We start from the raw sequence: 57,671 nt of genomic DNA, 5'->3' as shown, positions 1-57,671 counted from the left end.
CTGAGCCGGCCGTCGGCCGCTGACCGGCGGCAGGCATGAACGTGACCCGCCGCCGGGATACTTCAGATATGAACTGGAGCCGGGAGTCGCGCCGAGAGGCCCGTTCGAGCCGCGCGGTGGCCGCGGCGGTCCCGACGGCGGTTCCGACGGACGAGGCGCCCAGGTGCGTGGGGCCGGCACCCGTCCCGAACGATCTGCCGCTGACGCCGCCGGTCGAGCCGGTCGAGCCGGCCGGGCCGGTCGAGCCGTCCGGATCGCCGTCGCCGACCGACGCGCCGGCCCCGAGCGGCGCGGCGCGCCTGGGGGAGCGGCCCTCCCGGGGGGATCCGGCCGCGCCGGTGGTGCTGGTCGAGTACGGGGACTTCCAGTGCCCCTACTGCGCGCAGGCGGCGCCGGCGCTGCACGAGCTGGTGGAGGTGTCGGGCGGGCTGGTACGGCACGAGTTCCGGCACTTCCCGGTGTTCCAGATCCATCCCTACGCGCTGACGGCGGCCCTGGCGGCCGAGGCGGCGCACGCCCACGAGATGTTCTGGCCGATGCACGACCTGCTGTTCGCCCAGCAGGACCGGCTCAAGGACGTCGACCTGCGGATGCGCGCCGAACGGCTCGGGCTCGATCCCGACCTCGTCGTGGGCGACCCGGCGCAGCCCTATGGCGACGCCGTCGAGGCGGACTACGAGCGCGGCGTCGCGGAGGGCGTGCGCGGCACTCCGACGATCTTCATCAACGGTCAGCCCTTCCGGGGCCGCCCCGAGCTCCCGGCGCTGCGCCGCGCCGTCGTGGTCGCCGCCGCGGCCGCCGACCCGTCCGTGCGTCGCCTCGGGTGACCGGCCGGTGCGCGCCCCCCCGGCGCGCGCGGCCGGCGGCCGCCGGGCGCCGGCTCAGCGGGCGGGGATCCGCGGGGCGAGCCAGGGGCGCGGCGGGAGGGGCGGCGGGAGGCCGTCGGAGTCGGGGGAGCACAGCGGCATGCGTTCCCCGAGATAGCGGAGCAGGACGCTGCCGAGGCTCGCCGCGACCGCGGAGCCGGCCAGGATGCCGATCTTCGCCTGGTCGCGCAGCGCCTCGCTGTCGAAGGCCAGCTCGGTGATGAACAGCGAGATGGTGAACCCGATGCCGGCGAGGACCGCGGCGCCGAGCAGGTGGCCGTAGCGGACCCGGCCGGGCAGTACTCCAAGCCCGGTGCGCACCGCGCAGACCGAGGCGAGCGTGATCCCGATCATGTTGCCCACCAGCAGCGCCGTCGCGACTCCCAGCGTCACGGGCGAGGTCGCCGCCTCCCGCAGCGTCTCGCCGCTGAGGCGCACACCCGCGTTCGCCAGGCCGAAGACCGGGACGACGACGAACGCGCTGACCGGATGCAGCAGGTGCTGCAGCCGTTCGTTGGGAGAGATGGCCGCCCGCGCGGCCGAGACCGCGAGCGCCGAGCGCGCCGCCGACGTGTCCTCCTGCATCGCTCGGACGAAGAAGGGCACGTTGTCGACCTGCTCGCGGCGCGGCGGCATGGCCGGCATCAGCAGCCCGACCAGCACACCGGCGAGCGTCGCGTGCACGCCGGACTCGTGCACCGCGAGCCAGAGCAGCGCCGCGGCGAGCAGATAGGGGGAGAGCTGCCACACTCCCATCCAGCGCAGGCAGACGATCGCCAGCACGGCGACGGCGGTGAGGACGAGCGCGACGACGTTGACGTGGTCGGTGTAGAAGATGGCGACGACCGAGATCGCGCCGATGTCGTCGACGATCGCGAGCGTCAGCATGAACAGCCGCAGCCGGTCCGGGCAGCGCGGACCGAACAGCGCCAGGATCCCGAGCACGAACGCGGTGTCGGTCGACATCGCGATGCCCCAGCCGGCCGCGCCGTCGCCGGACTGGTTGAACAGCCAGTAGACCAGCGCCGGCGTCGCGAGCCCGCCGATCGCCCCGAGCGCCGGCACCGCCACCGACCGGCGGTCGCGCAGTTCCCCGGTCGTCACCTCCCGGGCGATCTCCAGCCCGACGACCATGAAGAAGATCGCCATGAGCCCGTCGTTCACCCAGTGGTGCAGCGACATGTCCAGCGACGCCGCGCCGATCCCGATCACGGCGTGCGCGTCCCACAGCTCGTCGTAGCTCGCCGACCACGGCGAGTTCGCCCACCCGAGCGCGACGATGGTCGCGACGAGGAGCAGCACCGCGCTGCCCGCCTCGGTCGCGAGGAACTCCCGCACGGCGGGCGCGGGCGCCGGAATGGTCACTCGCAGCGTCGGCCCCGGCCGCGGCGGCGCCGTCACCTCGGGCCCTCCGGCCGCCGCCAGCGCTGTCGTGCGCGGATCGTCAACCTCCCAGTCGGCTCGGCCCGTCGCCGAGGATCACCCATGCCACCTCGCGGAGCCCCGCGCCGAGCGTATCGATGCCCGACTGCCCACTGAGCACCCGGCGCGGCGCCACCACGGCACCACGGACGTCCGCCGCGACCCGGGCGGTGGCCGGGGTGCCGCCCGGGACTTTCCGTGCTCGACCGGATCCGAGCGCCCCGGCCCCGCGGATGCGGCAGGCCGCCAAAACAGCCGTGCCGGCGGGCTCGCCGGAATCCGCCCGGACCTGTCCGTGGAAGCGCGATCCCCATCTCGCGGATCGGCGGACAAGTCGCTGGCGGGCTGTCCTCGGTTCAGGCAGCGTCGGGGATGGCGAAGCCGGTCGCGCGGGCGAGGCCGGGAGATCAAGAGGTAGCCCGGGTGGGATTCGAACCCACACTGTCGGTGGTTTGAGCACCGTCTCTCTGCCGTTGGAGTACCGGGCCTGGCGTCGGGTCGTACGAGAAGGGTCGCCGAGGTGAACTTCCGCGCGGTGGCCGCGTGGGCGATGGGCCTCGGGAGGTGCTCCCCGTGACGACTCTAACCAAGTAGGGTGCGTTTCGACCTCTCGCCCCGCCCGTTGGGGCTCGCGTGGCAGGCCGAGACACGCCTGTGGTGTCGGACGTGACGCGGCGGCCGGCGAATGGCGGTGTCCTCGCGGTCTCGGCGCCGTGGCGGGCGGAGCGTGGAGTCAGCTACGCGCAGGCGGCAGCCGGTGCCTGGCGGGACCGACCGGTCCCCGGGGCGCCGCCGCCAACCATGACGGACTGCTGCCGCCAACCGGTCGCCGCTCGCGTCCCTGACGCGGATGGCAACCGGCAGAATGGCTACCGACGCCGACCGACCACTATCGACGCCGACCTCAGGAGAACGTCTCGATGAGCCAGCCATCCTCGACGCCGCGCCGGGTGCTGATCGCCGAGGACGAGGCGCTGATCCGTCTCGACCTGCGCGAGATGCTGCAGGAGGAGGGCTACGAGGTCGTCGGTGAGGCCGGCGACGGCGAGATGGCCGTCGCGCTGGCCGGGAAGCTGCGCCCGGACCTGTGCATCCTGGACGTGAAGATGCCGAAGATGGACGGCATCGAGGCCGGCGCGAAGATCGCCAAGGAGCGGATCGCGCCCGTCGTCATCCTCACGGCGTTCAGCCAGCGGGAGCTGGTCGAGCGGGCGCGGGAGGCCGGCGCCATGGCCTACGTCGTCAAGCCGTTCCAGAAGAAGGACCTGCTGCCGACGATCGAGATGGCGATGAGCCGGTTCACCGAGATCGTCAGCCTGGAGGCCGAGGTCGAGGACCTGCAGGGCCGGCTGGAGGCTCGTAAGATCATCGAGCGCGCCAAGGGCGTCCTGCAGACCGAGCACAAGATGACCGAGCCGGACGCGTTCCGCTGGATCCAGCGCACCTCGATGAACCAGCGCCGCACGATGCGCGCGGTCGCCGAGGCGGTCCTGTCGGGGGAGGCCCTCCCGGGCCAGTGACCCGCGTCCCTCCGCCGCCGGCCCGCCTGCCCCTGTCGTTCGTGATCGCTGCCCCGATGCCCACGACGACCGCCCCCGGCGCCTCACCCGCGCCGGTCCGCCGCCTTCCCGGATCCGTTGCCGCGGGCCCACCGGACGCGCTGGTCACCGGATGACCTCCGACACGGACTCGGCGGCCGAGCCCGGGTCGACGCGCGGCCCGCTGCCCGAGCCGGCCGTGGAGACCGACGATCGAGTCCCGGCGGCCGGCGGGGAGCCAGCGCGGAGCGCGGCGCCGCGCGGGGCGGACGGGGACCCGGCCGTCGACGCCGCGGCCCCGGCGTCCGAGCGGGCCGGGGCGAGCCCTGGCGCGGCCAGGCGCGAGCCGCGGGCGCGGCGGCTGGCGCGGTGGCTGACGGAGGGGAGCGGGCCGGAGTCCGAGATCGTGGCCTCGGAGCCGGTCGTCGGCGGGCGGGCAAGCCAGGACGGGCCGCTGGTGCCCGGGTGGCAGATCGCCGTGACCTGGCTGACGGACGCGGCGCGGTGGACCCGGCGCGCGGCGCGGGGGACGCTCGCCTGGACCGCGCGGCGACGGCGGACCAGGCGCGGGCGGGCGCTGCTGGCCGGGATTCTCGCGTTGCTGGTGGCGATCCCGACCGGGCTGGGGATCGGCCTCTCGGCCCTGCTGCGGGACGACGGCGGCGGGAGCGGCCCGAACGGCAATCGCGGGCCGTACGTGCTGCGTATCGGGGTGATGGCACCACTGTCCGGCGATCTTGGAAACATCGGCGTGGCGGTGCGCAACGCGGTGACCCTGGCCGTCGACGAGGTGAACGAGAGCAAGGCGATCCCGGGTTGGAAGGTTGAGGTCGTCGCCAAGGACGATCTTTCGCGTCCGGATGGCGGATCCGCCGCCGCGGAGGCGTTCGCCAAGGACCAGGCGATCATCGGCGTCGTGGGGCCGCTCAGCTCGACGGTCGCCCGGGTGACGTTGCCGGTCCTGGACGCGGCCGGCATCCCGGTCGTCTCCCCGTCGAACAGCGAACCGGAGCTGACGGCCCAGGACCAGCCCGAGGCGGACCGCCAACGCCCCTATGACCGCTACTTCCGGCTGACTGGCAGCGACGCGTCGCAGGCGATTGTCGGCGCCAACTACGCGGTCCATGACCTGAACTGGAACAGGATCGTCGTCGTCGACGGCGGCCCGAGCTACGGCAGGACACTCGCGGAACGGTTCGCGGGCGCGGCCGTGGCCGCCGGTGGATCCATCGTGGGCAGCTACCGGGTGGACGGCGACGGCGCGGACGACGCCGAGGTCGAGCTGGTCGGTGACGCCATCCGGTGGCTCGCCCCGGACCTCGTCTACACCACGACCGGCTACGCGTTCGCGAGCGCGCTGCGCCAGCGGATGGCGGCGGACGGGCTGTCGATCCCACTGCTGGGGACCGACGCGATGGTCAGCGCCCGCTATCTCGACTCGGCGGGCGAGGAGGCCGAGGGCGACCTGGCCACCGACCTCGCCGTGCCGCTGTCCCGGCTGCCCGCCGCCGGCGGCTTCGCCGCGGCCTTCCTGGACCGCTGGGGGCCCGTCTCCGGCGGCCCGGAACAGCCGGCCAGCCCGGACAAGAAGCCCGAGCCCTCGACGTCGCCGTCCACCGAACCGGCCGGGAGCGGGGGCGACGACGGCCCGAGCGCCAGCCCCGACGACGGCGCGCCGGCCTCCGGCGAGGGGCCCGACGGCTCGACGGGCGCCGCCGGGGCAGGCACCAGCGCTGGCACGGGCGATGGCACCGGCGAAGGTGGCACCGGCGAAGGCGGCGACGAGGAGCCGTCGCCTCAGGACGAGCAGGCAGACATGATCCCGGCCGTCGCGGCCTACGCGTACGACGCCGCCCGCGCCCTGCTGCGCGCCGCCGCGGCCGTGCTGCCCGGCCGGGTGGCGATCGACGACGCGACCCGTGGCGCCGTCGCCGCCGAGATCGGTGGCGGTTCCTTCGCCGGCGTCACCGGCCAGATCTCCTTCGACGCCTTCGGGGACCGGCGCGACCCCGCCGCCGTGGTCTACGCCGTCCTGAATGGCCGCTTCGTTCCCTTCACGGTCCAGGGCGACTAGGCGCTGTCTGGCGCGTCGCCCCGATCGGGCGGTCATCCGGTTCTGGCCCGCCGGACGCGGGTCCCACGGACCCTGTCCGGCGGGCCGGTCCGGTGGCGCGTGTCCAGGGACGGTTGCAGCGAGACTACAAAAAGTGACGACACCCTTACTTTAGGCTTCGGTTTGGCGTGATGAGCCGCTAGTTTGCCGGCCGTCCGGCGATCGTCGGGCCCGTGTGGGCGCGTCTCGGGGATTCCGGGATTTCCGCCCTCCGCGTCAGCGGATCGCGGGGGAACCCCTGCGGTCGGCGGGGTAGGCGAAGGGACCAGGCCATGGGTGCTCCGAGTCGGCGGCTCCGGCTGCTGGCCACCACCGCGGCGGTCGCCGCGGTGGTGGCCGCGGCCGGCTGCGGCGGAGACGGCGACGACGCGTCCGGGGCGAAGAAGGCGTACGCGATCGGGTTCCAGGGGCCGCTGTCCGGGGAGAACCAGCAGCTTGGGATCAACGCGTACAACGGGATGCTGACCGCCGTCGAGGCGTTCAACCGGAGCGGCGCGCAGCCGTTCACGCTGCGGATCGTCGCCTCCGACGACCAGGGCGTGCCTGAGCAGGGCCCGACCGCCGCGCAGAAGCTGATCGACGTTCCCGACGTGATCGCCGTCGTCGGGCCGGTCTTCTCCGGGCCGGCGAAGTCGAGCGAGCCGCTCTACAGCCAGGCCGGCCTGCTGTCGGTGAGCCCGTCGGCGACCAGCCCGCAACTGACCGATCTCGGGTTCACCAGCTTCTACCGGGTGATCTCGCCGGACACCGTCCAGGGCGCCGCCGCGGCCGACTACCTCGCCAAGGCGCTCAAGGCGAATCGGGTGTTCTCGCTCGACGACCGCAGCGACTACGGGGTCGGCCTGTCGGCGTCGTTGGAGAAGGCGTTGCGGGACCAGGGGGTGACCGTCGTCCACGACGGCCTCAACCCGACGAAGGACTACACCTCCGAAGCGACGAAGATCATCGCTGCCGGGCCGGACGCCGTGTACTACTCGGGCTACTACGCCGAGTTCGCGCTGTTGGTGAAGGCGCTGCGCGGCAAGGGCTACGACGGCGAGATCCTGGCCGGCGACGGCTCGAACGACGACCAGCTGATCCGCCAGGCCGGCGCCAGGACCGCCGAGGGCGTGCTGCTCACCTGCGCCTGCGGCGACGCCAACTCGGACCCGAGGGCCGCGTCGTTCGTCGCCGAGTTCAAGCGGGTGAACAGCGGCGTCAGGCCCGGCACCTACTCCGGCGAGGCCTACGACGCCACGCAGGCGATCATCTCGGTGCTCACGAGGAACGGCGCCACCGCTACTCGGACGTCCGTCCGTGAGGGCCTGCGCGCGGTCGACATCCCGGGCGTCACCAAGAGGATCAAGTTCGACGAGCGCGGCGAGGTCAGCGACTCGACGGTGTACGTGTACGAGATCCGCGACGGCCAGCGCGTCGTGCTCGGCCCGACCAGCACACTCACCAAGCCGTGACCCCTGCCAGCCTCGCGGCCCCCGGCGAGCCCGCCGTCGCGGGCGCGCCAGGGACGCCCGCCGCGACGCTCGCGGCTCCCGGGCCCGCGACGCGCCCGGCCACCGAGCCCGCGGCGACCACGGTGACCACGGTGACCGGTCAGGCCACGGACGGCACGGAGAGCACAGGGAGCACGGAAGGCGGGGGCGGGACGGCCGGGATGGACGGCGCGGCGCGGCTGGCGGATCTGGCTCACAGCTGGGACCGCCGGGTGCGGGCGGCGAGGTGGGGAGCGGGACGCTCCCGTGGGTGACCCGGTCGCGCAGCTCGCCATCGACGGGCTGACCGTCGGCGCGCTGTACGCGGTGATCGCGCTGGGCTACACCCTGGTCTACGGCGTGCTCCAGCTGATCAACTTCGCGCACGGCGAGGTGTTCATGCTGGGCGCGTTCGGCGGCCTGTACGCCGCGCGCGGCGTGCTGCCGGGCGGCGACGGCGCACCCGGCGGGCTCGCCTCCGTCGGGCTGGTGGCGATCGGGATCGCCGCCGGAGGCCTCGCCGGGGCGGTCGCCGCGCTCGGCCTCGAGCGGGCCGCCTACCGGCCGCTGCGGCGGCGCGGCGCTCCCCGGCTCGCCTACCTGATCAGCGCGATCGGCGCCTCGATGTTCGCCTTCAACCTGGCCGGCAAGGAGTTCGGCCGGCAGAACGTGCCGGTGCCTGACCTGTTCACCAACGGCACCCTGTTGCGGGTCGCCGGCGCGGAGATCTCCACCCAGACCGTCGTGATCGCCGCGACGGCGCTCGCCATGCTGCTGGCCGTCGACCATCTCGTCTCGGCGACCAGGCTCGGCCAGTCGATCCGGGCGGTCGCCGAGGACGCCGAATGCGCGACCCTGCACGGTGTCGACGTCGACCGGGTGATCGTCGCGGCGTTCGTGCTCGGCGGGATGCTCGCCGGCGCCGGTGGCTTCCTCTACGCGATGACCTTCAACGCCTCCTACACGATGGGTTTCGTCCCTGGGATCAAGGCGTTCACCGCCGCCGTGCTCGGTGGGATCGGCAACGTCCGCGGCGCGGTGCTCGGAGGGCTTCTGCTCGGTCTGGTGGAGAGCTTCGGCGGCTACCTGCTCGACGCGGCCTACAAGGACGTCATCGCGTTCGCGGTCCTGATCGCGGTGCTGCTGGTCCGTCCCACCGGCCTGCTCGGCGCCAGGCTGGGACGCGCCGCGTGACCTCCGACCGGCCCGCCGGCCCGCCGCCCGAGCCGCGCCGGCCCGACGGCCACCCGCCGTCCGGCGCCGCGGCCACGCCACCCGACACGCCCATCCCCTCGGATACGCCCGCCCCGCCCGCCGTGCCCGAGACACGCACCCCCTCGGCCGGCGAACTGGCGCCGACCGGCCTTCCGTCGGTCGCCGAGCGGGTGTCCCAGCTGCGCGCGCGCGCGGGGCCCTCCGGCCAGCCGGGCGGGCGGCCGGCGGCCTCGCGGGGCACCTCCGGTGACCCGCCGACGGCGCCCACCGTCGACCTCAGGACGACCGACCGGCCCGCTCCCACCCCGCTGACGGGCCCCCCGGTGGACGGATCGCCGGCCCCGCGGAAACGGCGGGCCGCGCGCGTGGCCGGTGGGACCTCACCGAGGCGCCGGGCGGGCGCCGGGGAGCCGGCCGGCCGGAGTTCCTCGTGGCGGCGGCTGGGCGGGTGCCTGGTGCTTGCCGCGCTGGCCGGCCTCGTGACCGGGCCCTCCGGAGACGCCGAGCGGCCGCTGGACGGGGCCCGCGGCTCGCTGACGGGCGAGCGTGGCCTCATCGTGCTCGCCCTCGCGCTCCTGGCCTGGCTGACGCTGACCTGCTGGCCCTGGCTGCGCGCCTCGACGCTCGGCTGGTCTCGGCGCGTCACCGCGTCCGCCCGTGACTGGAGGGGCGGCGCGCGGGACCGCTCCGGCCCGCGCCACCGCCGAGCGCGGCGCCGGTGGCGCCGGCTGGCCGCGGCGACCCGCCGGCTGCGGGGCGGGGCCCGCCGGGGCGCCCGGCTGGTGCTGCCGCCGGCGAGCCGGCGCCGGCGTGCCCGGCTCGCCCCGCGCCGGCCGTCGCTGGCCGAGGCGGCGGAGCGGCCGGGCCGGGCGGCCGCCGAGTCCGGCCGCGCGGTCGGCGAAGTGGGCGGCGGAGTGGGTGGCCGGGTGACGGCCGCGCGGCTCGACGAGGCCGGGATCGTTCCGCCGCGGGACGAGCCCGACCGGACGGTGCCAGATCCGCCCGGGCAGGAACGGGCCGACGAGCCCGAAGCGGTGCTCCGGGCGGAGCGGGCCCCCGATCCGGTCGGCCCTTGGCACCGGACCTGGGCGGTCCGCTCGAAATGGGAGGAGCGGTCCGCGTCGGCGGTCCCGGCGGCCTCGGCGCCACCGGCCGTCTCGGCCGTGCCATCGGCCGCGCGATCGGCTGCCTCGGCCGCGCCACCGGCCGGAACGAGGGCCGCCAGGGCGCCGGCCCGGCCGGGCTGGTGGTCACGGGGCGTTGGCCACGCGCTGGCGCTCGCGGCGGCGGTGGCGGCGCCGCTGCTCGTGTCGACGGCGGCGCAGCAGTCGATGGTCAACGACATCGGGCTGTACGCGCTGCTGGCGCTCGGCCTCAACGTCGTCGTCGGCTACGCCGGCCTGCTCGACCTCGGCTACATCGCCTTCTTCGCGATCGGCGCCTACACCACCGCGTACCTGAGCGCCCCGGACTCGATGCCGTGGCACGCCCCGTTCCAGCTCAACCCGTTCCTGGCGATGCCCGTCGCGCTGCTGGCCGCGGCGGTCGCCGGGATCCTGCTGGGCGGCCCGACACTGCGCCTGCGCGGCGACTATCTGGCGATCGTCACGCTCGGCTTCGGCGAGATCGTCCACCTGCTCGCGAACAACGCCGACGGGATCACGGGCGGAGCGCGCGGCGTGTTCGGGGTGCCGCCGCTGTCGGTGCACGTCGGCGGGTTTCACTACACCTTCGGACTCGACCCGCTGCCGTACTACTACCTGCTGCTCGGTCTCGTGGTGCTGGTGATGGCGGTGCTCGGCGTCTGGGAACGGTCGCGCACCGGGCGGGCCTGGGCGGCGATCCGCCAGGACGAGGTCGCCGCCGAGGCGACCGGGGTGCGCACCGTCCGGATGAAGCTGCTGGCGTTCGCGATCGGGGCCTCGGTCTCCGGGTTCGCCGGCGTGATCCTGGCCAGCAAGCAGTTCTTCAACCCGCAGACGTTCGGCCTGCAGGCCTCGCTGCTGGTGCTCACCATCGTCATCTTCGGGGGGATGGGCTCGCGCCTCGGGGTCGTTCTCGGGGCCGTCGTCCTGCAGGGCCTGGCCTTCTTCCTGCGTGACCGGGTGCCGGCCGCCGACCGTTTCATCTACTTCGGCGCCCTTGTGATGATCATGATGGTCTTCCGTCCGCGTGGGCTGCTGGCGCCCCGTCCGCGCTTCGCCGGCGCGCACCCGGTCCCGGCATGGGCGGCGCCGACCGCCGCCACCGGGGTGGCGCCCTCGCCCCGGTCGGCGCCCGCGCGGGCCGTGCCACCGGCCGGCGACGTCCCCGCCGACCAGCGCGAGGAGAGTCAGGAAGGCAGGGCGCCGTGACCGTCCCCGAGCCGCGCGGGCGCCAGCCCAGGACTCCGCCGATAGCGCCGGCGCGGCCCGGCCCCCGGATCGGCTGGGCGCCGGACGCGCCCACGGTGCCCTCGCCCGGCTCGGTGCCGCCGCCGCGCCCGATCCTCGACGTCGCCGGCCTCACGTTGCGCTTCGGCGGGCTGACGAGCCTGGACGATGTGTCGCTGCGCCATCATCGCGGGAGCGTGCTCGCCGTGATCGGCCCGAACGGCGCCGGCAAGACGTCGCTGTTCAACTGCCTCACCGGCGCCTACCGCCCTCGCCGCGGGAGCGCCCACTTCTGGCCCACCCACGTCCGGGGCGTGACCCCCTGGGCGCCGGCGGCCGCGCCGGCGCGCCGCCCCCGCGCCGGCCCAGCGGGCCGGCGGACGGACGCGGCGACCGACGCGGCGGGCGAGGCGATGGACGGGCAGGCCGCGCGCGGCGAGGCCGAGGACGGTGAGATCGAGGACGGCGGGATCGTGGAGGACGAGGCGGCGGGCCGGGGCGCTGGCCCGGCGGTCGCGCGCCGGCCGGTCGAGCTGTTCGGGCGCTCGCCGCACGCGGTCGCCCGCCTCGGCGTCGCCCGGACCTTCCAGAACATCCGGCTCTTCGGCGACCTGACCGCGTTGGACAACGTCCGCGTCGGGGTGGAGGTCCGGGCCAGGGTGGGCGCCGGCCGGGCGCTGCTGCCACTGCCGCGCGTCCGCCGCGAGGCGGCGGCCGTGACCTCGACGGCCTGGGAGCTGCTCGACTTCGTCGGGCTGGCGGACCGCGCGGGCCAGCCCGCCGCCGGCCTGCCCTACGGCGCGCAGCGCCGCCTGGAGATCGCCCGGGCGCTCGGCACCCGGCCGTCGCTGCTGTTGCTCGACGAGCCGGCGGCCGGGGCGACCGCCGCCGAGCGGCGCGACCTCGTCGACCTGATCGGCCAGATCCGCGCCCGCGGCATCAGCGTCCTGCTCATCGAGCACGACATGCGCCTGGTTTCCGCGGTCGCCGACACGGTCGTCGTCCTCGCCTTCGGCAAGGTGATCGCGACCGGTACCCCCGCCGAGGTCCGCGCCGACCCCGCGGTCATCGGCGCCTACCTGGGGACCGGGTAGCCCGCGGGACGCGTCGAGCCGGCCGGGCTGGTCACCGGGACGAAGCCGTCGGCCCCGTCGGCGCACCTGGCGGCCCACCGACGGTCATCAGGGCCGTCAGCCGTGGTGGGCCGCCGCTGGTGTACCCCGGGGGAGGGCTTTGGTGCCGTCCGAGCCTTCCCCTGCCTGGACGTTTTCTACTCGCCCGGCCCCCGGGTTCCACCGCGTGAGTGACGCTAGAAGCGCTCGGTAGCGACGTCAACGCGGCCCGCCCACGCGGGCCGACTGTTGTGGCCTGTGGCCGTGGGGCATTCCACGACCGACGACCGCGTATCCCGAATTAGCGCTCGGGCCCGCGCCCGGGGTTGACGCCCCCGGCAGGGGGCTGGTCGCGAAGCATGCAGGTCAGCCGGCAGGTGCAGACCGGCCGGCCGGCCTCGTCGGTGATCCGGATGTCGAACGTCGCCACCGAGCGTCCGGCGTGGACGCGGGTCGCGACGGCGGTGACCGTGCCGGACGTGACCGCGCGATGGTGGGTCGCGTTGATCTCCAGGCCGACCGCGGCCCGGTCCGTCCCGGCGGTGAGCATCGCCGCCATCGAGCCGACGGTCTCCGCGAGCACGACCGACGCGCCGCCGTGCAGCAGCCCATAGGGCTGCCGGTTGCCCTCCACCGGCATCCGTCCGACGACCCGGTCGCCGGAGGCCTCCAGCAGCTCGACGCCCATCTTCTCGTTGAGCTCGCCGCGGTGCAGGTTCAGCCGCGCCACCAGTTCGGCCTGGTCGGCCGGCGGCGCCTGGCCGGCGGCGTCCGCCGGCTCGGTCTCGACAGTCACCATCTGAGCCTAAGGTTCCTGCCGGACGCCGAACTGTCATACCGCCGACGGCCGCCGGAGGGGTGGCGGGGGCGCCCGCCGGTGCTGGGCCCGCCGCGCGCCGTGCCGGTGGGCGCCTCGTCACCCGGGAGGGCCATGCCAGCCCACACCGTCCGCCTCACGAAGTGATCGGGCGCTGTCCGGGATTGTCGGTGCGGCGGCCTAGACTTCGCTGGGTGTCGGCTTCGACCAGGAACCCAGCGATCAGGAACCCAGCGATCGACGAACCCGAGAAGATCGACGAACCCGAGGACGGCGCCGTGACGGACGGCTCGCCCCCGGCGACCGCCGCCGATGCTCCCGCGGGCGCGCCCACCCCCGCGAAGCGGGCGTCCCGGGCGTCCGCGGCCAGGTCGTCGACCAAGGCACCGGCGCGGGCGCCCGCGCCGGCCGGCGGGCCGGGCGGCGCCGCGCCCCCGTCGGGACGGCTGTTGCTGCTCGACGGGAACTCGCTGGCCTACCGGGCGTTCTTCGCGCTGCCGGTCGAGAACTTCTCCACCACGACCGGGCAGCCGACGAACGCCGTCTACGGCTTCACGTCGATGCTGATCAATGCCCTGCGAGACGAGCGGCCGACGCACGTCGCCGTCGCCTGGGACCTGCCGGCGCCGACCTTCCGGCACACCCAGTACGCCGAGTACAAGGCGGGCCGGGCCGAGACTCCTTCGGACTTCGTCGGCCAGATCAGCCTGATCCACCAGGTCTGCGACGCGCTCGCCGTGCCGAGCCTGTCCCGCGCCGGCTACGAGGCGGACGACATCATCGCGACGCTGGCCGCCCAGGGCGAGTCGGCCGGCATGGACGTCCTCATCGTCAGCGGTGACCGCGACACCCTGCAGCTCGTCAGCGACCAGGTCACCGTGCTGATGACCCGCAAGGGCATCAGCGACATGATCCGCTACACGCCCGAGGAACTGGAGGCCCGCTACGGCCTCACCCCGGCCCAGTACCCGGACTTCGCGGCGCTGCGGGGCGACCCGTCGGACAACCTGCCCTCGGTACCCGGCGTGGGCGAGAAGACCGCCACCAAGTGGATCCAGCAGTTCGGCAGCCTCGCGAACCTGGTCGACCGGGCCGACGAGATCACCGGCAAGACCGGTGCCTCGCTGCGGGACAACCTGTCGAACGTGATCCGGAACCGGACCCTGACGGAGCTTGCCCGCGACGTCCCGCTCGAGGTCGGCCCCGCCGGCCTTCGCCTCGTCCCCTGGGACCGGGAGGCGGTGCACACGCTGTTCGACACGCTGCAGTTCCGGGTGCTGCGCGAGCGGCTCTACCAGGCGCTGGCCGTCGTCGAGCCGGCCGCCGGCGATGGCGGCTTCACCGTCGAGCTGGCCGTGCTCGGCCCCGGCGACGTGCCCGAGTGGCTGGCCGAGCACACGGCCGGCGGTGCCCGCACGGGCCTCTACCCGCGCGGCAGCTGGGGCCGCGGCACGGGGAGCGTCGCGGGCGTCGGCCTGGCGGCCCCGGACGGCGCCGCGGCCTGGATCGACCCGACCCAGCTGACCCCCGCCGACGAGAACGCGCTGGGTGCCTGGCTCGCCGACGAGACGAAGCCCAAGGCCGCGCACGACGTCAAGGGCCCGATGCTCGCGCTCGCCGAGCTGGGCTTCACCCTGGCCGGCGTCACCAGCGACACGGCGCTCGCCGCCTACCTCGCCCTGCCGGGGCAGCGTTCGTTCGACCTGGCCGACCTGGTCCTGCGCTACCTGCATCGTGAGCTGAAGGCCGACGAGGCACCGTCCGACGGCCAGCTCGCCCTCGAGGTCGAGGTCGAGGGCGTCACCGAGACCGACGAGGCCGAGGTGGACGCCGTGCGCGCCCGCGCGGTCGCCGAGCTCGCCGACGCGCTGGACGGGGACCTGGAGCGCCGGTCCGCCGCCCGCCTGCTGCGCGAGATCGAGCTCCCGCTGCTGACCGTGCTCGCCGGGATGGAACGCGCCGGGATCGCCGCCGACGCGGAGTATCTCGACGACCTGCGGTCCCAGTACGGCGCCGAGGTGAACAAGGTCGTCGAGGCGGCCCACGAGATCGTCGGCCGGCCGTTCAACCTCGGCTCGCCGAAGCAGCTCCAGCAGATCCTGTTCGAGGAGCTGGCGCTGCCGAAGACCAAGAAGATCAAGACGGGCTACACCACGGACGCGGACGCGCTGGCGTGGCTGGCCGTCCAGACCGACCACCCGTTGATCCCGACGCTGCTGCGCCACCGTGACGTGGCCCGGCTCAAGACGGTCGTCGAGTCGCTGTTGCCGATGATCGACGACGCCGGTCGCATCCACACCACCTTCAACCAGATGATCGCGGCCACCGGTCGGCTGTCCTCTACCGACCCGAACCTGCAGAACATCCCGATCCGCACCGCGGAGGGCCGCCAGATCCGCCGGGCGTTCGTCGTCGGTGAGCGCTACGAGACGCTGCTGACCGCGGACTACTCGCAGATCGAGATGCGAATCATGGCGCATCTCTCCGGCGACGAGGGCCTGATCGGTGCGTTCACGTCCGGCGAGGACCTGCACACATTCGTCGCCGCCCAGGCATTCAACTTGCCGGTCTCCGAGGTTGACCCGGAACTGCGGCGGCGGATCAAGGCGATGTCCTATGGGCTCGCCTATGGCCTGTCCGCCTATGGCCTGGCAACCCAGCTCGGCATTGCTCCGGATGAAGCCCGCGAGCAGATGGAGGCCTACTTCGCCCGGTTCGGCGGGGTGCGTGACTTCCTGCGCGGCGTCGTGGACCGTGCCCGCAAGGACGGCTATACCGAGACGATCCTGGGCCGGCGACGCTACCTGCCCGATCTGACCAGCGACAACTCCCAGCGTCGGCAGATGGCCGAGCGGATGGCCCTGAACGCCCCCATCCAGGGTTCCGCCGCCGACATCATCAAGATCGCGATGCTCGGGGTCGACCAGAGCCTGCGGGACGCCGGCCTGCGCTCCCGGCTGCTCCTGCAGGTGCACGACGAACTCGTGCTCGAGGTCGCCCCCGGCGAGCGCGAGCAGGTCGAGGCTCTCGTCCGCGCCCAGATGGGCAGCGCCTACACCATGTCCGTCCCGCTGGACGTCTCCGTCGGCGCCGGCCGTACCTGGGACGACGCGGGACATTGACGCGGGCGGGCGTGGGGTGGTGTGCCCGCCGGCCTTCGGCCGGCTTCGCCGAAGCCCGCGTCCATGATGTCTGCCCAGGGGGCCGTTCCCCCAAAGATCCGCTGGCGCGGATCCCCGGGGACCCCTGCGTCCTGGAACCCCGTGTCAGGGGGCTTCGCCCCCCGGCACCCCCCGAGCGGTTCGTCCTTCGGACGTCGCTGGGCGTGACGGTGCCCTGGGTGCTGGGGGAGGGCCGCTCCCCGTCTGTGGCGTCATGAGACGGCCGCGGGTTCTGACCGGCAGAGCTGATCGGGTTGCCGCGCGCCGCGTTGATCGAAGGGGTGCTGACCTGGTCGTTCGGGTGTTTTGAGCCTGGGTGTGCACGCTGCGGCGTGGAGCTGGCGCGGGGCGTGGGCAGATCTGTGGGGCGTGGCCGGGAAACCGTGCTGCCCGGGGTTACCCTGTGCCGGGCGTTGGACATGGTGTGACTGTGTGGGAACGGGCCGTACCGGGGGCCGGCCCGGGCTGGCGCGGCCGGCCCGGCGCTTCGGTCCGGCCGCCCCGAGCCGGAGGCCACGCCGCCGGCGCGCGCGGGTGAACGCCCGCCCGCGACCGGAGGCGTGCGGGCGCGAGGAGGGCTGGTCGCATGCTCGCGAGGCGCTCTGTCATCCGGCAGCGCGTGTTCCTCGTCGTACTTCCGCTGGTCGGCACGCTGTTCCTGCTGGTGATGCTGCTCGTCCCGGATTCGGGCCTGTTCCTGCTGCCCCAGACCTTCGTGGCGCTGTTGCTGGCGTTGGGCGCCCTTGGCTACGTCCTGCGGGCCCCCGGTGGGCAGAGCCGGCGCCACGCGCTGGTGGCGACGGTGGCGATGACGGCCGCGATGACGATCCCGATGCTGGCCGACCCGTCGTCGCGCACCCCGCTGGCGCTCCTGGTCTGGTACTCCTGGCTGGGCAGCTATGCCGGCGTGGTGTCCCGCCGGCTGGTCCCGGTGAGCGCGCTCACCGGGGCGATCTGTCTCACCATGACCGGCGCGCTGGCCGCGCGCGGCGACCTCGGCGTGATTCCGCTGACCTATCTGGCCGTCCTGCTGAGCATCGTGGCGTCGGCGTCGTTCACGTTCGGCTTCTTCCGCTGGGGCTACGGCCAGGCCTTCGCCGACCCGCTGACCGGGCTGACCAACCGCGCGGGCCTCATGCGCTCCGGCGAGCCCGTGGTCGCCGAACTGCTGCTCTCCGGCCGGGCCGGGGTCCTGATGGTCCTCGACGTCAACCGGTTCCGGGAGATCAACACGGCACTCGGGCATCAGGCCGGTGACGAGGCGCTGCGCGAGTTCGCCGACCTGCTGCGCCGGGTGCGCCCCGAGCCCCTGTTCGTCGGCCGGCTCGGCGGCGACGAGTTCGCCCTCGTGCTGCCGGGTGAGGAGCTGACGGCGGGCGACGACGACCGTGACGAGCGGCCTGCCCAGCTCGGCCGCGATGTCCTCGACCAGCTGGACGGCCTGGTCCGGGTCCGCGGCGTCGACATCGAGCTGGAGTCGACGGCCGGGATGGCGGTGGCGCCGCGCGACGGCGCCCGGCTCGCGACGCTGTTGCCCTGCGCGGACGCCGCGCTGGCGAAGGCGAAGCGCGACGGCGCCCGGGTCGGGGTGTGGGACGCCGGCATGGCGGGCACCGCCGGGGTGCGCTCCTGGGAGCTGGCGCTGCACGCCCAGCTACGCGCCGCCATCGCCCACCGCGAGCTGGTGCTCCACTTCCAGCCCGTCCAGGAGGCGGCGACCGGCCGGGTCGCCAGCGCCGAGGCGCTGGTCCGCTGGCGTCACCCCGAGCGCGGCCTGCTGCCGCCGGGCTCGTTCCTGCCGATGGCGGAACGCTCCTCGCTGATCATCGACCTGACCTGGTGGGAGCTCGAGGAGGTGATCGCCCAGTGCGCCCGCTGGTCGAGGGCGGGCGTGCACCTGCCGGTCTCGGCGAACCTGTCCGCCCGGATGCTCGTCGTCGACGACCTGCCTCGGATGATCACCCGCCGGCTGGCCGCCTACCGCCTGCCGCCGGAGATGCTCACCCTGGAGATCACCGAGAGCGCGCTGGTCTCCCAGCCGGCCCGGGCCGCGGCCATGCTGGGCGAGCTGCGCACGGCCGGCGTGAAGCTCTCGCTCGACGACTTCGGCACCGGCTACAGCTCGATGGAGATCCTCAAGGCGCTCCCGTTCGACGAGATGAAGATCGACAAGGGTTTCGTGATGGACGCCCGGGCCAGCCTGCCCGACGCCGCGATCGTGCGGTCGGTCGTCGACCTCGGCCACCGGCTGGGCCTGCGGGTCGTCGGCGAGGGAGTCGAGGACGAGCAGTCCGCCCGGATGCTGACCGAGCTCGGCTGCGACCTGCTCCAGGGCGACGCCCTGTCGCCGCCGCTGCCCGCCGACGAGCTCGCCGCCCTGCTCACCAGCGGCGGCATGGGAGCCGTCCCGCCCGCCCCCCGCGGCGACCGCCACGGGACGGCTGACGGTGGGCACCGCGCCGCCGGCGGCCGGATCACGACCGGGCACGCGGCCACCCCCTGGGGCGACGTCCTGCCCGGCCTCGCCCCGAACGGAGGCCGGCCGCCGCGCGCCGGGGGTGAGGCGGCCGGGCAGGAGAACGCCGGCCTGACCGCCGGCGACGGGCACGGGGACGCCGCCGACGTCACGCCGAGGAACGTGGCGCCCGGAGTCAGGCCGGCGGGCCCGCCGGTGTCGCAGGAGTCGGCCCGGCGGTGGGCCGAGGAGGGCCTGCGCGCGCCCGACCCGCCCGACGAGCCCGACCGGCTCGCCGCGCTGCGGCACTACCGGATCCTGGACACCCCGGCCGAGCCGGAGTTCGACACGCTGACCACCCTCGCCGCGCAGGTCACCGACTGCGCCCACGGCTACCTGGTGCTCGTCGACGAGGCCCGGGAGTGGTTCAAGGCAACCCACGGGGTCCGGCCCCCCGGCCTGGACGCGCGGGTCGGCGCCGCGTCGCACGTCGTGGGCTCCGGCAAGTACCTGGAGGTCCCGGAGCTCGGCCGCGACCTGCGCTTCGCCCATCTGGCGCGGGCGGAGCCCCAGATCGTGGTCTTCATCGCCGGCGCCCCGCTGCGGACCGCGGACGGGCACGTGCTCGGCGCGCTGTGCGTCTCCGACCGGGTGCCCCGCAGGCTCACCAGCGGCCAGCGCGGCGCGCTCGACGAACTGGCGGAGCACGTCATGCGGCTGCTCGACGCCCGGCTGGAACGGCTGCTGCTCGAGGAGGTGCTCGACGGGCTCGGCCGGCTCGACCAGTTCTGGCACCGCCACGACCTCCCGGCCGCCGCGACGCTGATCGCCGAGGTCGTCCGGGGGCTGACCAGCGCGGACGCGTCCGCGGTGATGCTGCCCGACCTGCCGGGCTCGACCATCTTCCACGCCGCCGGCGTGTCGGTCGCCGAGGGCGTGCCGCCGCTGACCGAGGTGGGCGTGCGGTCGTCGGCCGCCGGCACCGAGGCGCTGCGCGAGCTGGCACGCGCCCGTGGCCCGATGTTCGTGCCGGACGCGGCCAGGAGCCCGCTGATCCCACCCGAGATGGTGCGCCGCCTCAAGATCGGCTCCGCGCTGATGGTGCCGCTGCGCGGTGAGGGCGGCGTGCTGGGAATGATCACGGTTCGCTGGACCCGGCGGCGGGACCGGCTTGACCCCGCGGTGTGGCGCGCGGTGGTCCTGTTCACCGGCCAGGCGCGCTTCGCCCTGCTCCGGCTGCGGGGCGCGGGCACGGACGCCCCCGACGGGGCCGGCCGCCCGGCGGGCGGCCACCCGCCCGCCGCGGACGGCGTCGCCGACGCCACGCATGGCACCCGGTCGGCTGGCAGCCGCCTGTGACCACGTCGCCCCGCGCGGCGGGCGGCGCGCGCCCGCCGGGCGCGGCCGGCGACGGTGCCGAGATTCACCGCCGGCCGCGCCCACCGGCGTCCCGCTAGCCGGAGGCCGGCGGGCGACCCCGGCTGCCGGCGGGTGCCGGAGCCGTCGGGTCGCCCTGAGCCACCGTGTCGCCCTGCGCCGCTGTGCGGCGGGCGGCCTGGCCGTGCAGCAGCGCGAGCGCGGCGTCGGCGCCGAGGAACAGCACCGCCAGCCATGAGACCACCGCGACCCGGTCGAACTGCGCCACCCAGGAGCCGTTGACCGGCAGGCCATAACGCACCTGCACCTGGACCACGTAGGCGACGCTCGCGGCGAGCGCCGCGACCGAGCCGACCCGCAGCACCACCCGGCCGCGCGGCACCACCGCCGCGACCAGGGTCGCGGCCGCGGTGATCACGCCGGCCACCGGGCTCACGATGAACGCCCCGACCGCGAGCGCCCCCACCACCAGCGGCACCACCTGGCGAAGGCCCAGTCGCGGGGTGGCGGCGAACGGCCGGTCCAGGCGTGGCAGGTCCCGGGGAATGACCGTCCCGCGGCGCCGACGCCCCGTCACCCCGAGCAGGGCCAGGCACAGCACCACCGCGACGACCGAGACCGTCAGCGCCGCGAAGACGACCCGTTGCGGGATCCAGGTGATCTGGATCTTGAAGTTGTCCCGCGGTGGATCGATCCGCCAGCCGTTGGCGTAGCCGTCGACGAGCTGGGGCTCGTCCAGCGAGGTGTTCTCGTCGACCGTGGCGTGCCAGCCGGGGGACAGGCTCTGCCCGAGCACCAGCCAGAACGGCGTGCCCGGCTTCGCCCCGGTGACGTTGATGACGAACGTCGTCGGCGCGGCGACGTCGACCGACAGCGTCGGCACGCCTGCCTGGGCCGTGTCGCCTGCCTGGGCCGTGCCGCCTCCCGGGGCCGTGGCGCCGTTCCCGTTCGCCGCGCCGACGCGGGCGAGGTCCGCGGCCCGCTGCTCGCGGGTGGTGTCCAGCGCGGCGACCGACGTCGCGTCGGGCCAGGTGATGCCGCCCGCGTCCGAGGCGAACACCAGCCGGTCCAGGTCGATCCCGGTCAGGGCCCCGTTCGCGGTGCGCACCACGTGGTCACCGGCGCCGAGCCGCACCGGGGTCCCGCAGGTGCGCACGTCCAGGCCGAGCCGGCCGGCGGCGTCCCTGGTGGTCCCGCTGACCCGCACCCCGACCTGCTGGCCGTCGACGGTCAGCAGGTCGTACCGGCACTCGCCGGACAGCTGCTCCGGCGGCTGGGCCGTCGACGCGGTCGCGCCGATGCCCGACACACCCGGCAGGTCGACCTCCGCGATCCCGACCGGCATGGTCGAGGTCGCGCCGGAGATCGTGTCCGTGGTGGTCACCGGGCGGACCGCGTCGACGACGAGCCGGACCGCGTGCCCGGTCGCCGCCGGCAGCGAGAGCGTCACCGAGCTGGTGGCGCCCGGGGTGCCCCGCGTGTCGGTCAGCGCCGGCACGTCGACGGCGCCGACCCGCTGGCCGTCGACCTCGATGCCGAACCTGGTCGGCACCGAGTGCCGCCCGTCGGTCACCAGGGTGACCGTCGCCGTCGACAGGGTGACCGGGGACAGCGACGTGAGCTCCAGCCAGCCGTTCTCCTGGGCGCCGAAGCCGGGCGACCAGGCGGTGGCCGGGTCGCCGTCGAAGGCGACCGAGGAGCGGGCGCCGAGGTCGCCGGGCAGCCGGCCCGACGACAGCGCCCGCGGCGGGCCCGCCGGCCGGCCGAGCAGCTTGTCGACCACGTCGTCCGCCGCGTACGCGGAGACGCGCGCGGTGCCGGTCAGGCTGAACGTCCGGTCCGTCGGCAGCGTGAACACCCGGGCGATCGTCGACTCGGTGTCCTCCTTGAACGGCTCGGCCGGGTTGGCCCGGTCCCGGGTCATCGTCAGCGCCAGCGGGTGGTCGAGCGAGTCCTCGCCGGCGGCGGCGAGCAGGTCCGTCGGCATCCGCAGCAGGTCGTCGGCGATCGCCGGCTGCCCGTCGGCCTCCGGGACCTCGACCTCGGCGAGACCCACCGCGGACAGGCCGTCATAGCTGGTCTGCCGGCCGAAGTTCGTCGCGTCGACGTGGACCGTCAGCGTCTTGAACGTCCGGCTCGGGAAGGTGACGACCTGGCCCTGTTCGGTCCTGGAGACGTCGGTCAGGTCGACCGTCACCGGCGAGCCGCCGTCGAACGTCAGCGTCGCCTTCGTGATCCACCGGTTGCGCGGCCCGGTCAGCGGCTGCGTCAGCCGGACGTGGTCGGCGGTCGTCGGCCGGGCGAGCGTCGTCTGCCAGCTCTCGCCGGCCGGGTCGGTGAACGCGCCCACCCGCCAGGCGGTCGTCAGGTCGCCGTCGATGCCGCGCACCGGCCGGTCGGCCGGGCCGTAGGCGAACGTGTTTCCGTAGCTCGACGCGGTCACCGCGGCGACCCGAGGGGACTGGCCGGGCGCGGTGAGCACCGCCACGGTCTGGTTGGCGGGGGTCTGCTCCGGGAACATCGGCAGCCGGTTGTCGTCCGGGTCCTTCTTCAGCGGCTCGACGCCGACCTGCTCGACGTAGCCGAAGTTCTCCCGGATGCCGGTCCACCGCTCCGCCCGAAGCCGGTTCGAGTCGCTGACCAGCAGCTCGGCGCCGTCGTCGAGCGCTTGGCGCAGCCCTTCCGGGTCGTCGGCCAGCGCCGCGGTGTAGAGGATCGCGCGGTCGCCGGCGATCACGTCGCGCAGCAGTCCGACCGCGGCCGCGTCCACCAGCGCCTCGCCGTTGCCGCTGACCAGCAGCGGGCGGTCCGTGGTGGCGGCCCGCACGATCGACTCCGGGTCGGTGACGGGGAAGGCCGCGAGCGTCGGCGGGTCGGGCACCGACGGGTCGATGCCGAGCGTGATCTCGTCGAGGTAGGGGATCGTCGTCGTCTCACGCACGGGCGGGCCGAACGTCAGCGGCTCGCCGAGACCGGCCGGCGGCGAGGCGGTGAACAGCTCCCAGTCGGCCCGCGGCCGCGGGCCGCGGAAACGCTCGTACTGGTTGTTCCCACGCAGCACGACGTCGCCGACGCCCATCAGCCGGGCAATGTCGGCGAGCGACGCGGTCTCGAAGACGCCCTCCTGCAGCCGCCGGTCCAGCGAACGGACCAGGTCGACGCTGCCGGCCTCGCCGTAGGGGATCAGCTCGCGCTGGATCGTCGGCCGGTCCATCAGGCCGTAGGTGACGCTGTCCAGCGTGGAGCCCCAGCGGTAGTGCGCGAAGTCGGAGCCGGGCAGCTCCAGCACCCGGGTGGAGTTCCCCTTCGCGTTCAGCGCCTCGGCGAGCGCCAGCTCGTAGTCGGGGACCTCCTCCGGGCGGGTCAGCCCGGTCTCGACGAACTGGGCGCGAAACAGCGGCGACATGTCGAGCGCGAGCAGCGCCAGTACCACCGCGGTGACCGCCGTCGGCAGCGCCGCGCCCGGCCGTGGCCGGAACGTCATCCGCCGCCGGGCGCCGTGCGCGCCGCCGGCACCGTTGGTCCGGCTGGCCGCCGCCCGGGCCACGGACCACTCGGTGAACGCGGCGATCGCGCCCGCCAGCAGCACGGACAGGCCCAGGATCACGAGCGGCGCCGCGCGCGGCAGCGAGCGCAGCGCGAGTCCCGCCGTGGATCCCTCCGCGAAGTCCCGGAATATCCGGCCGAGCGGCGAAGGGTTGTCGTACGGGTAGACACCGACGGCCACCGTCGTGCCCAGCACGATCAGCGCCACGAAGTAGGCGCGGTGCCCCCAGCGGATCAGCGAGGCGGCGACCAGGCCGAGCAGCGGGATCATGAAGCTCACCGCGAGCAGCCAGATCGTCTCGGTGTAGCCGACCGCCGGGGTGATCCACGGACCGAGGGCGTCCTCGCCGTAGAAGAACCAGTTGCCGAGCCCGCGCAGCACCTCGGAGGCCTGCGAGCTGCTGGCTACCGTCTTGACGGTCTCGGTGAACGCGAGCACGTTCAGGCCATGGCCCGCCTGGGTGTACAGGCCCGCCATCCACCAGGCGTTGGTGACGATGGTCAGGATGACGGCGCGGGTGATCATTCCCGCGGCGGCGCGCGGCGTCGCCTCGCGGGTGCCCCAGATCGCGAACGGCACCCACAGCAGCGGCGCGAGCATGATCAGAATCAGGCTGGAGGCATTGATGCTGCCGACGGAGGTGACGACCAGCCCGAACGCCGCGGGCCAGCGCCAGGCGTCCGCGCCGCGCCAGCTGCCCTTGCCCTCTCGGGCCTCGCGCAGGCCGCGAACCGTGATCCCGATGAACCAGCCGAGGCCGGCGTAGGGGAGCAGGATCGCCGAGATCCGGGCCTCGTACTCCAGGGTGTAGGGCGTGAGCATGTAGCCGGCGGCGGCGATGAACGCGTACCGGTCGGGCCAGCCGAACGAGCGGAGCAGGAACAGGACGCCGGCGCCGGCGACGAACAGGATGGTGCCGGTCCACAGCCGCTGCGCCACCCAGTCAGGCAGCCCGACCAGGTCCAGCGTGTAGTACCAGAGGCCCTGCGGGAACAGATAGCCGATGTTCTGGTGGGTGACGGTGCCCATGCCGACATCCGGGTCCCACATCGACACGGCCCGGCGCAGCAGCCGGGCCGGGTCGAGGTAGAGGTATGCCTTGGTGTCGGCGCCGATCTGGCCGGGCGAGGTGCGCAGCAGCGGGAGGTAGGCCACCGCCGCCAGCACCAGTGCCGGCCAGGACGGCCGCCACAGCCGCCGGCGGGCGGCCCGCCCGTCCGCCGCTGGCGCCTCGGCCCCACCCGCCGCCCCGCTCGCCGGGGCCGTGACGGCCACGGCCCCGGCGGCGTCGGAGCCGCCGTCGGAGCCGACGCGCGGCCCGGCGGGGCCCTCGCCCCCCTGGGTGGTCAACGTCACCGGAGCGGCCCGTGCAGCCGGTCCAGGCCGCCGGGGCGCGGCGCGCGGCGGCGGTGCTTGGCCGCCTCCTGCGCCAGCGCCGCGAACGTCCGCCGGGCCGTGTTCGCCCAGGTGAAGGTCGCGGCGTGCGCGAGCGCGCCGGCGGTCAGCCGGTCGCGCAGCTCCTGGTCGCCGAGCACCCGGCCCAGCGCGCCCGCCAGGTCGCGCGGCTCGACGAGCAGACCGGACAGCCCGTTCGCGACGGCGTCGGTGTGGCCGGCGATGTTCGTCGCCACCGAGGGGGTGCCGCAGGCCGCGGCCTCGGTGATGGTCATTCCCCAGCCCTCGCGCGCCGAGGCGCTGGTCAGCACCCAGGCACGGCGGTAGAGCGTGAGCAGCCCCTCGTCGTCGACCCGGCCGGGCAGCTTCAGCCAGCCCTCCGCGCCCGCGGCCCGGATCTGGGCCTCCAGCGCCGGTCGCTCGTACCCCTCGCCGACGATGACGGCCTCCATCGTCGGGTGCTGCTGGCGCGCCCGCACCAGAGCGTCGACGAGGATGTCGAACCGCTTCACCGGCACCAGCCGGCCGACCGCCAGCACCAGCGGGTGCGGCGAGCGTTCCCCGAGTGGGCGGTAGCTCTCGTCGATGCCGGGCGGGATCACGGAGATGTTCGCCGGTGGCAGCCCCAGCATCTCGATGATCTCGCGGCGAGACGACTCGGACAGGGTCAGCACCCTGGTCCGGCGATACAGCGGCGGCGCCAGCTTGTGTTCGAGCGTCTCACCGACCCGGGCCAGCGGCGCCTTGAGGACCATCCGCCACATCTCGCCGTGCACGTGATGCAGGAACGCCACCCGTGGGCAGTGGGCCCAGATCGGGGAGAAGAACGGCATGCCGTTCCAGATCTCCACCAGGCCGTCCCAGGGGCCACCGTGGCCGAGCGCGCCGGACAGCGCCGTGCGCGGGAACACCATGTACCGGCCGGCCTTGCGGACCACCGAGTAGCCGTTGCGGGTCGCCGTCTCCAGGTGGCCAGGGGCGTGCGCGGTGCGCATGCTGACGTCGACGCCGGCCTCGGCCCAGGCGGCGGCGACCTTGTCGGCGTGCAGCTCGGAGCCGCCAGCCTCCGGGTCGTCCAGGTCACGCCAGGCGAGCATGTGCACCCGACGCAGGCCGGAGCGTTCGACCAGCTCCGCCAGGGTGGGCTCGCGCGCCTCGATCCACGGCCGCCGCGGCTCGACGAGGCCGGCGGCCCGGTCGGCGGGAACGAGGGTGGCCCCCTGGCCGGGAACGGCCGCGGCGGTGTCACTGGTGGCCAAGCGCGGGCCGGTGTCACTGGTGGCCAGGAGCGGGCCGGTGTCACTGGTGGCCGAAAGCGGGCCGGTGTCGCCTGGGGCCAGAAGCGGGCCGGTGAGCGGGGTGCCCTCGTCGAGAGTGCTCACGCGCGCACCGCCTCGAGGCCGTCGGGGGCGGCCGTCGTGCGGCGGGCGGCGCCGACCACGAGCAGCCCGGTGACCACGGCGAGCACCGCCTGGACCGCGAGGTCCATCCGGGCGGTGGCGACCGGCGAGCCGCCGGCCAGCGTGATCATCCCGGCGGCGGCCACGGCCGTGAGCCCGAGCGCGAGCAGCACGGCCCGCGACCCCAGGGCCAGCAGATAGTGGGTGAACAGCACGGTTGCTCCGAGACAGGTCATCGCTCCGGCCAGCGGGAGGAGAGCGCCGGACGCGTCGGTGAAACGTGGCCCGAAGGCCAGGGACAGCAGTGTGTCGGGCGCGACGGCCGCGACCGCGAGCAGGACCGCCGCCGGCACCGCCAGGATCGCCAGCGTGGCGCCGAGCTGGTGCAGGGCGTGCTCGCCCAGGTGGCGGCGGTCGGCCGCCTCCGGCAGCAGGAATCCGGCGAGCACGACGGCCCCGAACATCAGCACCTTGCAGGTGACGGAGACCGCCGCGTACTGGCCGGACTCGTCGGGGGAGAGCCGGCCCTGGACCAGCACGTCGATGTTCTGCAGCAGGGCGAGGAACGCCAGCGCCGTCAGCGCCGCGCCCAGGTCCGCCGCGAGTCCTCGCTCCCGCCGGCTGGCCGCGGGGGCGGCCGGCGCGTGGCCGCCGGGGGCCGCGTCGTCCGCGCCGGCGCCGTCCGGTGCCGCGCGGCGAAGGGCGCGGCGGGTGTGCGCGAGCGCGGCCAGCACGCCCAGCAGCACGGCCACCGCGGCTCCGGTCTGGCCCAGCCCGGCGAGCACCAGGCCGACGGTGGCCACACCCTTCACCGCCGCGTCGACCAGCAGGTTCGCGGCCAGCTCGCGGTAGCGGCGGGCAGCCTGGAGCAGCCCCCGGTCGACGCACAGCAGGCACCAGGCGGCGCCGGCGGTCAGCGTCTCGGCGACCCCGCCGGGGCCGGGCAGCGACAGCTCGCTGGCCAGCGGCGCGCGGGCCACGAGCGCGAGCAGCGCGACGGCGAGCACCACCCGACACCCCACGCGGCGCATCCGGGCGGCCCAGGCGGCGATCAGGTCGGCGCGCCCGGTCCTGGTCCAGGCGGTCACCCGGCGGACCACGCCGACCAGCAGCGCGCTGCCCGGCATCGAGACGATCATGAAGAGGGCGAACAGCTGGGCGGTGGCGCCATAGGAGCGGGTGCTCATCGCCCGGGCGATCACAAGGGTGACGCCCAGGTTCGCGACGTTGGCCGCGAGCCCCGCGAGTGCGAGCGGGGTGGCGCCGCGCACCGCCCCGCGCAGCCGGCTCTCACCGTCCCCGGCCCGGGAGGGGACGTCGTGACGCCGTGACATGGTGTCACTGTTACGCAGCGTGGCCTGCTGTGCCGTCGGCGCCGGGTCGGGGGCGCCGAGGGGTGGAACGGCCGCGCCGCGTGACAGCGAGCCTTCTCCATCGACCCCGTTGATCCGCGCCGGTCTTGGTCGGCTGGGGCTGAGATGGAGCAGGCTCATCGCGAAGGTCACGGATGCGTCAGCGCCTGCCCCGCGGCCTGCCGCTCCAGCGCGAGGTCCGCGTCCACCATCATGTCGACCAGGCCGGTGAAGGTGACGGTCGGTTTCCAGCCCAGGTCGTCCATGGCCTTCGACGGGTCGCCGACCAGCAGGTCGACCTCGGCCGGCCGGAAGAACCGCGGGTCCTGCTTGACGTAGGGCTCCCAGTCGTCGATCCCGACCCGGGCGAACGCGACGTCCAGCAGTTCGCGGATGGAGTGCGTCTCGCCGGTGGCCACGACGTAGTCGTCCGGCTCGTCCTGCTGCAGCATCCGCCACATCGCGTCGACGTAGTCGCCCGCGAAGCCCCAGTCCCGCCGGGAGTCGAGGTTGCCCAGGGTGATCGAGTCCTGCAGGCCGAGCGCGATCCGCGCGACGCCCCGGGTCACCTTGCGGGTGACGAACTCGATTCCGCGGCGCGGCGACTCGTGGTTGAACAGCATGCCGGAGCAGGCGAACATGTCGTAGGACTCGCGGTAGTTAACCGTCAGGTAATGCCCAAAGGTCTTCGCGACGCCATAGGGAGAGCGCGGGTGGAACGGTGTCGTCTCCCGCTGCGGCGTCTCCCGGACCTTACCGAACATCTCGGACGAGGACGCCTGGTAGAAGCGCACCCGCGACACGTCGCTGCCCGCCGTGATCCGCAGCGCCTCGAGGATCCGCAACACGCCCATCCCGGTGGTCTCGCCGGTCAGCTCGGCCTGTTTCCAGGAGAGTCCGACGAACGAGATGGCGCCCAGGTTGTACACCTCGTCCGGCTGGGAGATCTCCACCGCGCCGATCAGCGAGGACAGGTCGGTCAGGTCGCCCTCGAGCAACTGGACGCCGGGAATGATCCGCTCGACCGTCGCCACCTTCGGGTTGGACTGGCCCCTAACCAGCCCAAACACCTCATAACCCTTGGCCGTGAGCAACTCGCCCAGGTACAGGCCGTCCTGACCGGTGATCCCCGTAATGAGCGCGCGAGGCACGATCACCCTCCTGTCCGAGTTCAAGCACGCTGCCGTCGAAAGGTTAGCGTCTGGTAAAGCATGCAGGTCAGCCGGGGGACGTGGGTGTCACCACGGGGGCACGATCCGTGCGTGTCGGACGAACCAGCTCAACAATCGCGGGAAGCAGCGCCTGGCCAACGAGACGACCGCCCGCGGCTGTAATGTGCACGCCGTCGTCCCTGGTGAGGATGCCGTTCACGTGATCGGTGAACCGGTTGCCCGGAGTGAGCACCGCGTTCAGATCCGAGATAGTCGCCACTCCCGGATGCCGGCTGGCCGCGGCCCGCAGCAGCTCGTTGAACGACGCTACTCGCTCCGGCTTGGTCTCCGGGTAACGCGTCCCGTCCGGACCTTCTCGTGCCGCGACCGCGGGGGTGGTGAACAGCACCACCTTCGCCCCCTGCGCCGACAAGGTCTTGATCGCCAGGTCCAGCTGGGTGGCGAGATAGGCGTCGAACGACGGGTCGCCGACGTGTACCCAGCGACCGTCCAGCAGCTGGTCGGTGACCTCCCACCGGCCCACCAGCAGCCCGGCCACGTCCGGCTTGACCTCGTCGACCCGCTTGGCGAACCGCTCGGGCCACTGCTCGCAGCCGATCGTGGTCGGCCCGGCCTCGCCGTCCAGCTTCCGGGTGGGCAGCCGCGCCACCCCGCAGCCGAGCATCGACGCGTCCGCCAGCTGCATGTTCATCGACGCGGCCACATCCGCGAACTGGCTGCCGACCAGCGTCGTCGCCAGCGAGTCCCCGGCGATCAGCATCCGCGACGGCGGGTTGCCCGCCGCGTCCGGTCCCACCGACTGCGGCACGCCGTTCGCCTGCACCTCGCGAGCCAGCTTCTCCAGGTCCGCCGGAGTGCGCGCCGTCGACGCCTGCGTGCCGGTCGCCAGGAACGCGACCGCGACCACCCCGGCGATGATCGCCGGCGTGGTGACCACAGGCTTCGGGATCCGCAGCTTCCGCCGCCGGATCGGGTTCTCCACCAGGTAGAACGACAGCAGCGTGCAGGCGACGGTCGCGCCGATCCGGGCGCCCAGCAGGGCCGGCCCGTGCAGGCCCGTCCGCCCGGCGGTGAGCGTCAGCAGGACTGGCCAGTGCCACAGGTAGAGGCCGTAGGAGATCTTCCCGATGTAGGTGAGCGGCGAGATTGACAGGATCTTGGAGATCGCCGAGTTCGGCACCTCGACGATCGCCGCGACCAGCACGGCCACGATCAGCGCGACCCCGAAGAACCCGCCCGCGTAGAGGCCGCGGGACTCCCCGTCGACGGTCGCCCACAGCGCCAGCATCGCCGCGGCCGCCGCCAGGCCCGCATGGCCGAGCACCTTCTTGCCGCGCGGGGTGAATCCCGCCTTGCGCTGTGCCCGCCACACCGCCAGCGCCGCGCCGATCAGCAGCGCCTGGATCCGCACCTCGGTGCCGTAGTAGATCCGTGACGCGTCCACGCCCGTGAGCAGCAGGCCGATCCCGATCAGCGCGCTCGCCTCGGCGCCGAGCACCGCGACCGTGAGCGCGGCGGACTGCGCCTTCTGCCGCTGGCCCTTCCACCGGTCCACCGTGCGGGCGCTGTGGCGCATCAGCAGGAACACCAGCAGCGGCCAGAGCACGTAGAACTGCTCCTCGACCGCCAGGGACCAGGTGTGCAGCAGCGGGGACGGCGCGGAGAAGTGGTCGAAGTAGCTCTGCTCTGACAGCGCGAACCGCCAGTTCGCCACGTAGAACAGCGCGGCCAGCGTGTCGAAGCGAATCTTGGTCGCGTCGCCCGGCGGCGCGATGAACCGCGCGTACGCCGAGACCGCCAGCAGCAGGAGCAGCAGCGCCGGCAACAGCCGGCGGAGCCGGCGGAGCCAGAAGTCCTTCAGGTCGATGCGGCGGGTCGCCCGGTACTCGGCGACCAGCAGCCCGGTGATCAGGAAGCCGGACAGCACCATGAAGGTGTCCACGCCCAGCAGCCCGCCGGGAGCGAACGGGAGCCCGGCGTGGTAGGCGATCACCGCCAGCACCGCGAGCGCGCGCAGCCCGTCGAGGCCGGGGGAGTGCACGATCGGCGCGAGGAACGTCCCGGTGGTGTCCGTGTCGCCCGGCCCGATCGGGGTGGTCGCCGGCGCGGCCGCGCCCCGGTCGAGCAGCATCAGCCCGCCGGTCCTGGGCTCCGGGTCGGCCCCGCCCGCCTCCGACCGCGAGCGCTCCAGGTCCTGCCGGGTGTAGGTGCGCGGCGGCTGACGGCGGGCCGGCCCGGCGCGGCCACGGGTGTCCCGCCAGATCGTCAGCGTGGGCGGGTTGACGTCCCCCGCGCCGTGGCCGTCGTCGCGCCGCTCGTCCTTGCGGCGCGCGCGCCGCTCCCCACCGGGACGTTCGTCCTGGCGGCCTTCGTGGTCAGGGCGGCCGTCGTCGTCCGGGCGTCCGCTCCCGCCGGGACGGCCCGGCCGGGTCCAGGCGTCGCGCCCGTCCCGCTCGGGCCGGCGTTCCCGGCCGGCGCCGCGCTCGTCGCGGGCGCGCCTGTCCAGCTCGCCGTCCGGGCGGCCACGGGCCGGGCCGTCGTCGTCGCGGGCACCGGACCGGCGCTGGTACGGGGCCGGGGCCGAACGGCTCGGCCCGCGCTGGTCGTCCTCGCGGCGCCGGGCCGCGTGGCCGCCGCTGTCGTGACGGTCCGCGTCGGGCCGCCGGCTGGCCGGGCGCGGGCCCGACGGGGCGTCCCAGCCGCCGTCAGGCCGGGCGTGGCCGCGCCGCGGCTCCCCGCCGTGCCGGTCCTGACCGAACCGGTCGTCTCCGGAGCGCTCCCCGCGGTCGCGGTCCTCGCGCGCCCGGTCGAGATCCGCCTGGTCGTCGCGCGTGCTCTCCCGCGCCCGGTCGTCGTCGAGGCCGTCGACATCGTCGGACGACTGCGGGCGGAAGCGGGTGACGTCGGAGATCCGGACCGTGTCAGCGTCCTTGCCGCTCAGCCGGGCCTCCCCCCGCTTGTGCGCCTCTGGTGGTCCGCGGTCCGCGTCCGGCTGACCGCTTCGCGAAGTATGAGGCAGTCGCGCGCCGGTTCCGCGTCCGCGTCCACGCTCGTTCCGCTGGGTAAGCGCGGCATCGCGGCCCTCAATGGCCAGGCTAATCATCACACCTGTCGACCTCAGGTGACGGGACGCCCCTTGGTACTTTCCGGCCGTGACCAAGACCGCTGTCGGGCCGGTGTCGGAGCGGGCGTCCGACGCCGGCGCCCCGCGGCCGCCGATGATCGGCCGGCCCAGTCGCCGCTGGTGGCTGTTGCTGGGCTTGTTCATGGCCGTGGGTCTCGGCGTGCGCCTGTGGTATCTGTTCGCCTGGATGCATCCGGCCGAGGTGCAGGGCGACCCGCTCTACTACCACGACGCGGCCAACCTGTTCGCCGACGGGCGAGGCTGGCCGGACCCGTACGAGCTGAGGCTCAACAAGCGCTACGTCCCGGACGCGCAGCATCCGCCGCTGACCAGCGCGCTGCTCGCCCTGCCCTCCCTCGTCGGGCTGCGGACCTTCCTCGATCACCAGGTGTTCTCCTGCCTGCTGGGCACGCTCGCGGTCGGGATCATGGGCCTCACCGGCCGCCGCGTCGCCGGTCCCGCGACCGGGCTGGTCGCGGCCGGGATCGCGGCCGTCTACCCCGGCATGTGGATCAATGACCCGCTGCTGATGTCGGAGACGAGCGGGATCCTCGCCACGTCGGCGGTCCTCTGGCTGGCCTACCGGTTCTGGGAGCGGCGCGGCTACCTGGACGCGGCGCTGCTGGGAGTCGCGGTCGCCGCCGCGGCGCTCGCGCGGGCCGAGCTGGCACTGCTCGGCGTCTTCCTGGTGACGCCGCTGGTCCTCATCGCACGGCCCGAAGACGCTCCCCCACGGATCGGCTGGCGCCGATCCGTGGGGACCCCTGCGGCGGCGACGGCGAAGCCTCGCGCGGCCGGAGGGCGCCTGGCCGGCATCGTGGCCTCCTGGCGGCGGCGGCTGGGGATGCTGGTCGCCGCGGGCGCGGCCTGCGTGCTCGCGATCGCCCCGTGGAGCATCTACAACCTCACCCGGTTCAGCGAGCCCGAGTACCTGTCCAGCGGGCTCGGCACGACGCTCGCCGTGACGCACTGCGAGACGACCTACTCCGGCCCGCACCTCGGCTGGTGGGACTTCGACTGCATCCTGGCGATCGAGAATCCGCCGACCGAGCGCTCCGAACGCGACGTCTTCTACCGCGAGGCGGCCTTCACGTACATCGATGCGCACAAGGGTGAGCTGCCCAAGGTCGCCGCCGCCAGGGCCGGGCGGACCTGGGGGCTGTTCCGCCCGTGGCAGCAGGTCCGGCTGGACACGGTCGAGCTGCGGCCGGTCGGCGTGAGCCAGGTCGGGATGGTCTCGCTGTGGGTGCTCATGGCCGCCGCCGTCGTCGGCGCCGTGCTGCTGCGCCGGCGCCGGGCGCTGCTGCTGCCGCTGCTGGCGCTGCCGGGGGTGCTCACGCTCGCCTCCACGATGGTCTACGGCACCAGCCGCTTCCGGGCCGTCGCGGAGCCGGCGGTGGTGCTGCTCGCGGCGGTCGCGTTCGCGGCGATCCGTTCCCGGTTCACCCCGCACGGCCGGCACGCCGGCGGCCGGCCGCCCGCGGCCCACGTCCCCGCCCAGGCCCAGGTCGGGCAGCCCGAGACCGGCTGACGCGCGCGCTCACCGCCCGCCCGGCGGCGTCTGCCGCGTGTTCGCTGCCGGCGCCGCCGGGCGATTGCCGGGAGGCGCCCTGGTACCTTGCGTTCCGTGCCGGACAGCAGCTACCCGCGACGCGTGTCGTGAGCGGCGCCGGAGTCCGCCAGCTCGGACGGTCCGACGACCCAACGACGATCGCGGTCGACGCCGACACCACGGTGGTCCCGGCGGGCGCTCCGGCGGCGTCGCCCACAGGCGTGGACGCCTCCGCCGGCAGCGGCGCCCAGCGCGATCTGACGGTCTTCCCTGGCTTCGACGGGCTGCGCGCGATCGCCGCCATCCTCGTGGTGGTCGTGCACGCCGGCTTCATCTCCACCCTGACGCTGCAGTCCAGCCTCGGGCCGTACGCCGCCCGGGCCGAGATCGGCGTCGCGGTCTTCTTCCTCATCTCCGGCTTCCTGCTCTACCGGCCGTTCGTCGCGCGCCACCTGGCGCTCGCCGAGACGGGCGGCGGCCGGGACGTCCCCGACGCGGGCGGTTTCTGGATTCGCCGCTTCATGCGGATCGTCCCGCTCTACTGGCTGGTGTTCGTGATCAGCCTTGTCGTCATCACCGACAAGATGATCGTCTCGAACATCAAGGGCCTGGCGCAGTGCCTGCTGTTCGTCCAGGGCTACCGGCAGGAATGGGCGATCCAGGGCCTCACCCAGGCCTGGACGCTCAACGTCGAGGTCGCGTTCTACCTCTTCGTCCCGCTCTACGCCTGGCTGCTGGGCCGCCGCGTGTTCGCCGGCCGCACCCAGCTGCTTGTCGAGCTCACCGGCGTCGCCGCGCTGTACGTCACGGGCACGCTCCTGCACTGGCGGATGGTCGGGGTCGACACCGGCTGGGCGGACGGCTGGCCGGCGTGGCTGCCGATCTGGTGGGACCTGTTCTCGATGGGCATGTTCCTGGCGGTCGTCTCCGCCTGGTACGGCCGGCGGGGCCGCCACCCGAGGTGGTCGACGCTGCCCGGCTCCGGTCTCGTGTGCTGGCTGCTGGCGGCGCTGTGCTACTGGGCGGCGAGCACCCGGATCGGGCTGCCGCTGTGGCCCGTGTACGAGGCGTCCGTCCGCACGGACCTGGGCAAGCACCTGTTCTACGGGCTCTTCGGGTTCTTCCTGCTGCTGCCGGCGGTGTTCGGCCCGCAGCGGCGCGGGATCGTCCGCCGGTTCCTGGCCAGCCGAGTGATGACCTTCCTGGGCTCGATCTCGTACGGCATCTACCTGTGGCACCAGACCGTCATCGACGTGGTGATGACGCGCAGCGGCTGGAAGATCTGGCAGATCGGCTTCGTCCCGCTCTTCGTGGTCGTCTTCGGGCTCACGGTCGCGCTGTCGGCGCTGACCTACTACCTCATCGAGCGGCCGTGCCAGAACCTGGCGAAGGACTGGGCCCGGCGCTGGAAGAACCGCCAGCGACGTGGCCGCGCCGGCGTGGCCGGCGCCGCGGTCCGGTCCGGTCCGGCCGGCCAGGACCAGGCCGCCGCGGAGCCGGCGGCGATCCCCGCGCCAACCCGTCCTGGCGCGGCGGCGGGCGTGTTGGACGAGACAACCGTCCCAGTGCCCCCTGAGGCGGCCACCCCGGATACGATCGGGCCCGAGGGTGGCGCCGCCCCCTCCGCGACCCCCACTGACGCGGGCCGCGGCAGCCGAGCAGGCTGACCAGCTCGTCATCCTTCGGATGGCTCCCCGGTGGTCAAGGTGCCGCCCGGGCGTGACCCTGGACTCCCACCGTCGAGTCTCACTCGACCAGAGCCCCACGCCGGCAGGCGCGCGTCAGCCTGCGCGCGGTCTCCCGTTGACCGGTCCGGAGACGCTTCCCTAGACTGGGGTCGGCACGAGGGTCTGTGGGTCTCGGACCGAGCAGATCCACTCGAGCAGTCGTTATCGGTTCTGACAGGTCGATGTCAGCGGCAAAGTCGTTGTCCTCTGTCCCTCCGTCCCGGCGGTTCGACCCGGCTCTCGCGCTGACGTCAACCCCTAGTCGGAGCCGACCCCTTGACGAGCACCACCGACGTTCGACCCGTGGAGACCGTGACCAGCCCGCAAAGCCCGACCACACCACAGGTCGCGGTCAACGACATCGGCTCGGCCGAGGACTTCCTCGCCGCCGTCGACAAGACGATCAAGTTTTTCAACGACGGTGACATCGTCGACGGCACCATCGTCAAGGTGGATCGCGACGAGGTGCTGCTGGACATCGGTTACAAGACCGAGGGTGTCATCCCGTCCCGCGAGCTGTCGATCAAGCACGATGTGGACCCGCACGAGGTCGTCTCGGTGGGCGACCATGTCGAGGCTCTCGTCCTCCAGAAGGAGGACAAGGAGGGCCGGCTGATCCTGTCCAAGAAGCGCGCCCAGTACGAGCGCGCCTGGGGCACGATCGAGAAGCTCAAGGAGGAGGACGGCGTCGTCACCGGCACCGTCATCGAGGTCGTCAAGGGTGGTCTGATCCTCGACATCGGCCTGCGCGGCTTCCTGCCCGCGTCGCTGGTCGAGATGCGTCGTGTGCGTGATCTGCAGCCCTACGTGGGCCGCGAGCTCGAGGCCAAGATCATCGAGCTGGACAAGAACCGCAACAACGTGGTTCTTTCCCGCCGGGCGTGGCTGGAGCAGACCCAGAGCGAGGTCCGCTCCGAGTTCCTGTCGCAGCTGGCCAAGGGCCAGATCCGCAAGGGTGTCGTCAGCTCCATCGTCAACTTCGGCGCCTTCGTCGACCTCGGCGGGGTCGACGGCCTGGTGCACGTCTCCGAGCTGTCCTGGAAGCACATCGACCACCCGTCCGAGGTGGTCGAGGTCGGCCAGGAGGTCACCGTCGAGGTCCTCGACGTCGACCTGGACCGCGAGCGGGTCTCGCTGTCGCTGAAGGCGACGCAGGAGGACCCGTGGCGCCAGTTCGCCCGGACCCACGCCATCGGTCAGGTCGTGCCCGGTCGGGTCACCAAGCTCGTGCCGTTCGGCGCGTTCGTCCGCGTGGACGAGGGCATCGAGGGCCTGGTGCACATCTCCGAGCTGGCCGAGCGCCACGTGGAGATCCCGGAGCAGGTCGTCAACGTGGGCGACGAGATCCTGGTCAAGGTCATCGACATCGACCTCGACCGGCGCCGGATCAGCCTCTCGCTCAAGCAGGCGAACGAGCTGTCCGCGCTCGCGGGCGAGGGCGAGACGTTCGACCCGAGCCAGTACGGCATGGAAGCCAAGTACGACGAGCAGGGCAACTACGTCTACCCGGAGGGCTTCGACCCGGAGACCGGCGAGTGGCTGCCCGGCTTCGAGGAGCAGCAGGCCGAGTGGGAGCGGCAGTACGCCGAGGCCCAGTCGCGCTACGAGGCGCACCAGGCGCAGATCCGCGCCGCCCGCGAGGCCGAGGCCGCCGCGGTCGCGCCGTCGTCGTACACCTCCGAGTCCAACCAGCCCGCCTCGGCTATCGACGAGGAGGCGCTGCGCCGCCTGCGCGAGCAGTTCGGTAGGGGCTAGCCAGGCCGAGGGCCCAGGCCCTCCACGGCACGCCAGTCGCCCCCGTCGGTTCTTACCGGCGGGGGCGATTCGTTTTGTTGGGGCGGCTTGTTGGGGCGGCGGTTCCGCGCGCCGGTCGCGCTCCGGAGTTTCGCTGGTCAGGGCAGGGGTATCTCCACGGCCTTACCGTCGAACACGTCGGAGCCGCTGCCCACCGCTTTGGGCGCACCCGGTTTCGCGGCCCGGTGCCCGCCGAAGCGCGGGAGCGGAATCGGCGAGGATCCCGGCGAGCGGTCCGGGCCGATAGCTGAAAGGTTGGAGCTGATCGTGTTCCAAATCCTGTGGATCGTGATCGGCGGAGCCATCGTCGGTCTGATCGCTCGAGCGCTGATGCGCCGTGGAAATGTCCCACTGTGGGCGACCGTCTGCCTGGGTATCGTCGGTGCGCTCATCGGCAACGCGATCGCCGGCTGGATCGGCGTGCGAAACACGAGCGGTATCGACTGGATCCGCCACGTCCTGCAGATCGGGGCGGCGTGCGTGCTCATCGGCGTGGTCGCCCCGTTCGTGATGCGCCGCCGCGGTGCCGGTACCGGCGGGGGGCCATCGCTGTTCGGCGGCGCCGGCCACCGCTCCCGCTCCCGCGACCGGTCGCACATCGACATGCGCTGATCGACGCGTGACCCGCGCTGACGTGCCCCGCCCACGGGCGGACCTCTCGCCGGCCTGGAGGCTCGCCGTCCTGGAACAGCGCGACGGTTACCCGGCGGGCACCGGCCCGGAGACGACGCGCAGGCCTGGGGCGTCGTCCCAGCCGGTGACGATGAGCAGGCCAAGCAGCCAGGGGGCGACCGCGTGCAGGACGAGCCGGCGGCCGTCACGGTGCAGGTTGTCGGCCGAGGCGACCAGGGCCCGCAGGCCACCGACGTCGACGCGGCGCAGCCGAGCCAGGTCGACCCGCACGTCGCCGCGTCCGTGGTGGGCGACCTTCGCCAGGGTGCCGACGAGCGCTGGCAGCACCGAGACGTCGACATCCCCGTCGATCGCGAGCATCGGCGGTTCGAAGGTGGCCGCGACCCGCATCGAACCGGTCTGGATCTCCATCCGCTCGGCGGCGACGCGCGGGAGGCGGTCCGTCGCCGGGTTGGTCGGGTCCGCGGGACCGCCGGGCGCCTGGGCGCCCGGGAAGCCTGTGAGGTCGTCGTTTTCCGGAACACTGACGTCGGGCATGTGCGCTCTTCCCTTCGCGAAGCCGCCAAATGCCGGGACAAACCGCTCAACGATTCAGAATCACGGTAGGATCCGCTGACCGGCGCCGTCTTCGGTCCAAGGACCATGTTTCAGGTCGACGCAGTGGTCCTGTCCAGCAATGGTGGCTTATTCGCATGGGGTCCGGCACCGTGGTGCCGGACCCCATCGGGATGAAACTTTGCGGTATCGCGTCAGTTACCCGCGTGCAGTCGCCTTTTTGTCAGCCCTTCACGCAGAGGACGGCGCGCAGCCGCGCGACCACCTCGACCAGGTCGCCGCTGTAGCCGATGACCTCGTCGATGTCCTTGTAGGCGCCCGGGATCTCGTCCAGCACGCCCGGGTCGGTACGGCACTCCACGCCGGCCGTCTGGGCCTTCAGGTCGTCGACGGTGAACGTCTTGCGTGCCTTGGTCCGGCTCATCTTCCGCCCGGCGCCATGCGGCGCCGACTCGAACGCCTCCTGGTTCCCGAGACCGCGGACGAGAAACGAGCCGGTGCCCATCGAACCGGGGATGATGCCGTACTCGCCCGACCGGGCCGAGATCGCCCCCTTGCGGGTGACCAGCACGTCTGCTCCGTAGTGGTGCTCCTCGGCGACGTAGTTGTGGTGGCAGTTGACGTTGGCGAAGGCCGCGTCGCCCGCGTGCGGGCCCTCGGCCGGCGGGCACGGGACGCGCAGCGCCGGGAAGAACCGGCGCAGCGCCCCGGCGAACAGAGCGAGCATGGTCTCCCGGTTGCGCCGCGCATAGTCCTGCGCCCAGCGCAGATCGTTGCGGTAGGTGGCCATCTCGGGCGTGCCGGCGAGGAACACGGCGAGATCGCGGTCAGGCAGGCCGACGTTGTGCGTCAGTCCCTTGGCGATCCCGATGTGGATGTCCGCCAGCGACTTGCCGATGTTGCGGGACCCGGAGTGCAGCATCATCCAGACCGCGTCGTCGGCGTCCAGGCACAGCTCGATGAAGTGGTTGCCGGAGCCGAGCGTGCCCAGCTGACCCATCGCCCGGCCGAGCAGACCGGATGCCTTCGGGTGCAGCCGCGAGAAGGCGTCCCACAGGTCGTCCTGCCGGCGGACCCGGGTGGAGATGGTGGTGTGGTGCCGGTGGCCGACCGGGATCGCCGCCTCGATCGCGGACCGTACCTCACCCAGATCGTCGGGCAGGTCGGACGCGGTCAGGTTCGTCCGGAGCGCGGCCATACCGCAGCCGATGTCGACGCCGACCGCGGCCGGCGACACGGCGTCGCGCATCGCCACGACCGAGCCGACGGTGGCGCCCTTGCCGAGATGTACGTCCGGCATTGCCGCGACGTGGTGGTGGATGTACGGAAGCGACGCGATCGCGCGCAGCTGGTCCAGCGCCGCGCTCTCCACGCCCTCCGGCCGGGTCCACATCAGAATCGGCGCCCGCTCGCTCTTGAGCCGCGCCACGGGACTCATGACTACTACTCCTCTGCTGCCCTCGGGCCGGGCGGCGGCCCGCGGGCCCACCGCGCCGTCGTCGTCGCCGGGTCCGTCCCGGCCAGGAATCGCGCGCGCCCGATCAGAATGCGGGAGCGCCCCGGAACGGACAAACCGTTTTCGTCGTCCGTTTTCGTGATCCGGAGGCCGGCGGGGGAGGAGCCACCCAGGGCACGCCCTAGCCGTGGGCAGGCAGCAGCGGCGCCTTGGAGAGCAACTGGATGAGGGATTTCGCGGCCTCGGGGAGCGGGTCGGCGAAGTGATGCACGCCCTGATGCCCCGCGGCGTCGACCGCGACGGCGTAGGTGAACCGGTCGGGCCCGGCCGCCTTGGCGGGCCCGGCGGCGTGGGCGGGCGCGGCCGGCAGCGCGCCGACGAGCGCGCGCAGCGCCTCGGCCTCGGCGTCGGGCAGGTCGTCGGTGTCGAGGCCGCGCCGGATCGTCCGCCCGGCGAACCCGCCGGAACGCTCCAGCACGACCCGCACCCGCTCGCGGTCGCTCATGACCCGATTGTCCACCCGTCCGCGCCACTTGGCCCGCCCAGCGTCCCGACCCGCCACCCTCGAGGCGGAACGGCCGGCGGCGCGCCGAGAACGCCGTCCGGGTCAGACCCGAACGCCGACCGCGCGCCAGCCCTCCTGCACCGTCTTCGCCCCGTCGCTCCCGAACAGGGTCCTGGCCTGGGTCACCGTGATGCTGGCGAACGACCGGAACGAGGCGTTCGTACGCAGCACCGGCGAACGCAGCGTCTCGTACCAGATCTTGCCGGCCTTCTCCCAGGCATGCCCGCCGAACGCGGTCGCGACGTTGTAGAACGCCTTGTTCGGGATACCCGAGTTGATGTGCACCCCACCGTTGTCGGCGGAGGTGTACACGTAGCGGGACATGTGGTCCGGCTGGTCGTCCTTGCCGAGGACCGGGTCGTCGAACGCGGTGCCGGGCGCCTTCATCGAGCGCAGCGCGACGCCCTGCACCCCCGGGGCGAGCAGGCCGCCGCCGATCAGCCAGTCGGCGTCCTCCGCCTTCTGGTCCAGCTTGTGCTGCTTGACCAGGGACCCGAACACGTCGCTCACCGACTCGTTCAGCGCGCCCGGCTGGTTGAGGTACGCGAGCCCCGCCTCGTCCTCGGTGACACCATGGGCCAGCTCGTGGCCGATGATGTCCAGCGACACCGTGAACCGGTTGAACAACTCGCCGTCGCCGTCCCCGAAGACCATCTGCTGGCCGTCCCAGAAGGCGTTGTCGTAGTGGTCGCCGTAGTGGACCGTGGCCAGCAGCGGCAGGCCCTCGTCGTCGATCGAGTTGCGGGCGTAGGTCGACCAGAAGAAGTCGAACGTCGCGCCCAGCCCGTCGTAGGCCTCGTTGACGGCGACGTCCTCGACCGCGGCCGCGCCCTCCGTCCGCACGGTCACGCCGGGCAGGATCTCGCGCCCTTCCGCGTCGGCGATCGTCCGGCGCGGGCCGATCGCGGCCGGCGCCGGCGCCGGTCGCCGCCTGGGCCGCGCGAGCGCGACCGCCGCGTTGTGCGTCCGGGTAAGCCGCGCCGTCGCGTCGAGGGACAGGGTCGACAGCGCCCAGTCACGCTGCTCGGTCGTGCCGTTCCGGATGATCCGCTCGAGGACGTTCGGCGGGACCGCGCAGGGCGCGTGCCGGGCGGGTGCGGTGCTGCGGGGCTCGAGGCTCACGTCGGCTCCCTCGTCGAATGGGTCAGGCGCCGGGCCTGCGCGCGGTGCGCCAAGACCGTCTCCTGGGCTGGTGCGCAACGTGACTGACCTTTCCGCCTCTGGAGCACCGTGTCCAGTACTCGATCCGGTCAGGACCGCGACAGACGCGCCCCGCGTGTCCTGGCCCGCGTACCGGCTCGGACGCCTATCCGGAGTCGCCGGGCGCCGGCGCGTCACGCCCCCGGCGGAGCCGGTTGCGCGCGGCCTGGACGGCCAGGCGCAGCAGGCCCAGGGCCAGGAGCAGCAGGATCCCCTCCGTGGCGTGACTGTCCAGCCAGGTGACCACATCGCGGGCCCACGGGGCGACGGCGCGGGCGGCCAGCAGGTAGAGGGTCGTCGACAGGATCGTGCCGGGGATCAGGAAACGCAGGAACCGGCGCCAGGGGACGTCGCCGCCGCCGAGAGCGGCGTCGACCGCCGCGTTGGTGTTGACCAGGCAGAAGTACAGCAGGGCGCGCTCGGTCGTCCGGCGCGACAGCGCGTCGACCAGGCGCCGCCCGCCGGGGCGCAGGGCCACCAGCGAGCGCAGGTTGGTGCGGGCGACGCCGAAGTAGCCGACGTCGACGAGCGCCCGCAGCGGCACCGCGATCAGCAGGGTCCAGCCGACCGGGGTGGACGCGCCGACGAGCAGCAGGATCGACGGCGTCGGCCGCAGCGCGACCAGCAGCAGCGGCGCGGACGACGCCAGCCGGGTGGTCAGCGCCAGCCCGACGGCGCCGCCGGTGAACAGCACGGCGACGAGCGCCGCCGGCCAGAGCCGGACCAGCCAGGACCGGACCAGCCGGCGCCGAGGGACCTCGGGGGAGCTCACCACCGGCCCAGCATGCCCGTCCCGTCCCATCCGCCGGCCGGGTAGGGCAGACTCGGCGGCGTGGTGAGGGTGGGACTGACCGGTGGAATCGGGTCCGGGAAGAGCGCGGTGTCGAGCCGGCTGGCCGAGCACGGCGCGATCATCGTCGACGCGGACCAGCTCGCCAGGGACGTGGTGGCGCCGGGTACGCCCGGGCTCGCCGCGGTCGCCGACGCCTTCGGGGCGGGGGTGCTGCGGCCCGACGGGAGCCTGGACCGCGAGGCGCTCGGCAGGACGGTGTTCGCCGACCCCGCGGCGCGCGGGCGGCTCGAGGGGATCGTCCACCCGCTGATCCGGGACGAGACCGCCCGCCGGTTCGGCGACACGCCGCCCGACGCGATCGTCATCCACGACATCCCGCTGCTGGTCGAGGCGGGCCTGGCCGGCGGCTACGACACCGTGGTCGTCGTCCAGGCGCCGCGCGAGCTGCGGCTGGAACGGCTCGAGGCGCGTGGGCTGCCCCGCGACCAGGCCGAGGCGCGGATGGCCAACCAGGCCGACGACGACGCCCGCCGCGCCGTCGCCGATGTCGTCCTGGACAATTCCGGCACGCTCGCCGGCCTGCACGCCCAGGTCGACGCCCTCTGGCGCGACCTGCTCGCCCGCCGGGACGCGGCGCGCGCGACCTGACCCGCGACCTGACCAGGGCCTCCCAGCGGGAGCCGACCGTCGGCGGCGGACGCCGTGGCTCGACGTCATCGGGCGTGTGCCGTGCGATATGTGCTTAGAAGGGCTAAAGACGTACGGTCGGGACATGGCACACGAATGGGACGCCACGACCTATGACCGGCTGCCGCTGCCCCACGAGCGCTGGGGACGGCGGACTCTCGCCCGGCTCGCGCTGACCGGCACGGAGACCGTGCTGGACGCGGGTGCCGGCACGGGCCGGGACACGGTCGCGCTGCTCGAGGCGCTGCCCGACGGCCGGGTGATCGCGCTGGACGGTTCCGAGGCGATGCTCGCCGCGCTGCTGGAACGGCTGTCCGACCGGCCGGACCTGCGCGACCGGCTGACCGTGGTGCGTGCCGACCTGTCCGCCCCACTCCCGCTGACCGAGCAGGTCGACGCGGTGTTCAGCGTCGCGACGTTCCACTGGATCCCGGACCACGAAGCGCTGTTCGCGAACCTCGCCGCCGTGCTGCGTCCCGGTGGCCAGCTGGTCTTCGACTGCGGAGGCCACGGCAACATCGCGGCCGTGGAGGCCGTGATCGGGAAGCTGGTCACCGACCGGCCGGCTGTCTGGCCGTTCGCGACCGCCCAGGAGACCGCCGCCCGCCTCACCGCGGCCGGCTTCGTCGACGTGGTGACGTCGCTGGATCCGGACCCGACCCGTATCGACGACCCGGACGTCCTGCGCAGCTTCCTGGAGACGATCATTCTCGGCGCCGACCTCCTCCGGCTCCCCGAGGACGAGCGGGCGGGATTCGTCCACGCGGTCGCCGAGCGGCTGCCCGAGCCGGTCATCGACTACGTCCGCCTCACCGGCTCGGCCCGGCGCGCCGGCTGAGCCGCCGAAGGCCCGGCAACGGGCGAGGACCACGGCCGGGGCCGTGGTCCTCGTTCCGCGACGGCGGGGGGCGCCCCGGGGGCGGGGGCCACGATCGGTCCGTGGTCCCCGCCCCCGCTGGTCAGTGCCGCGGAGCCGGCGCCGCCTCGTCCGACGGCTGGTCGTCACCGGCGACGGACGTCGGAACGGGGGCGCGCGGCTGTCCGGCGGCCGTGTCCGACGGCTGCTCGTCACCCGTCACGGCGGGTTCCTGCTCGCCACCCGCCGCGACGGCCGCCTTCTCGGACTCCGCCTCGTCGTCGGCCGGCGGCGGTGTCACCAGCGACCAGACGACCGAGGCGGTGAGCAGGACGGCGATCACGCCGAGCGAGATGGCGATCGGGATGTGCACCACGTCGGCGAGGATCATCTTCACACCGATGAAGGCGAGGATGACCGCTAGCCCTGTGCCGAGGTGGTGGAACCGGTCGAGGGCACCCGAGAGCAGGAAGAACAGCGACCGCAGACCCAGGATGGCCAGGGCGTTCGCCGTGTAGACCAGGAAGGTCTCGTCGGTCACGCCCAGGGCGGCCGGCACCGAGTCGAACGCGAACAGCACGTCGGCCGTCTCGACCGCCACGAGGACGGCGAGCAGCGGCGTCGCCATCAGCACGCCGCCGCGGCGCAGCAGGAAGTGCTGGCCCTCGTACCGGTCGGTCACCGGGATGATCCGGCGCAGCAGTTTCACCGCGCGGCTGTGTCCCGGGTCCACCTCGACGCCGGAGTCGCGGACCATCTTCACCGCGGTGTAGATCAGGAATGCGCCGAACAGGTAGATCACGAAGTGGAAGGTGTTCAGCAGCGCCATGCCGGCCGCGATGAACGCGAACCGCAGCACCAACGCGCCCAGCACCCCGTAGAACAGCACTCGGTGCTGGTACTCCCGCGGCACCTTGAAGTAGCTGAAGATCAGGGCGAACACGAACAGGTTGTCGACCGACAGGCTCTTCTCGAGCAGCCAGGCGGCGGTGTACTCACCCGCGGCGTCCGGACCCTGCCAGGCCCAGATCACGAAGGCGAACCCGATGCCCAGGCTCACCCACAGCGCGCTCCACAGCGCGGCCTCGCGGAATCCGATCACATGTGCGCGCCGGTGCGCGAGCAGGTCGACGGCTAGTAGGACGACGAGGGCGGCGACGAACGCGGCCCAGGCCCACAGGGGCACGTGCACTGGAGGTCTCCAGATGAGTCCGGGTGATGATCGCGCGGCGTGCGTGTTGGGTCAGGGCGAGCCGGCTTGTCTCAGTCAACGGGGCTATGCCCTTCCATCTCCCGGCAGACACGGACCAGAGTCCGCGACGTTCGCTAGGATCTGGTTGCCGAGAATCGGCAAGAAAGAGTCGGGCCGGGCCCGGCTAGCAGGGCAAACGGCGATCGCGGTCGGTCCGGCCAGCTCCGCCGGTAACTGGGCCACCGTTGCGTGAAGCGACGCCTGCCAACCGCGCTGCCCGCGCGGAGTGAGGGGACCACGGTGCCAGGCGACGACGAGTACGCGGAGCTGCCGGGAACCAGCCTGACCCGACTGCCGCGCGCCGCCGTGCTCGCCGCCCAGGGCGCCCGGCTGCCCGTCGGCCTGCTCGGCGACTACCTGCCCGCGCTCGTCTCGGCCGCCGAGACCGGCCGCCGGCTCACCACCGCGGAGCTGGACCGCTTCCGCGAGCTCGGCCGGGCCGCCGCCGAGGCGGGGGCGTCGCTGCGCGCGCTCGTCGACCTCTACCTGTCCGCCACCTGGCGAGCCTGGCCGTCGCTGCCGGCGGCCGGCGGCGAGGAGCTCGACGCGGCCGGGCGGACCCGCGCCGCGGCCGCGGCGGTGCTGCGGGCGAGCGACGACGCGGTCGCGGCGGTGTGCGAGGGCTACGACGCGGCCCGCGTCGCCCGGGCCCGGGCCGAGGAGGCGCTGCGCCGCGAGCTGGTCGACGACCTGCTCACCGGCACGTCCACCGATCCGGGCGTCGTGCTGGAACGGGCCGCCGCGTTCGGGCTGCGGCTGGAAGCGCCGCACGTCGTGCTGGTCACGGCCGGCGAGCGCCGGTTCGTCGACGGCCGAGGGACGGCGAGGGCCGTCGACGCCGGCCTGCGGTCGACCTGCGCGACGGAGCCGCTGGTCGCCGTGAAGGAGGGGCTGCTGGTCTGCGTCGTCCCCCAGGAGACCGACGATCCGGACGCCCCCGTCGGTGGGCTGCCGCGGCAGGTGGCGAGCCGCCCGCTGGGCTTCACCCCGCTGCCCGCGGGGATGTCGCACGCGGCCCTCGGGGCGTCACGCGCGCTGGCGGTGCTGACCGGGGCGCTGTCCGCCAAGTCCGGCCCGCCCGGCTGGCGGGTCGGGGTGAGCCGGCCGCGCACCGGCGTCACCGGAGTCCGGATCGGGTTCGGCGAGGCGGCGTCGGCGGTCGATCTCGCCGGCCGGCTCGGGCTGCTCGGCCAGCCGACCCACACCGACGACCTGCTCATCTACAAGGTGTTGCTGCGCGACCGGGAGCCGCTGGCCGAGCTGGTGGAGACCGTGCTCGGGCCGCTGCGGGCGGCGCGCGGCGGGGCCGGCCCGCTGCTCGACACCCTGGACGCCTACTTCGCCACCGGCGCGGTCGCGCTCGCCGCCGCCCGCCGGCTGCACCTGTCGGTCCGAGCGCTCACCTACCGGCTGGCCAGGATCCATCAGCTGACCAGGCACGACCCGACCTCACCGACGGACCGCTACGTCCTGCAGACCGCGCTGCTCGGCGCCCGGCTCCTTCGCTGGGATCAGCCCGGTCCCTGAGCCGCTGGCCACCGCCCGCCCGCCCGCCTGGCCTGCCCGGCCGCGGCCGTCAGGCCGCGCCGATCGCCTCGACGAGGGCCGCGGCGTCGACGTGGGCGGACTTCTCGGCGCGCCCGGCGAAGATCTCGCGCAGGAAGACGCCGGTGTGACTGGCCTCGTTGGCCGCGATGGCCTCGGGGGTGCCCTCGGCGACCACCCGGCCGCCGCCGACGCCGCCCTCGGGACCCATGTCGACGATCCAGTCCGCCGTCTTGATCACATCGAGGTTGTGCTCGATGACGATGACGGTGTTGCCCGCGTCGACGAGCCGGCCGAGCACGCCGAGCAGCTTGCGGATGTCCTCGAAGTGCAGGCCGGTGGTCGGCTCGTCGAGCACGTAGACGGTGCGGCCGGTTGAGCGCCGCTGCAGCTCGGCGGCGAGCTTCACGCGCTGCGCCTCGCCGCCGGACAGCGTCGGCGCGGACTGGCCAAGCCGGACGTAGCCCAGGCCGACGTCGTTGAGGGTGCGCAGGTGGCGGGCGATCGCCGGGACGGCCGCGAAGAACTCGGCGGCCTCCTCGATCGGCAGGTCGAGGACCTCGGCGATGTTCTTGCCCTTGTAGTGGACCTCCAGGGTCTCCCGGTTGTAGCGGGCGCCCGCGCACACCTCGCACGGGACGTAGACGTCCGGGAGGAAGTTCATCTCGATCTTGATCGTGCCGTCGCCGGAGCACGCCTCGCAGCGGCCGCCCTTGACGTTGAACGAGAACCTGCCCGGCAGGTAGCCGCGCACCTTGGCCTCGGTGGTCTCGGCGAACAGGCGGCGGATGTGGTCGAAGACGCCGGTGTAGGTCGCCGGGTTGGACCGCGGGGTGCGCCCGATCGGCGACTGGTCGACCCGGACGACCTTGTCCAGGTGGTCGAGGCCGGAGACGGTGCGGTGCCGGCCGGGGACCTCACGGGCGCCGTTGAGCTTGTTCGCCAGCACCGCGGCCAGGATGTCGTTGACCAGCGTGGACTTGCCGGAGCCCGAGACGCCGGTGACCGCGACCAGGCAGCCCAGCGGGAACGACACCGTGACGTCGCGCAGGTTGTGCTCCCGGGCGCCGTGCACCGTGAGCGCCCGGCCCTTCGTCGGCGGCCGGCGCATCGCGGGCACGGCGATCGAGCGCCGTCCGGACAGATAGGCGCCGGTGAGCGACTCCTCGCTGGTGAGCAGCTCGGAGACCGGCCCGGAGACGACGACCCGCCCGCCGTGCTCGCCAGCGCCCGGCCCGATGTCGACGACCCAGTCCGAGGCGAGGATCGTGTCCTCGTCGTGCTCGACGACGATCAGGGTGTTGCCCAGGTCGCGCAGCCGCAGCAGGGTCCTGATCAGGCGGCGGTTGTCGCGCTGGTGCAGGCCGATCGACGGCTCGTCGAGGACGTAGAGCACGCCGACGAGTCCCGAGCCGATCTGGGTGGCCAGCCGGATCCGCTGCGCCTCGCCGCCGGCGAGGGTGGCGGCGGCCCGGTCGAGGGACAGGTAGTCCAGGCCGACGTCGAGCAGGAACGCCAGGCGCGCGTCGATCTCCTTGAGCACCCGGCCCGCGATCGAGCGCTCCCGCTCGGTCAGCTCCAGGGTGGCGAGGAAGTCCGCGCACTCGCGGATCGACATCCCGGCGGCCTCGGCGATCGAGCGCCCGCCGACGGTCACGGCCAGCGACTCGGGCTTGAGCCGGGCGCCGCGGCACGACGGGCAGGGCACGTCGCGCATGTAGCCCTCGTAGCGTTCCCGGCTGGCGTCGGACTCGGCCTCGCGCAGCCGGCGCTCCAGGAACGGGATGACGCCCTCGAAGGACGTGTAGTAGGACCGCTTGCGGCCGTACCGGTTGGTGTAGCCGACGTGGATCTCGGTCGCGCCGCTGCCGCGCAGGACCGCCTGGCGGGCGCGCTCGGGCAGTGCCTCCCACGGGGTGTCCATCTTGAAGCGCAGGTCCTCGGCGAGCGCCGTCAGCAGGCGCTCGAAGTACTCCTTGTTGTGGCCGCCGGACCACGGGCCGATCGCGCCGTCGGCCAGGGACAGCGTCGGGTCGGCGACGACGAGCTCGGGGTCGACCTCCTTGCGGGTGCCCAGCCCCGTGCAGTCGGGGCAGGCGCCGTAGGGGGTGTTGAACGAGAACGAGCGGGGCTCGAGCTCCTCGAACGACAGGCCGTCGTACATACAGGCGAGGTGCTCGGAGAACATCCGCTCGCGCTCGTCGTCAGCCGGGTCGCGGTCGACGAAGTCGAGCAGCACGAGGCCGTTGCCGAGCCGCAGCGCGGTCTCGACCGAGTCGGTGAGCCGGCGCTTGGCGGACGGCTTCGCCGCGAGCCGGTCGACGACCACCTCGATGGTGTGCTTCTTCTGCTTCTCCAGCTTCGGCGGGTCGGTCAGCGGGACGACCTTGCCGTCGACCCTGGCGCGGGCGAAGCCGGAGCCCTGCAGCTCGGCGAACAGGTCCACGTACTCGCCCTTGCGGCCGCGGATGACCGGGGCCAGGACCTGGAAACGCGTCCCCTCGGGCAGCTCCAGCAACTGGTCGACGATCTGCTGCGGGGTCTGCCGGGAGATCGGCCGGCCGCACTTCGGGCAGTGTGGCCGGCCGGCGCGGGCGAACAGCAGCCGCAGGTAGTCGTAGACCTCGGTGATCGTGCCGACCGTCGAGCGCGGGTTGCGGGATGTGGACTTCTGGTCGATCGAGACGGCCGGGGACAGGCCCTCGATGAAGTCGACGTCGGGCTTGTCCATCTGGCCGAGGAACTGGCGCGCATAGGCGGACAGCGACTCGACGTAGCGCCGCTGGCCCTCGGCGAAGATCGTGTCGAACGCCAGGCTGGACTTCCCGGAGCCGGACAGCCCGGTGAACACGATCAGGCCGTCCCTCGGCAGGTCGAGGTCGACGTCACGCAGGTTGTGTTCGCGCGCACCCCGCACGACGAGGCGGTCCGTCATCTGGGTTCCTCAGTCTGCTCTCGGCTGGTCTGCTCGGCTGCGTCTGCCCGCTGTACGCCCGCTCGGCGGCCGCTCGGGGTGGAGCTGGAGGTTCCGCGTTCGCTCGCTCCCGCGTGGCCGGCGCCTCGCCTCCCGGACAGCGCGCCCCCCGGACAGCGCGAAGGCCCTTCCAGGGTACGAACCGGGTGTGACACTCCGGCGGCCGCGGCGCCAGGGCCGAACGCCCGTTCGATACTAGCGGCCGCCCGTCGTGGTCCCCCCAAGGGGGCACACCGGGCCCACGCCCGCGGTGGCGCCGGCGCCGGCCCCGGGCGTCGCGCGGAGACCGGCTTTTCGGCGCCTGGGCGCGCCGTCGTCGCCGGCGAATCGCGCCAGATGCCCATGATGTCCGGCCCGGTCGGCATGAATATTGGCGCAAAACGACCGTCCGGGTACGTGCGATGCTTGTCGCACTCCCGCCGACTCGCCGGGCGGATTTCCTGGCGTGTCCGAATCCCTTGGTTACGGTGGCACGGATCCAATGCTGGTCGCCGAAAAACGACGAAACGCGGCTGGCCCCGCACTGGAAGGGCGGAACATGAACAGCCTGCTCGCCGTCGTCGTCTCCCATGGGGGCTCACCGCACCTGGCCGCGCTGCTGCAGACACTCGTCGGGCTCGCCGGCTGCCGGGTCGTTCTGGTGGAGAACAAGATCGGGACCCGGCACCGTGATGTTCCGGCCGCCGTCCAGGTGTGCTCGGGACACGGAAACGTCGGCTATGGAGCCGCGGTGAACCTGGCCGTACGGCACGTCCTCGCCGACGGGGCCGATGCGGACGGCGAAAAGGGCGAATTCGGCTGGCTTCTGGTGGTGAACAGCGACGTCACCATTCCCCGGGACACGCAGGAGATGCTGCCGAAGCTGCTCGGCCAGGCGCCGCCCGACGTCGACGTGGTCGGCTTCACGATGCGCGCCGACGACGGCGGCCCCGGCCGCTCGGCGGCGGTGCTGCCGACCCGGCGCACCAGCGCCTTCACCGCGGTGCGCGGCGAGGCGGCCGCGGTGGCCCGCTGGCCCGCGCTGAGCTATCCGGTGGGGGCGTTCTTCGCGATCCGGACCGAGACGTTCAGGCTGCTCGACGGGTTCGACCCGGCCTACTGGCTCTACTACGAGGAGACCGACCTGTTCGCCCGGCTGCTCGCGGCCGGCGGCCGGATCACCTGGGCCGATGACACCTGGCCGGTACGGCACACCGGCGGCGGCACCGCCGGCCGAGCCACCGAGCTGCAGCGCGAGCTCGGCCGGGCGGCGACGATCTACGCCCGCCGGCACCGTGACGCCGTCGGCCGCGGCTGGCTCGGCGTCCACGCGGCGCAGCTGGCGCTGCTCGTGGCCCGCAAGGCCGTCACCGGCCGGCGGGCCGACGCCACGCGGGCCCTCCAGATCCTCGTCGGGCTGGTACAGGGGGCCGCGCTGCCCGGCTGGGAGCCGGCCGCCCGGTCCTCCTGGCTGGCGGTGCCGAGCCGGGCGCGCGCCCGGCTGGCCGGGCTCGACGGCTGACCGGCGTCCGCCAGCCGCGTCACCGTGCCCGCGACGCCTGGCCGCGAGGCCTGGCCGACCCGCGCGAACGAGACGACCAGCCTTTCGACGGCTCGGCGGACGGGGAACGGATCCTTCAGCCGTGGTGTGAGATGGAAGGGCTCAGCGACGAGGACGGGCCCAGCCAGGGCCGGGCGTGGAGGGACGAGATGAGCATGCGCGGTTACACGGGCGACGTCGCGGTGGGCGGGCCGCCGGACGTCCGCGAGCTGCCGGACCTGACGGTCACCAAGGTGGCGGTGGGCCCGTTCGACAACAACTGCTACCTGCTCCGGTGCACCGCCACCGGCGAGCAGCTGCTCATCGACGCCGCCAACGAGCCGGACACCCTGCTGCGGCTCATCGGCGACGGGGGCCTGGCGACAGTGGTGACCACCCACCGGCACGGCGACCACGTCCAGGCGCTGTCCGACATCGTCGCGGCCACCGGCGCCACGACCGTCGCGCACCCCGACGACGCTCCCGCGATCCCGGTGCCGACCGACGCCCCGCTGCGCGACGGGGAGGAGATCCGGGTCGGCGAGGTGACCCTGCGCGCGATCCACCTGGTGGGCCACACCCCCGGCTCGATCGCGCTGCTCCACGACGCCGACCCGGCGGCGCCGCACCTGTTCACGGGCGACTGCCTGTTCCCCGGCGGGCCGGGGAACACGTTCGACGACCCGAAGGCCTTCGCGTCCCTGATGGGCGGTCTGGACGAGAAGGTGTTCGGCCCGCTCCCGGACACCACCTGGATCTATCCCGGGCACGGCAAGGACACCACCATCGGCCGGGAGCGCCCACATCTTGCCGAATGGCGCGCCCGCGGTTGGTAAGGCGGTCGGCTCAAGGTCGCCTAGGGGCGACCATCGCCGCTCCGCCGTCGGGGCGCTGAGCGCCCCGACCCCGGTTGGTCTCGGGGTCGGGTATAGAACCGCCGGGGTTGGGTTGGTCTTGATGCCGTGTGGCGCGGTGGCGCGGTTGGTGGCGCGGTGGCGCGGTTGGTGGTGTGTCTGACGGGTGGGCGCCTCGACCGGGCTGGTGCCGGGGTGGGACCTGTGTGGCGGGGGCGGGTCCCGGTCGGTGGCTGGGTGCGTCGCGTCCGATCTGGGGGACGGCGGGCGTGAAGGGGGCGAAGGTGGCACTGTGGGTGGGTGGGTTCTGCCAGGTCGCGACCGGAACCGGTGACGGCGGCGCCGGTCTCGGCGGTTGAGCCGCCGCCGATCACCCTCACCGAGGAGCAGGCGGCCGCCGTCGCCGTGGCGCTCGTCGCGCTGCCGCCGGGGCCGTTGTCCGGCCCTGCCCAGGCGGCCCTGCACGAGGTGCTGACCGCGCTCGGCCCGGCGGGCCAGGATCGGGTCGCCGAGCTCGCCGCCCGGCTGTGGAGCCGCCCCGACGGGTTGCCGCGCACGCCGGCCACGCCGGTGATCGAGGAGGCGATGCACGAGGGCGTCGCGGTCGCCGTCGACTACGTCAACGCCGCCGGGCGCGCCAGCCATCGCCGGATCGAGCCGCACGCCTTCGCCTACGCGCGCGGCAACTGGTACCTGATGGCCTGGTGCCTCGACAAGGACGCGCCGCGCTGGTTCCGCTGGGACCGTATCGGCCACGCGGAGCTCACCACCACGCCTGTCCAGTGGCGTGAGGCGTTCTCGGTCTTCCCCGCCCCCAGTCCGCGCGCCTAGGGCATGTCCTAGCGGCCCGGGTGGTGGCCGGGGCGGCCGAAGGAGGAGATCACCGAGCCGGACCGCAGCGGGGCCGTCTCGATCGCCCGGCGGATCTCCGCCGGGCCGACCAGCCCGACGATCCGCGGCCGGCCGTGCTCGTCGCGCTGCTCCTCGTCCAGGACGAGGACGCAGCCGGCGCTGGGACGCGCGGCCAGGCGTGGGGCGACCACGGCGAGCGGCTCGTCCGGCCGCGCGGTCGGGACCGCCGACAGCGGGATCGTCACCCGGCTGACCCGGGCCAGGTCGCGGTCGTCGAGCGGCACGCCGGCCAGCGCGCGCGCCAGCGCGACACCCGCGAGCGAGCTGTCGAAGTCATGGACCGTGAACACGGTCGACACCGGTGCTCCCGGCCGGGCCACCTCCCGCAGCGCCTCGCCGACGGTCTGCCAGGAGGGCAGGCGGGGCGGCGGCGGCAGCATCACGTCCCGGACGAACACGCCCTCGAGCGCGGAGCCGGCGCGCTGGCTCGCCTGCGCCAGCCGGGACGAGCCCAGCGCCATCCAGCCCAGCAACACCGCCCACAGCCCGATCAGCCCGACGGTGAAGCAGGCCGCGACACCGAGGGCGATCATCGCCCAGCCGATGGCCACGCCGGTGCGCGCGACCACCGCCTCGGCCCGGCGCGGGTCGCCGGTGCGGCGCAGCACACGCGCGGCCAGGATCCGCCCTCCCGGGGTCCGCGGCGAGGGCAGCAGGTCGACCAGGGTGATGAGCAGGGTGAACGAGCCCACCCACAGCGCCACCTGGCCGGCGAGCGCGAGCGTGCCGTCGGGCGCGAGCGCCCCGAGCGTCACGAACACCGCGCCGACCAGCCCGGTGGTCAGCAGGCCGGCGCGGGCGATCGCCGCGTCCGCCCGCGGCTCCAGCCCGCTGGGCGACGGCCGGCCCTCCTGGGCCGGCGGCTGGTCGGGCTGGTCGGCCTGAGCCAGCTGGCCGGGCCGGCGGGCGCCCTCGGCGGGCTCCGCCGGATACGGTTCCGCCGGGGAGCCGGCGCCCCAGACCATCTCGTCCGGGCCGCGCCGCCAGCCGCCGCCGGGCAGGGGCGGGCGGGCGAGCACGAGCCTGCTGCCGAAGACGCCGAGCTCGATCGCGCGCACGGTCAGCCCGCCGCGCCGGGCGGCCACGGACCGCGCGAGGTCCGCGGCGGTCAGGATCGCCAGCAGCAGGAGGGCGCCGAGCAGGCCGGCGCTGAGGTAGGCGGAACCTGTCCGGTCCGGGACGGTGACCGGCAGGGTCAGCCAGCCGAGCAGGGCGGTGACGACGGCGACCGAGACGACGAGTCCCGGACGCACGACGATCCGAGGCAGCCGCCCGCCCCGGGCCGCGTCCTGTGTGCCCATGGCCCTCGTGGCTCCTTTCGGGGGGTTCTCACCCCGTCAACGTCTGTCGTGCCCCTGGCCCTCCCGCCTGAACCGGCGATCTCGCCCGGGGCACCCCGAAGGCACCGGGGAAACTGTCGGACGCGTGTGGTGTTCTGGTCAACATGAGCACGGCGTCCGCACATCCGGCCGGCACTGGTTCGACCGGCACTCGTCCTACCGTCACAGTGGAGCGCTCGCGGGCGCCCTTCAAGGTGGTCTCCGACTACCAGCCGTCCGGCGACCAGCCAGCGGCGATCAAGGAGCTGGCGCGGCGGATCCGGGCGGGTGAGAAGGACATCGTGCTGCTCGGCGCGACGGGCACCGGCAAGTCCGCGACCACGGCCTGGCTCGTCGAGGAGCTGCAGCGTCCGACGCTGGTGATGGCGCCCAACAAGACGCTGGCGGCGCAGCTGGCCAACGAGTTCCGCGAGCTGCTGCCGAACAACGCGGTCGAGTACTTCGTCTCGTACTACGACTACTACCAGCCCGAGGCATACATCGCGCAGACGGACACCTACATCGAGAAGGACTCCTCGATCAACGAGGAGGTCGAGCGGCTGCGGCACTCGGCGACGATGAGCCTGCTCACCCGCCGCGACGTGGTCGTTGTCGCCAGTGTCAGCTGCATCTACGGCCTTGGCACCCCGCAGGAGTACATCGACCGGATGGTGCGGCTCTCGGTGGGTGAGGAGGTCGACCGCGACCTCCTGCTGCGCCGACTTGTCGACGTCCAGTACGCCCGCAACGATCTGGCCTTCACCCGAGGCACGTTCCGGGTGCGCGGCGACACGGTCGAGGTGTTCCCGGTCTACGAGGAACTGGCCGTGCGGGTCGAGCTGTTCGGCGACGAGATCGAGCGGCTCACCTACCTGCACCCGTTGACCGGCGAGGTCGTCCGCGAGGTCGACGAGGTCTACGTCTTCCCGGCGACCCACTACGTCGCGGGCCCGGAGCGGATGGAACGGGCCATCGGCGGCATCGAGGAGGAGGTGACCGAGCGGCTGGCCACCCTGGAGGGGCAGGGCAAGCTGCTCGAGGCCCAGCGGCTGCGGATGCGGACCACCTACGACATCGAGATGATGCGCCAGGTCGGTTTCTGCTCGGGTATCGAGAACTACTCGCGGCACATCGACGGCCGTGCCGCCGGCACCGCGCCGCACACCCTGCTGGACTACTTCCCCGACGACTTCCTCCTGGTCATCGACGAGTCGCACGTCACCGTGCCCCAGATCGGCGGCATGTACGAGGGCGACATGTCGCGCAAGCGCAATCTGGTCGACCACGGCTTCCGGCTGCCCAGCGCGATGGACAACCGGCCGCTGCGCTGGGAGGAGTTCCTGGAGCGGATCGGTCAGACCGTCTACCTGTCGGCCACCCCGGGCCCCTACGAGCTGGGCCGGTCTGACGGAGTCGTGGAGCAGATCATCCGGCCGACAGGCCTGGTTGACCCGGAGGTGGTGCTCAAGCCGACGAAGGGCCAGATAGACGACCTCGTGCACGAGATCCGGCTGCGCGCGGAGCGCGACGAGCGGGTGCTGGTCACCACCCTGACCAAGAAGATGGCCGAGGACCTCACCGACTACCTGCTGGAGCTCGGCATCCGGGTCCGCTACCTGCACAGCGAGGTGGACACGCTGCGCCGGGTCGAGCTGCTCACCGAGCTGCGTCGCGGCGAGTACGACGTGCTGGTCGGCATCAACCTGCTGCGTGAGGGCCTCGACCTGCCCGAGGTGTCGCTGGTGTCGATCCTGGACGCGGACAAGGAGGGTTTCCTGCGCTCCGACAAGTCGCTGATCCAGACGATCGGCCGGGCGGCCCGCAACGTCGCCGGCCAGGTGCACATGTACGCCGACTCGGTCACCCCGTCGATGCGAAGGGCGCTGGAGGAGACGAACCGCCGACGTGCCCGGCAGATCGCCTACAACGAGGCGAACGGTATCGACCCTCAGCCGCTCCGCAAGAAGGTCATCGACATCCTCGACGACATGGTCCGGGAGAGCGCCGACGGCGAGCTGTACGGCGGCGGCCGGGCGCAGTCACGGGGCAAGGCGCCGGTGCCCGGCATGAAGTCACGCAAGCAGGACGCGGTCGGCCGGTATGCCGCGGAGCTCGCGGGCATGCCGCGTCAGGACCTGGCCAACCTCATCAGGCAGCTCGACGACCAGATGCACGAGGCCGCCAAGGAGCTGCAGTTCGAGCTGGCCGCCCGGCTGCGCGACGAGATCGCCGAGCTGAAGAAGGAGCTCCGCGGCATGACCGCCGCCGGCATCGAGTGACCGGCCGCTCGGGTCGCTATCCCCGTTCGGTCGCGGGGGCGGCGGGCGACCCGCCAGCCAGGGTGGCGAGGGCGCTGGTGACCAGATGGCGCATCAGCTCCGGGCGGCGGCCGCGGTAGCGGGCCAGGAAGTCGTCGGGTGGCAGGATCACCCGCCCGGCCGACTCGTGCCCGTCCGTCCAGGGAGCCAGCCGCCGCACCCGCGCGACATAGATGACCATGTAGGTCAGGTCGTCCGGCCCGAAGTAGTCGGACTCGATGACCTCGACGAGGCGCGGCTCGGCCAGCTCGGCCCGGACCTCCTCCCAGGTCTCGCGGCGGACGGTCTCCTCCGCGGACGCGTCACCTCGCTGGACGTGCCCGCCGGGCAGGTCGAGGCCGCGCGCCAGGTCCGCGAGCACCAGCCGGCCGTCGTCGGCCACCGCGACCACCGAGGCACTGGTCACCGCCTCGAACGGCGGCGCCGCGTCCGCCCCCAGGCAGGTGAACCGCGCCTCGCCCCGGCGCCCCCGGGTGGTCCGCCGACGGTCCTCACTCGCGGCCGGGCCGGGCGGGACCGTCACGTCGTTCACCTCGTCCTCCGTGTCATCCGCGCCCCGAACCGTCACGACTCATCATTATGATCGTGAACCACGGGGACCGGCCATGACGGCCGGAGCCCGACAGCCGGAGCCGGTCCAGCGGCACATCCGGTGGCGTGGCGCCATGCCTGGTTGGCGATCGGCGGCGCGAGCGGGGACAATCGGCGCATGACCATGATCAGCGTGCCCGCCGAGATCACTCTTGGCGATGTGGCGGCCATGGGTCAGGCCGACGAGCTGCATCGCTACGAGCTGAGCGACGAGGGGGAGCTGCGGGTCATGATGACGCCGACGCCGGAGCACTCCCGGATCGTCATGCGGCTGACGGCCTGGTTTCTGCGCAACGGCGTTGACGAGGAGCGGCTGCGCACCGACCTCGGCATCTACACCGGGGGCGGGCGTCAGCCCGACCTGACGGTGTGGGCGGACACGGCTCCGGACGCCGGCGTCGCCTCGGTCTACGTCCCCGTGGACGGGCTTCAGGTGGTCATCGAGGTCGTCTCCCGCGGGTCGCGGCAGAACGACCTGGTGGACAAAGTGGGCGAATATGCCCGTGCCGGGATCGAGCGGTACTGGACGGTCGAGCAGGGCGGCACCCAGCCGGTGACGTTCCGGACGCTCGGAACCGGGGGGTACTCGTCGGCGGGGCCGCGCCCGCTGGACTGGGTGCTCAAACGGCACCCCGCCGACTTCGGGCTGAGCTGACCGGCCC

39 protein-coding genes and 1 tRNA gene (1 of these 40 running past the window's edge) are annotated in these 57,671 nt (G+C 73.6%); 23 read left to right on the top strand and 17 right to left on the bottom strand.

Translation table 11 applies throughout. From position 1 onward, the window contains the following. Both I6A81_RS14535 and I6A81_RS14530 read left to right on the top strand, forming a co-directional pair. On the top strand, positions 1–4 hold the end of the coding sequence (locus I6A81_RS14535) for an effector-associated domain EAD1-containing protein (protein ID WP_203006366.1). It extends 743 nt beyond the left edge of the window; only the last 4 of its 747 coding nucleotides appear in the window; its start codon lies beyond the left edge, outside the window; the stop codon is at positions 2–4. A 64-nt stretch (positions 5–68) separates the two neighbouring features. Beyond that, positions 69–827, top strand: coding sequence for a DsbA family protein (locus tag I6A81_RS14530; protein ID WP_238430552.1), 759 nt, complete (start codon positions 69–71; stop codon positions 825–827). Positions 828–881: 54 nt separating this feature from the next. Here I6A81_RS14530 and nhaA read toward each other — a convergent pair whose 3' ends face one another. Together nhaA and I6A81_RS14520 are read right to left on the bottom strand one after the other, a co-directional pair. Further along, positions 882–2,267, bottom strand: coding sequence for a Na+/H+ antiporter NhaA (gene nhaA / locus I6A81_RS14525; RefSeq protein ID WP_203007440.1), 1,386 nt, complete (start codon positions 2,265–2,267; stop codon positions 882–884). A 436-nt stretch (positions 2,268–2,703) separates the two neighbouring features. After that, positions 2,704–2,776, bottom strand: a tRNA-Leu gene (locus tag I6A81_RS14520). Between the two features lie 432 nt (positions 2,777–3,208). On the opposite strand from I6A81_RS14520, the gene I6A81_RS14515 reads away from it, so the two are divergent. From I6A81_RS14515 to I6A81_RS14485, 7 genes are all read left to right on the top strand, one after another. Further along, on the top strand, positions 3,209–3,808 hold the full coding sequence (locus I6A81_RS14515; protein ID WP_203007439.1) for an ANTAR domain-containing response regulator: 600 nt from the start codon (positions 3,209–3,211) through the stop codon (positions 3,806–3,808). A 151-nt stretch (positions 3,809–3,959) separates the two neighbouring features. Continuing rightward, positions 3,960–5,900, top strand: a complete 1,941-nt coding sequence (locus tag I6A81_RS14510) for a branched-chain amino acid ABC transporter substrate-binding protein (RefSeq protein ID WP_203007438.1) — start codon at positions 3,960–3,962, stop codon at positions 5,898–5,900. Between the two features lie 311 nt (positions 5,901–6,211). Further along, complete coding sequence (locus I6A81_RS14505; protein WP_203007437.1) at positions 6,212–7,390, top strand: branched-chain amino acid ABC transporter substrate-binding protein; 1,179 nt, start codon at positions 6,212–6,214, stop codon at positions 7,388–7,390. Next, a complete protein-coding gene (locus I6A81_RS14500) occupies positions 7,387–7,683 on the top strand; it encodes a hypothetical protein (protein ID WP_203007436.1) in 297 nt (98 codons plus the stop codon). Before I6A81_RS14505 ends, I6A81_RS14500 begins: the two co-directional genes overlap by 4 nt. Continuing rightward, positions 7,676–8,602 carry a branched-chain amino acid ABC transporter permease gene (locus tag I6A81_RS14495; RefSeq protein ID WP_203007435.1) on the top strand — a complete coding sequence of 309 codons (927 nt, stop codon included), beginning with the start codon at positions 7,676–7,678 and terminating at the stop codon, positions 8,600–8,602. Before I6A81_RS14500 ends, I6A81_RS14495 begins: the two co-directional genes overlap by 8 nt. Further along, on the top strand, positions 8,599–10,977 hold the full coding sequence (locus I6A81_RS46155; RefSeq protein WP_407661300.1) for an ABC transporter permease subunit: 2,379 nt from the start codon (positions 8,599–8,601) through the stop codon (positions 10,975–10,977). Before I6A81_RS14495 ends, I6A81_RS46155 begins: the two co-directional genes overlap by 4 nt. Positions 10,978–11,090: 113 nt before the next feature. Further along, positions 11,091–12,089: an ABC transporter ATP-binding protein gene (locus tag I6A81_RS14485; protein WP_407661302.1), complete on the top strand. Its 999-nt coding sequence runs from the start codon at positions 11,091–11,093 to the stop codon at positions 12,087–12,089. A 319-nt stretch (positions 12,090–12,408) separates the two neighbouring features. On the opposite strand, the gene I6A81_RS14480 is transcribed toward I6A81_RS14485, so the two are convergent. Continuing rightward, the gene (locus I6A81_RS14480; protein ID WP_407661301.1) at positions 12,409–12,903 is read right to left on the bottom strand and encodes a PaaI family thioesterase; all 495 of its coding nucleotides are present in this window, start codon (positions 12,901–12,903) and stop codon (positions 12,409–12,411) included. A 470-nt stretch (positions 12,904–13,373) separates the two neighbouring features. Here I6A81_RS14480 and polA point away from each other — a divergent pair, with 470 nt between their 5' ends. Then, positions 13,374–16,046: a DNA polymerase I gene (gene polA / locus I6A81_RS14475; RefSeq protein ID WP_203030887.1), complete on the top strand. Its 2,673-nt coding sequence runs from the start codon at positions 13,374–13,376 to the stop codon at positions 16,044–16,046. 625 nt (positions 16,047–16,671) lie between these two features. Then, the gene (locus I6A81_RS14470) at positions 16,672–19,899 is read left to right on the top strand and encodes an EAL domain-containing protein (RefSeq protein WP_203007109.1); all 3,228 of its coding nucleotides are present in this window, start codon (positions 16,672–16,674) and stop codon (positions 19,897–19,899) included. Positions 19,900–19,993: 94 nt separating this feature from the next. Here the strand turns inward: I6A81_RS14470 and I6A81_RS14465 are convergent, their stop codons facing one another. From I6A81_RS14465 to I6A81_RS14445, 5 genes are all read right to left on the bottom strand, one after another. After that, complete coding sequence (locus tag I6A81_RS14465) at positions 19,994–24,820, bottom strand: alpha-(1->3)-arabinofuranosyltransferase domain-containing protein (RefSeq protein WP_203006183.1); 4,827 nt, start codon at positions 24,818–24,820, stop codon at positions 19,994–19,996. Then, positions 24,817–26,241, bottom strand: a complete 1,425-nt coding sequence (locus I6A81_RS14460; protein ID WP_307874665.1) for a glycosyltransferase family 4 protein — start codon at positions 26,239–26,241, stop codon at positions 24,817–24,819. The genes I6A81_RS14465 and I6A81_RS14460 overlap by 4 nt, the downstream gene beginning before the upstream one ends. Continuing rightward, a complete protein-coding gene (locus I6A81_RS14455) occupies positions 26,238–27,593 on the bottom strand; it encodes a hypothetical protein (protein ID WP_203006182.1) in 1,356 nt (451 codons plus the stop codon). Before I6A81_RS14455 ends, I6A81_RS14460 begins: the two co-directional genes overlap by 4 nt. 167 nt (positions 27,594–27,760) lie before the next feature. Continuing rightward, positions 27,761–28,762: a GDP-mannose 4,6-dehydratase gene (locus I6A81_RS14450; RefSeq protein WP_203006181.1), complete on the bottom strand. Its 1,002-nt coding sequence runs from the start codon at positions 28,760–28,762 to the stop codon at positions 27,761–27,763. A 67-nt stretch (positions 28,763–28,829) separates the two neighbouring features. Next, the gene (locus tag I6A81_RS14445) at positions 28,830–31,886 is read right to left on the bottom strand and encodes a DUF459 domain-containing protein (protein WP_238430494.1); all 3,057 of its coding nucleotides are present in this window, start codon (positions 31,884–31,886) and stop codon (positions 28,830–28,832) included. A gap of 115 nt (positions 31,887–32,001) precedes the next feature. Between I6A81_RS14445 and I6A81_RS14440 the strand changes: the two genes are divergently transcribed. From I6A81_RS14440 to I6A81_RS14425, 4 genes are all read left to right on the top strand, one after another. Then, positions 32,002–33,438 carry a glycosyltransferase family 39 protein gene (locus I6A81_RS14440; RefSeq protein ID WP_203006186.1) on the top strand — a complete coding sequence of 479 codons (1,437 nt, stop codon included), beginning with the start codon at positions 32,002–32,004 and terminating at the stop codon, positions 33,436–33,438. Positions 33,439–33,566: 128 nt separating this feature from the next. Then, the gene (locus I6A81_RS14435; protein WP_203006180.1) at positions 33,567–35,126 is read left to right on the top strand and encodes an acyltransferase family protein; all 1,560 of its coding nucleotides are present in this window, start codon (positions 33,567–33,569) and stop codon (positions 35,124–35,126) included. Between the two features lie 336 nt (positions 35,127–35,462). After that, positions 35,463–36,941, top strand: coding sequence for a 30S ribosomal protein S1 (gene rpsA, locus I6A81_RS14430; protein WP_238430490.1), 1,479 nt, complete (start codon positions 35,463–35,465; stop codon positions 36,939–36,941). Positions 36,942–37,235: 294 nt separating this feature from the next. Next, positions 37,236–37,592 (top strand): GlsB/YeaQ/YmgE family stress response membrane protein, encoded by a 357-nt coding sequence (locus I6A81_RS14425; RefSeq protein ID WP_307874664.1) that lies wholly within the window; start codon positions 37,236–37,238, stop codon positions 37,590–37,592. An 87-nt stretch (positions 37,593–37,679) separates the two neighbouring features. On the opposite strand, the gene I6A81_RS14420 is transcribed toward I6A81_RS14425, so the two are convergent. The 5 genes from I6A81_RS14420 to I6A81_RS14400 form a co-directional block, all read right to left on the bottom strand. Next, the gene (locus I6A81_RS14420) at positions 37,680–38,150 is read right to left on the bottom strand and encodes an STAS domain-containing protein (RefSeq protein WP_203004416.1); all 471 of its coding nucleotides are present in this window, start codon (positions 38,148–38,150) and stop codon (positions 37,680–37,682) included. 241 nt (positions 38,151–38,391) lie between these two features. Continuing rightward, positions 38,392–39,606, bottom strand: a complete 1,215-nt coding sequence (locus I6A81_RS14415; RefSeq protein ID WP_203004417.1) for an RtcB family protein — start codon at positions 39,604–39,606, stop codon at positions 38,392–38,394. A 199-nt stretch (positions 39,607–39,805) separates the two neighbouring features. Continuing rightward, positions 39,806–40,129 carry a protealysin inhibitor emfourin gene (locus I6A81_RS14410; RefSeq protein WP_203004418.1) on the bottom strand — a complete coding sequence of 108 codons (324 nt, stop codon included), beginning with the start codon at positions 40,127–40,129 and terminating at the stop codon, positions 39,806–39,808. 102 nt (positions 40,130–40,231) lie between these two features. Further along, positions 40,232–41,311: a M4 family metallopeptidase gene (locus I6A81_RS14405; protein ID WP_203004419.1), complete on the bottom strand. Its 1,080-nt coding sequence runs from the start codon at positions 41,309–41,311 to the stop codon at positions 40,232–40,234. A gap of 184 nt (positions 41,312–41,495) precedes the next feature. Beyond that, the gene (locus I6A81_RS14400; protein ID WP_307874663.1) at positions 41,496–42,164 is read right to left on the bottom strand and encodes a hypothetical protein; all 669 of its coding nucleotides are present in this window, start codon (positions 42,162–42,164) and stop codon (positions 41,496–41,498) included. 66 nt (positions 42,165–42,230) lie between these two features. Here I6A81_RS14400 and coaE point away from each other — a divergent pair, with 66 nt between their 5' ends. Further along, positions 42,231–42,830: a dephospho-CoA kinase gene (coaE, locus tag I6A81_RS14395; RefSeq protein ID WP_203004434.1), complete on the top strand. Its 600-nt coding sequence runs from the start codon at positions 42,231–42,233 to the stop codon at positions 42,828–42,830. 124 nt (positions 42,831–42,954) lie between these two features. Then, a complete protein-coding gene (locus tag I6A81_RS14390) occupies positions 42,955–43,707 on the top strand; it encodes a class I SAM-dependent methyltransferase (protein ID WP_203004420.1) in 753 nt (250 codons plus the stop codon). A 121-nt stretch (positions 43,708–43,828) separates the two neighbouring features. On the opposite strand, the gene I6A81_RS14385 is transcribed toward I6A81_RS14390, so the two are convergent. Next, positions 43,829–44,917: a TerC family protein gene (locus I6A81_RS14385; protein WP_307874662.1), complete on the bottom strand. Its 1,089-nt coding sequence runs from the start codon at positions 44,915–44,917 to the stop codon at positions 43,829–43,831. Positions 44,918–45,217: 300 nt separating this feature from the next. Between I6A81_RS14385 and I6A81_RS14380 the strand changes: the two genes are divergently transcribed. Continuing rightward, positions 45,218–46,504, top strand: coding sequence for a PucR family transcriptional regulator (locus tag I6A81_RS14380; protein WP_307874661.1), 1,287 nt, complete (start codon positions 45,218–45,220; stop codon positions 46,502–46,504). A 49-nt stretch (positions 46,505–46,553) separates the two neighbouring features. Here the strand turns inward: I6A81_RS14380 and uvrA are convergent, their stop codons facing one another. Continuing rightward, a complete protein-coding gene (uvrA, locus tag I6A81_RS14375) occupies positions 46,554–49,457 on the bottom strand; it encodes an excinuclease ABC subunit UvrA (protein WP_203004421.1) in 2,904 nt (967 codons plus the stop codon). 577 nt (positions 49,458–50,034) lie between these two features. On the opposite strand from uvrA, the gene I6A81_RS14370 reads away from it, so the two are divergent. The 3 genes from I6A81_RS14370 (at position 50,035) to I6A81_RS45555 (ending at position 52,700) form a co-directional block, all read left to right on the top strand. Beyond that, positions 50,035–50,997 carry a glycosyltransferase family 2 protein gene (locus tag I6A81_RS14370; protein WP_203004422.1) on the top strand — a complete coding sequence of 321 codons (963 nt, stop codon included), beginning with the start codon at positions 50,035–50,037 and terminating at the stop codon, positions 50,995–50,997. Between the two features lie 188 nt (positions 50,998–51,185). Further along, on the top strand, positions 51,186–51,851 hold the full coding sequence (locus I6A81_RS14365; protein ID WP_203004423.1) for an MBL fold metallo-hydrolase: 666 nt from the start codon (positions 51,186–51,188) through the stop codon (positions 51,849–51,851). Positions 51,852–52,199: 348 nt separating this feature from the next. Continuing rightward, positions 52,200–52,700 (top strand): helix-turn-helix transcriptional regulator, encoded by a 501-nt coding sequence (locus tag I6A81_RS45555; RefSeq protein WP_203004424.1) that lies wholly within the window; start codon positions 52,200–52,202, stop codon positions 52,698–52,700. Between the two features lie 8 nt (positions 52,701–52,708). Here the strand turns inward: I6A81_RS45555 and I6A81_RS14355 are convergent, their stop codons facing one another. Beyond that, complete coding sequence (locus tag I6A81_RS14355; protein ID WP_203004425.1) at positions 52,709–54,082, bottom strand: peptidase M50; 1,374 nt, start codon at positions 54,080–54,082, stop codon at positions 52,709–52,711. A 143-nt stretch (positions 54,083–54,225) separates the two neighbouring features. Between I6A81_RS14355 and uvrB the strand changes: the two genes are divergently transcribed. Continuing rightward, a complete protein-coding gene (uvrB, locus tag I6A81_RS14350) occupies positions 54,226–56,379 on the top strand; it encodes an excinuclease ABC subunit UvrB (protein WP_238429553.1) in 2,154 nt (717 codons plus the stop codon). A 16-nt stretch (positions 56,380–56,395) separates the two neighbouring features. Here the strand turns inward: uvrB and I6A81_RS14345 are convergent, their stop codons facing one another. After that, a complete protein-coding gene (locus I6A81_RS14345) occupies positions 56,396–56,986 on the bottom strand; it encodes an NUDIX hydrolase (RefSeq protein ID WP_307874660.1) in 591 nt (196 codons plus the stop codon). 141 nt (positions 56,987–57,127) lie between these two features. Between I6A81_RS14345 and I6A81_RS14340 the strand changes: the two genes are divergently transcribed. After that, positions 57,128–57,664 (top strand): Uma2 family endonuclease, encoded by a 537-nt coding sequence (locus I6A81_RS14340; RefSeq protein WP_203004427.1) that lies wholly within the window; start codon positions 57,128–57,130, stop codon positions 57,662–57,664. Positions 57,665–57,671: the final 7 nt, after the last annotated feature.

This window comes from Frankia nepalensis, assembly GCF_016786325.1.
GTDB classification, from domain to species: domain Bacteria; phylum Actinomycetota; class Actinomycetes; order Frankiales; family Frankiaceae; genus Pseudofrankia; species Pseudofrankia nepalensis.
The sequence above is the reverse complement of the archived record's forward strand: the minus strand, read 5'-3'. Positions and strand labels throughout refer to the sequence as shown.

Bases quoted from the DNA above. Each gene is read 5' to 3' on its own strand.
- I6A81_RS14530 (WP_238430552.1), top strand. From the start codon at position 69: ATGAACTGGAGCCGGGAGTCGCGCCGAGAGGCCCGTTCGAGCCGCGCG.
- I6A81_RS14515 (WP_203007439.1), top strand. From the start codon at position 3,209: ATGAGCCAGCCATCCTCGACGCCGCGCCGGGTGCTGATCGCCGAGGAC.
- I6A81_RS14510 (WP_203007438.1), top strand. From the start codon at position 3,960: ATGACCTCCGACACGGACTCGGCGGCCGAGCCCGGGTCGACGCGCGGC.
- I6A81_RS14505 (WP_203007437.1), top strand. From the start codon at position 6,212: ATGGGTGCTCCGAGTCGGCGGCTCCGGCTGCTGGCCACCACCGCGGCG.
- I6A81_RS14470 (WP_203007109.1), top strand. From the start codon at position 16,672: ATGCTCGCGAGGCGCTCTGTCATCCGGCAGCGCGTGTTCCTCGTCGTA.
- I6A81_RS14455 (WP_203006182.1), bottom strand. From the start codon at position 27,593: ATGTCACGGCGTCACGACGTCCCCTCCCGGGCCGGGGACGGTGAGAGC.
- I6A81_RS14445 (WP_238430494.1), bottom strand. From the start codon at position 31,886: ATGATTAGCCTGGCCATTGAGGGCCGCGATGCCGCGCTTACCCAGCGG.
- I6A81_RS14440 (WP_203006186.1), top strand. From the start codon at position 32,002: ATGATCGGCCGGCCCAGTCGCCGCTGGTGGCTGTTGCTGGGCTTGTTC.
- I6A81_RS14420 (WP_203004416.1), bottom strand. From the start codon at position 38,150: ATGCCCGACGTCAGTGTTCCGGAAAACGACGACCTCACAGGCTTCCCG.
- I6A81_RS14415 (WP_203004417.1), bottom strand. From the start codon at position 39,606: ATGAGTCCCGTGGCGCGGCTCAAGAGCGAGCGGGCGCCGATTCTGATG.
- I6A81_RS14410 (WP_203004418.1), bottom strand. From the start codon at position 40,129: ATGAGCGACCGCGAGCGGGTGCGGGTCGTGCTGGAGCGTTCCGGCGGG.
- I6A81_RS14390 (WP_203004420.1), top strand. From the start codon at position 42,955: ATGGCACACGAATGGGACGCCACGACCTATGACCGGCTGCCGCTGCCC.
- uvrA (WP_203004421.1), bottom strand. From the start codon at position 49,457: ATGACGGACCGCCTCGTCGTGCGGGGTGCGCGCGAACACAACCTGCGT.
- I6A81_RS14370 (WP_203004422.1), top strand. From the start codon at position 50,035: ATGAACAGCCTGCTCGCCGTCGTCGTCTCCCATGGGGGCTCACCGCAC.
- I6A81_RS14365 (WP_203004423.1), top strand. From the start codon at position 51,186: ATGAGCATGCGCGGTTACACGGGCGACGTCGCGGTGGGCGGGCCGCCG.
- I6A81_RS14355 (WP_203004425.1), bottom strand. From the start codon at position 54,082: ATGGGCACACAGGACGCGGCCCGGGGCGGGCGGCTGCCTCGGATCGTC.
- uvrB (WP_238429553.1), top strand. From the start codon at position 54,226: ATGAGCACGGCGTCCGCACATCCGGCCGGCACTGGTTCGACCGGCACT.
- I6A81_RS14340 (WP_203004427.1), top strand. From the start codon at position 57,128: ATGACCATGATCAGCGTGCCCGCCGAGATCACTCTTGGCGATGTGGCG.